This is a genomic window from Flavobacterium sp. CFBP9031 (assembly GCF_034044945.1).
Classification (GTDB): Bacteria; Bacteroidota; Bacteroidia; order Flavobacteriales; family Flavobacteriaceae; genus Flavobacterium.
Window position 1 is genome coordinate 115,343 of sequence record NZ_JAXCWF010000008.1, and the last position, 57,671, is coordinate 173,013.

The 57,671-nt window shown below is 32.5% G+C and carries 48 protein-coding genes (2 of these 48 running past the window's edge); 33 read left to right on the plus strand and 15 right to left on the minus strand.

What is annotated here, in order from left to right:
• From SOM12_RS14580 to SOM12_RS14595, 4 genes are all read right to left on the minus strand, one after another.
• Nucleotides 1-596, minus strand: the 5' portion of a protein-coding gene (locus SOM12_RS14580; RefSeq protein ID WP_320493958.1) for a MoxR family ATPase. It extends 418 nt beyond the left edge of the window; the window shows 596 of its 1,014 coding nt (coding positions 1-596); the start codon lies at nucleotides 594-596; the stop codon falls past the left edge of the window.
• Between the two features lie 98 nt (nucleotides 597-694).
• A complete protein-coding gene (locus tag SOM12_RS14585; RefSeq protein WP_320493959.1) occupies nucleotides 695-1,897 on the minus strand; it encodes a DUF4350 domain-containing protein in 1,203 nt (400 codons plus the stop codon).
• Nucleotides 1,890-2,666 (minus strand): DUF4129 domain-containing protein, encoded by a 777-nt coding sequence (locus tag SOM12_RS14590; RefSeq protein ID WP_320493960.1) that lies wholly within the window; start codon nucleotides 2,664-2,666, stop codon nucleotides 1,890-1,892. The genes SOM12_RS14585 and SOM12_RS14590 overlap by 8 nt, the downstream gene beginning before the upstream one ends.
• 9 nt (nucleotides 2,667-2,675) lie before the next feature.
• Nucleotides 2,676-3,656: a stage II sporulation protein M gene (locus SOM12_RS14595; RefSeq protein ID WP_095931416.1), complete on the minus strand. Its 981-nt coding sequence runs from the start codon at nucleotides 3,654-3,656 to the stop codon at nucleotides 2,676-2,678.
• Between the two features lie 20 nt (nucleotides 3,657-3,676).
• Between SOM12_RS14595 and SOM12_RS14600 the strand changes: the two genes are divergently transcribed.
• The 6 genes from SOM12_RS14600 (at nucleotide 3,677) to SOM12_RS14625 (ending at nucleotide 9,488) form a co-directional block, all read left to right on the plus strand.
• Nucleotides 3,677-4,420: an RDD family protein gene (locus tag SOM12_RS14600; protein WP_095931417.1), complete on the plus strand. Its 744-nt coding sequence runs from the start codon at nucleotides 3,677-3,679 to the stop codon at nucleotides 4,418-4,420.
• Nucleotides 4,421-4,527: 107 nt separating this feature from the next.
• Nucleotides 4,528-5,382 (plus strand): hypothetical protein, encoded by an 855-nt coding sequence (locus tag SOM12_RS14605; protein WP_095931418.1) that lies wholly within the window; start codon nucleotides 4,528-4,530, stop codon nucleotides 5,380-5,382.
• 176 nt (nucleotides 5,383-5,558) lie between these two features.
• Nucleotides 5,559-6,161 carry a trimeric intracellular cation channel family protein gene (locus SOM12_RS14610; protein WP_095931419.1) on the plus strand — a complete coding sequence of 201 codons (603 nt, stop codon included), beginning with the start codon at nucleotides 5,559-5,561 and terminating at the stop codon, nucleotides 6,159-6,161.
• Nucleotides 6,162-6,167: 6 nt separating this feature from the next.
• Complete coding sequence (locus tag SOM12_RS14615; protein ID WP_095931420.1) at nucleotides 6,168-7,118, plus strand: GNAT family N-acetyltransferase; 951 nt, start codon at nucleotides 6,168-6,170, stop codon at nucleotides 7,116-7,118.
• Nucleotides 7,115-8,212, plus strand: coding sequence for a DegT/DnrJ/EryC1/StrS family aminotransferase (locus SOM12_RS14620; RefSeq protein WP_095931421.1), 1,098 nt, complete (start codon nucleotides 7,115-7,117; stop codon nucleotides 8,210-8,212). Before SOM12_RS14615 ends, SOM12_RS14620 begins: the two co-directional genes overlap by 4 nt.
• 1 nt (nucleotide 8,213) lies before the next feature.
• A complete protein-coding gene (locus SOM12_RS14625) occupies nucleotides 8,214-9,488 on the plus strand; it encodes an O-antigen translocase (protein ID WP_253251868.1) in 1,275 nt (424 codons plus the stop codon).
• Here SOM12_RS14625 and SOM12_RS14630 read toward each other — a convergent pair.
• Nucleotides 9,485-10,621: a glycosyltransferase gene (locus tag SOM12_RS14630; protein WP_095931422.1), complete on the minus strand. Its 1,137-nt coding sequence runs from the start codon at nucleotides 10,619-10,621 to the stop codon at nucleotides 9,485-9,487. The two genes, SOM12_RS14625 and SOM12_RS14630, sit on opposite strands and share 4 nt — an antisense overlap.
• A 46-nt stretch (nucleotides 10,622-10,667) precedes the next feature.
• Between SOM12_RS14630 and SOM12_RS14635 the strand changes: the two genes are divergently transcribed.
• Together SOM12_RS14635 and SOM12_RS14640 are read left to right on the plus strand one after the other, a co-directional pair.
• Nucleotides 10,668-11,747: a glycosyltransferase gene (locus tag SOM12_RS14635; protein WP_095931423.1), complete on the plus strand. Its 1,080-nt coding sequence runs from the start codon at nucleotides 10,668-10,670 to the stop codon at nucleotides 11,745-11,747.
• A gap of 2 nt (nucleotides 11,748-11,749) precedes the next feature.
• Nucleotides 11,750-12,157, plus strand: a complete 408-nt coding sequence (locus SOM12_RS14640; protein ID WP_253251869.1) for a sugar 3,4-ketoisomerase — start codon at nucleotides 11,750-11,752, stop codon at nucleotides 12,155-12,157.
• On the opposite strand, the gene SOM12_RS14645 is transcribed toward SOM12_RS14640, so the two are convergent.
• From SOM12_RS14645 to SOM12_RS14655, 3 genes are read right to left on the minus strand one after another with little or no spacing between them, the layout of a single operon-like run.
• Complete coding sequence (locus SOM12_RS14645) at nucleotides 12,140-13,069, minus strand: glycosyltransferase family 2 protein (protein WP_095931425.1); 930 nt, start codon at nucleotides 13,067-13,069, stop codon at nucleotides 12,140-12,142. The two genes, SOM12_RS14640 and SOM12_RS14645, sit on opposite strands and share 18 nt — an antisense overlap.
• A 6-nt stretch (nucleotides 13,070-13,075) precedes the next feature.
• The gene (locus tag SOM12_RS14650) at nucleotides 13,076-13,957 is read right to left on the minus strand and encodes a glycosyltransferase family 2 protein (RefSeq protein WP_095931426.1); all 882 of its coding nucleotides are present in this window, start codon (nucleotides 13,955-13,957) and stop codon (nucleotides 13,076-13,078) included.
• Entirely contained in the window at nucleotides 13,957-14,640 is a 684-nt protein-coding gene (locus tag SOM12_RS14655) for a cell division ATP-binding protein FtsE (RefSeq protein WP_095931427.1), read from the minus strand. Before SOM12_RS14655 ends, SOM12_RS14650 begins: the two co-directional genes overlap by 1 nt.
• Nucleotides 14,641-14,949: 309 nt before the next feature.
• Between SOM12_RS14655 and SOM12_RS14660 the strand changes: the two genes are divergently transcribed.
• From SOM12_RS14660 to SOM12_RS14750, 19 genes are all read left to right on the plus strand, one after another.
• Nucleotides 14,950-17,964, plus strand: coding sequence for a tetratricopeptide repeat protein (locus SOM12_RS14660; protein ID WP_320493961.1), 3,015 nt, complete (start codon nucleotides 14,950-14,952; stop codon nucleotides 17,962-17,964).
• Between the two features lie 92 nt (nucleotides 17,965-18,056).
• A complete protein-coding gene (locus SOM12_RS14665) occupies nucleotides 18,057-18,920 on the plus strand; it encodes a PhzF family phenazine biosynthesis protein (RefSeq protein ID WP_320493962.1) in 864 nt (287 codons plus the stop codon).
• Nucleotides 18,921-19,059: 139 nt separating this feature from the next.
• Nucleotides 19,060-20,811, plus strand: a complete 1,752-nt coding sequence (locus SOM12_RS14670; protein ID WP_095931430.1) for a TonB-dependent receptor — start codon at nucleotides 19,060-19,062, stop codon at nucleotides 20,809-20,811.
• A 132-nt stretch (nucleotides 20,812-20,943) separates the two neighbouring features.
• A complete protein-coding gene (locus tag SOM12_RS14675; RefSeq protein WP_320493963.1) occupies nucleotides 20,944-21,474 on the plus strand; it encodes an N-acetyltransferase in 531 nt (176 codons plus the stop codon).
• Between the two features lie 64 nt (nucleotides 21,475-21,538).
• Complete coding sequence (locus tag SOM12_RS14680) at nucleotides 21,539-21,988, plus strand: hypothetical protein (protein WP_095931432.1); 450 nt, start codon at nucleotides 21,539-21,541, stop codon at nucleotides 21,986-21,988.
• Between the two features lie 12 nt (nucleotides 21,989-22,000).
• Nucleotides 22,001-22,198, plus strand: a complete 198-nt coding sequence (locus SOM12_RS14685) for a hypothetical protein (protein WP_141248174.1) — start codon at nucleotides 22,001-22,003, stop codon at nucleotides 22,196-22,198.
• Nucleotides 22,199-22,640: 442 nt separating this feature from the next.
• Nucleotides 22,641-24,317: an asparagine synthase B gene (gene asnB, locus SOM12_RS14690; RefSeq protein ID WP_095931434.1), complete on the plus strand. Its 1,677-nt coding sequence runs from the start codon at nucleotides 22,641-22,643 to the stop codon at nucleotides 24,315-24,317.
• 311 nt (nucleotides 24,318-24,628) lie between these two features.
• Entirely contained in the window at nucleotides 24,629-26,245 is a 1,617-nt protein-coding gene (asnB, locus tag SOM12_RS14695; protein ID WP_320493964.1) for an asparagine synthase B, read from the plus strand.
• A gap of 422 nt (nucleotides 26,246-26,667) precedes the next feature.
• The gene (gyrB, locus tag SOM12_RS14700; RefSeq protein WP_095931436.1) at nucleotides 26,668-28,608 is read left to right on the plus strand and encodes a DNA topoisomerase (ATP-hydrolyzing) subunit B; all 1,941 of its coding nucleotides are present in this window, start codon (nucleotides 26,668-26,670) and stop codon (nucleotides 28,606-28,608) included.
• A 110-nt stretch (nucleotides 28,609-28,718) separates the two neighbouring features.
• Complete coding sequence (mdh, locus tag SOM12_RS14705) at nucleotides 28,719-29,654, plus strand: malate dehydrogenase (protein ID WP_250835262.1); 936 nt, start codon at nucleotides 28,719-28,721, stop codon at nucleotides 29,652-29,654.
• Between the two features lie 225 nt (nucleotides 29,655-29,879).
• Nucleotides 29,880-32,870 carry a protein translocase subunit SecDF gene (gene secDF / locus SOM12_RS14710; RefSeq protein ID WP_320493965.1) on the plus strand — a complete coding sequence of 997 codons (2,991 nt, stop codon included), beginning with the start codon at nucleotides 29,880-29,882 and terminating at the stop codon, nucleotides 32,868-32,870.
• Nucleotides 32,871-32,957: 87 nt separating this feature from the next.
• Complete coding sequence (locus SOM12_RS14715; protein ID WP_320493966.1) at nucleotides 32,958-33,569, plus strand: acyloxyacyl hydrolase; 612 nt, start codon at nucleotides 32,958-32,960, stop codon at nucleotides 33,567-33,569.
• Nucleotides 33,570-33,800: 231 nt separating this feature from the next.
• On the plus strand, nucleotides 33,801-34,799 hold the full coding sequence (locus tag SOM12_RS14720; RefSeq protein ID WP_320493967.1) for a TssN family type VI secretion system protein: 999 nt from the start codon (nucleotides 33,801-33,803) through the stop codon (nucleotides 34,797-34,799).
• Nucleotides 34,800-34,809: 10 nt separating this feature from the next.
• Nucleotides 34,810-35,670, plus strand: a complete 861-nt coding sequence (locus SOM12_RS14725; RefSeq protein ID WP_320493969.1) for a hypothetical protein — start codon at nucleotides 34,810-34,812, stop codon at nucleotides 35,668-35,670.
• A gap of 15 nt (nucleotides 35,671-35,685) precedes the next feature.
• Nucleotides 35,686-36,165: a DUF4280 domain-containing protein gene (locus SOM12_RS14730; RefSeq protein ID WP_320493970.1), complete on the plus strand. Its 480-nt coding sequence runs from the start codon at nucleotides 35,686-35,688 to the stop codon at nucleotides 36,163-36,165.
• A gap of 14 nt (nucleotides 36,166-36,179) precedes the next feature.
• Nucleotides 36,180-38,420 (plus strand): hypothetical protein, encoded by a 2,241-nt coding sequence (locus SOM12_RS14735; protein ID WP_320493971.1) that lies wholly within the window; start codon nucleotides 36,180-36,182, stop codon nucleotides 38,418-38,420.
• A 10-nt stretch (nucleotides 38,421-38,430) separates the two neighbouring features.
• Entirely contained in the window at nucleotides 38,431-39,630 is a 1,200-nt protein-coding gene (locus tag SOM12_RS14740; RefSeq protein WP_320493972.1) for a hypothetical protein, read from the plus strand.
• Nucleotides 39,631-39,759: 129 nt separating this feature from the next.
• Nucleotides 39,760-41,040: an SH3 domain-containing protein gene (locus SOM12_RS14745; RefSeq protein WP_095929797.1), complete on the plus strand. Its 1,281-nt coding sequence runs from the start codon at nucleotides 39,760-39,762 to the stop codon at nucleotides 41,038-41,040.
• 193 nt (nucleotides 41,041-41,233) lie between these two features.
• Complete coding sequence (locus tag SOM12_RS14750) at nucleotides 41,234-41,467, plus strand: hypothetical protein (protein WP_095929798.1); 234 nt, start codon at nucleotides 41,234-41,236, stop codon at nucleotides 41,465-41,467.
• A 196-nt stretch (nucleotides 41,468-41,663) separates the two neighbouring features.
• Here SOM12_RS14750 and lgt read toward each other — a convergent pair whose 3' ends face one another.
• The 6 genes from lgt to SOM12_RS14780 all read right to left on the minus strand — a co-directional run bounded on the left by lgt (nucleotide 41,664) and on the right by SOM12_RS14780 (nucleotide 47,084).
• A complete protein-coding gene (gene lgt, locus SOM12_RS14755) occupies nucleotides 41,664-42,596 on the minus strand; it encodes a prolipoprotein diacylglyceryl transferase (RefSeq protein ID WP_320493975.1) in 933 nt (310 codons plus the stop codon).
• A 64-nt stretch (nucleotides 42,597-42,660) separates the two neighbouring features.
• Nucleotides 42,661-42,909, minus strand: coding sequence for a membrane protein insertion efficiency factor YidD (gene yidD / locus SOM12_RS14760; protein ID WP_095929800.1), 249 nt, complete (start codon nucleotides 42,907-42,909; stop codon nucleotides 42,661-42,663).
• 109 nt (nucleotides 42,910-43,018) lie between these two features.
• Nucleotides 43,019-44,500 (minus strand): cysteine--tRNA ligase, encoded by a 1,482-nt coding sequence (cysS, locus tag SOM12_RS14765; RefSeq protein WP_320493977.1) that lies wholly within the window; start codon nucleotides 44,498-44,500, stop codon nucleotides 43,019-43,021.
• Nucleotides 44,501-44,553: 53 nt separating this feature from the next.
• Nucleotides 44,554-44,919: a four helix bundle protein gene (locus SOM12_RS14770; RefSeq protein WP_320493978.1), complete on the minus strand. Its 366-nt coding sequence runs from the start codon at nucleotides 44,917-44,919 to the stop codon at nucleotides 44,554-44,556.
• Between the two features lie 94 nt (nucleotides 44,920-45,013).
• Nucleotides 45,014-45,685, minus strand: a complete 672-nt coding sequence (gene folE, locus SOM12_RS14775) for a GTP cyclohydrolase I FolE (RefSeq protein ID WP_248725997.1) — start codon at nucleotides 45,683-45,685, stop codon at nucleotides 45,014-45,016.
• A 202-nt stretch (nucleotides 45,686-45,887) separates the two neighbouring features.
• Complete coding sequence (locus SOM12_RS14780; protein WP_320493979.1) at nucleotides 45,888-47,084, minus strand: pyridoxal phosphate-dependent aminotransferase; 1,197 nt, start codon at nucleotides 47,082-47,084, stop codon at nucleotides 45,888-45,890.
• 123 nt (nucleotides 47,085-47,207) lie between these two features.
• Between SOM12_RS14780 and SOM12_RS14785 the strand changes: the two genes are divergently transcribed.
• From SOM12_RS14785 to SOM12_RS14805, 5 genes are all read left to right on the plus strand, one after another.
• On the plus strand, nucleotides 47,208-48,533 hold the full coding sequence (locus SOM12_RS14785; RefSeq protein WP_320493981.1) for a PDZ domain-containing protein: 1,326 nt from the start codon (nucleotides 47,208-47,210) through the stop codon (nucleotides 48,531-48,533).
• 152 nt (nucleotides 48,534-48,685) lie between these two features.
• Complete coding sequence (locus SOM12_RS14790; protein WP_320493982.1) at nucleotides 48,686-51,322, plus strand: gliding motility-associated C-terminal domain-containing protein; 2,637 nt, start codon at nucleotides 48,686-48,688, stop codon at nucleotides 51,320-51,322.
• A gap of 30 nt (nucleotides 51,323-51,352) precedes the next feature.
• Nucleotides 51,353-52,279 carry a PorP/SprF family type IX secretion system membrane protein gene (locus tag SOM12_RS14795; RefSeq protein ID WP_095929807.1) on the plus strand — a complete coding sequence of 309 codons (927 nt, stop codon included), beginning with the start codon at nucleotides 51,353-51,355 and terminating at the stop codon, nucleotides 52,277-52,279.
• A 10-nt stretch (nucleotides 52,280-52,289) separates the two neighbouring features.
• The gene (locus tag SOM12_RS14800) at nucleotides 52,290-54,419 is read left to right on the plus strand and encodes an OmpA family protein (protein WP_320493984.1); all 2,130 of its coding nucleotides are present in this window, start codon (nucleotides 52,290-52,292) and stop codon (nucleotides 54,417-54,419) included.
• A gap of 137 nt (nucleotides 54,420-54,556) precedes the next feature.
• Entirely contained in the window at nucleotides 54,557-55,039 is a 483-nt protein-coding gene (locus tag SOM12_RS14805; RefSeq protein WP_320493985.1) for a hypothetical protein, read from the plus strand.
• Between the two features lie 106 nt (nucleotides 55,040-55,145).
• On the opposite strand, the gene SOM12_RS14810 is transcribed toward SOM12_RS14805, so the two are convergent.
• Entirely contained in the window at nucleotides 55,146-55,526 is a 381-nt protein-coding gene (locus SOM12_RS14810; RefSeq protein WP_320493987.1) for a DUF1573 domain-containing protein, read from the minus strand.
• 289 nt (nucleotides 55,527-55,815) lie between these two features.
• Here SOM12_RS14810 and SOM12_RS14815 point away from each other — a divergent pair, with 289 nt between their 5' ends.
• Nucleotides 55,816-57,671, plus strand: the 5' portion of a protein-coding gene (locus SOM12_RS14815) for a valine--tRNA ligase (RefSeq protein WP_320493988.1). 778 nt of this gene lie beyond the right edge of the window; the window shows 1,856 of its 2,634 coding nt (coding positions 1-1,856); it begins with the start codon at nucleotides 55,816-55,818; its stop codon lies off the right edge, out of view.

A 57,671-nucleotide genomic window follows, 5' to 3' on the forward strand; every position in this document is an offset into this window, starting at 1 on the left:
TTTGGATAATCAATCGTAATTTTAAAAAGAAAACGGTCCAATTGGGCTTCAGGCAAACGATACGTTCCTTCTTGCTCTACAGGATTCTGAGTTGCAATTACCAGAAACGGAGCTTCTAATTGATAAGCAGATCCGTCAATTGTAATTTGGCGTTCTTCCATAACTTCAAAAAGAGCGGCCTGAGTTTTAGCAGGAGCACGATTGATCTCATCAATTAAAATCAAATTAGAAAAAATTGGGCCTTTTTTGAATTCAAATTCTGAGTTTTTTAGATTGAAAATTGAAGTTCCTAGGATATCAGAAGGCATTAAATCGGGTGTAAACTGGATTCTACTGAAACCAATATTTAAAGTTTTAGCCAATAATTTTGCCGTAATTGTTTTGGCAACTCCAGGGACACCTTCTAAAAGAACGTGACCGTTTGATAAAATAGCCACCAAAAGCTGATCAACCATTTTGTGCTGACCAACAATTACAGTTTCTATTTCTTTCTTAATCGTGTTTACGTGTTCTAAAAGAGGCGCTAAGTTAATTCTCGTTTCAAAATTCACATTTTCGTTTGTGATTTCGCTTGATGTTGTATTGATATCGTCCATAATTTGGTCTGTTATTTTATGTTTTTTTGTCGCAGATTAAAATGATTAACGTAGATTATTTTTATAAAATCATTTTAATCTGTGACAAACTATTTTAGTTAATGTAAAATCTTTTCTATCGCTTTGTTTAATCTAAGGAGATCTTCTTCCAGGCTTCCGTGATAACTATTTCGGTGATCATTAATTAATTGCACCAAGTCTCGAATATCTTTTTCGTCTTTTCCTGTTTTATAATGTAATTTGGTTATAAAATCGTCATCGAGTTTGGTTGTATCCAGCAAATAATCGGTTCTTATTTTTTCTAAAAAGTAAATAATCTTTTTATCAATAATATTGGTGTGATCGCCTTCCTGATAATATAAATTTCCAACTGTTTTGGTAAAGTCAACGGTTAAATTCTGTAACGGTTTTATAATTGGAACAATGCGCTGTTTTCGTTTTGCATTGAAAATCATAAAAATTAGAATTCCGATTAAACCTAAATACCAAGCCGATTTTAAAGCAGGCTGACTCCAGATATATCGCAACGGAGAACTAGAAATTCGTTGGTCGTTAAAGCTTTTATTGTACCAAAAAATATTTCCTTTCGGAATATAAGAGATCAGATTTTCGGTGTACTGATAATAATTTTTTTTCAGCAGATTATAATTGGTAAAAGCTACTGGTTGCGTGTGCAGATAGAGATAACCATTTTTATAAGGCACTTCAATAAAATTGACTTGTCTTTTGTTTCTAGTACTGTTTTGATAGCCTAAAACTTTGGTGTTTAAAGTGTCTATTTTTGAAAAATAATCACTTAACCCTGTATTAAGAGTATATTTTTTAGAATTTACTTTTTTATTTGCCATCCAAACAGAAACGCTGTCAACGGGCATAAAATCGGTTTTTAATTCGATTTTTAAAGAATCCAGCAATACTTTAGGAAATACTTTCATGCTTAGAAAAGCATTATTTCCGTGAGAAACAAAATATAAAATTTCTTTCATTGACTGCTCGTCAATATTATTAGCTTCAGAAATATTAACAAAAGTTCCTTTTATTTTATACGTTTCGACATTCTCTCTTGCATCATATTGAGAATCCAAGTATTCGTAGGGAGTTTGTGTCGAAATTCTTTCTACTTTCTGTTTGAAAAGGCCGTCTGCTTCATGATCAAAAATGTATAAACCAAACGGAATTTTATCATCAACAGAGTATGTAGGCGTCCAATCAATAGGTTTTGGCTGTCCTTTGTCTACTAATAATGTTATTCCGAAAATTAAGACCAGAATAGCAATGTATATTTTAACTTTATTATCCATTGCCAAAGGTTTTTAATGCTTTTTTAAATCTGTTTTCAGTCTTTCTAAATACTACATCGTCAATTTCAAATTCGCCGTACCAAATATAATTGTACAAATAAGAAAGATAGGTGAACTCTTCCTTATGAGCAGGGTTGTACAATTCGTACAAATAATCAGAATTGGTTTTTTCGATATCCCATTCAATGTAACTATTCTGCGCCATTACCTTTAAAAGCCATAAATAATAATATCGAATTGCAATTCTTCTTTCGCCCGCCTCGATGCTTTCTTTAATAAGTTTTTCGAAATCTAAAAGATGAATGTTTTTCTCGGCATCAGAATAAAACAAGGTTTTTTTGTTGGCATTTTTTCCAAAAATCCATCTTCCTTCTTGTTTGGTTAAGGCTCTTGCTATAAAATAAATCAAAATAATTACCACCAAAACAGCAATTATTCTAAACAAAATAGCGACAAAATTCAGCGATGTTTTTACGCTGTTGAAATTAAATAAATTAAAAATTAGTCTTGCTAGCCAATGCTTAAAGTGATCCCACCAGTTTTTTTCGGGCGCTTTGTATTCGTAAACAAACTCTTTATCGGTATATTTTTTCTTGAAATTCTTTTCAAAATGTCTGGCTTCTACAGTGCCAGAATCTACTTGAATGTCCTTTTCGGTATATTTAATTGCAGTAATTTTTGGAGGATCTTCAGTAATAGGAATAGAGTCCTGAGCCTGAGAAATACCACAGCACAAAAGAAAAGATAAAATAAATAATAATCTTGTCATTACTTGGTCTTAAAGTTTTTCGGCGGTTAAAGAATGAATTTTTTTGTGTACAATGAAAGGGTATATCAAGTAATAAAATGAAATTATTGCAAGCGTAAACAAGATAATAAAACTGCTTAGCCAATTGGGCATATCGATAGAATATCTGGTAATAAAACCTTCTAAAAATCCTGCACTTATCGTAAAAGGAAAAGTGCTTAAGAATATTTTAAAGCTATTTTTGAAACCAATTTTGAAAGAATTCATTCTCGAAAAAGTTTTAGGGAAAAGGATAGAAGCACCTAAAATAAATCCAGCGGTTGTTTCGATTACAATCGCGAAAATTTCCATAGAACCATGAATCCAAATTCCTCGAACGCTTTTCCAGAAAACGCCCTGTTCATAGAAAAAGTATTGAAAAGAGCCTAGCATGATACAGTTTTGAAGAAAGACATTGAAAGTTCCGATTCCGGCAAAAATACCGTAGAAATAACATTTGGCACCTACAAATAGGTTGTTTACAGTAATTCCGATAAAACTTCCCCAATTACTGCCCGAACCATATACGGCCATCGGATTGCCTTTTTTAATGTTTTCTAAAGTCATATTGACGTAATCATCGCCTAAAATCAGACGTACAAAATCACGATCGTAGCGAGCAGAAAGAACTCCGATTGAAACGGTAACAAAAAACAAAACAAAAGCATATACCAAATACCTTCTGTATTCGTAGACCAATAAAGGAACTTCGATTTTAAAGAAATCTATAACACGATTCTGGTCTGTGCGTTTGGTTTTATAAATCTTTTGATAAATCTGAGAAGCGAGATGATTTAAATATACAACCGTTTTACTTTTAGGATAATACGTTTGCGCATACGATAAATCATTCATCATTTGAATGTACAAATTAGCTAATTCATCAGGATTTTTTTTAGCTTTACCAAAAATTGCCAGCTCAAACTCGAGCCATTTTTCTCTGTTTTGTTTTATAAAGGCGATTTCTCTCATTGTAGGCTAAAATATGAAATATGTCAGAATTATCTATTAATACGACACAAAATGTCAAAATAAATTTTATTGCCGCTTCTGTTGGTGAAAGACTAGGAGCTTTTTTTATTGATTTGTTCATTATAATCTGTTATATAACTGCGCTTTCGATAATACTTTTTGATTGGTTACAACTTGATAGATTGATGGTTAACTTGGACGGTTGGTCACGAGGCGCGATTTTTTTACTGCTCTATTCGCCAGTTATTGTGTACTCGCTGGTTTTAGAAAGTGTTTTTGAAGGACAGTCATTGGGTAAAAAATTATTGAAGATTAAAGTCGTTAAAATTGACGGTTATCAAGCAGGTTTTGGAGATTATTTAATTAGATGGTTTTTTAGAGTAATTGACTTTTTTACTTTTTTCGGACTTCCAGGACTTATTTCGGTTATTACAAGTCAGAAATCGCAACGATTGGGAGATATGGCGGCAGGAACAGCAGTAATTACTTTAAAGAATAGAATTAATATTAGCCACACTATTTTAGAGGAAATTGGCGAAGCCTATGTGCCAACTTATCCTTTGGTTATCAAGCTTTCAGACAATGATATGAGAATTATTAAAGAAACCTATCAAAAGGCAGCAGCTAAAAATGATCACGAAGTTCTTTACAAATTAGTGGCAAAAATTGAAAGTGTAACAGGTATTAAAAATCAATCTGGAAACAACATCGATTTTATTCGAATAATTTTAAAAGATTATAATTTTTATACCCAAAACATGTAATTTTTTTCTTTGAAGAATTATTTGATTTTTCTAATTTTTGCTGATAATTTTTTATTTTTTCTTCGTAAATTTATATATAGATAATTAATTCATAAATTTCCAAACAAATGAAAATTACAAAGCCTTTTCTCGTATTACTAGTACTGTTATCTGCTTGCGTAAGTTTTGCTCAAAGCGGAAAAAAATTAGATAAAATTATAAAAAAAGATTATCAGATTATTGAATGTACGGTTTTAAAAATGTCTGATAAAACAGTAGAATATTCACTTCCAGGCGAAACCGTTCAAATCTCGCTAGACGTTTCTCAGATTGCGAAAATCGATTTTGCAAGCGGAAGATCTCAAACTTTTGACATTTCTCCAAACACAACAAACAGTGCTCAAAGCACATCATCACAACCCATAGTAAGTGCAGAGAAACAGCACAATACAATTGCTGTATTGCCAATTCCTTATGTAAATGCAGATAATCAGCAAGGTTCTGAGGATATGGCAAAATTTGCTCAAAACGATTTGTATAACAAGTTATTGGATAAATCAGCTAATATTTTTCCGTTGACGGTTCAGGATTTAAGAACCACAAATAGTTTATTGCACAAAGCTGGAATTGATCATAATAATATTGACGAAACGCCAATAGAAGATCTGGAAAAAATATTAGGAGTAGATAATATTGTTGCTGCAAAAGTTTCATACACAATAGGAACTGGTACTACAGCTACGACTTATGATAGTGGAAATGCTAAAGTGAGCAACAACAATAAAAAAGTGACTACCAGCGATATTTCGACTACAACAGCAAACAATCAAACCTATTATTACTATACGGTTTATTTTGATATGTACAGAAACACAGATAAAATCTATTCTCAAACCCGTAAACCTTTGTTAGCATTAAAAGATGGATGGATGGATTCTATTTCGTATTTATTAAAAAGAAGTCCGATTTATGTAAAAAAATGATAAGTATTTCTATGAGTTGGATTGGCTAAGATCGTTCTTTACAACTATGTAGCTTTGATACTTTGCTTTTTTGTAGCTTAGAAAAAAGGACAGGTTTTTTTCTGAGTCAGATTTACTAAGATTATTCCTTACAACTTTGTAACTTTGACGCTTTGCATCTTTGTAACTCAGAAAAAATGTTTCACTTACTTGATATTATTGGGACAATGGCGTTTGCTATGTCTGGTGCCTTAACAGCAATGCATAAAAAACTAGATCCGTTTGGTGTTTTTATCATTGCATTTGTCACTGCAGTTGGCGGCGGAACGCTTCGCGATGTCTTAATTGGAAGAACTCCCGTTGGATGGATGCGTGACATGCAATACGTGTATGTGATTATCTTAGGATTTTTTCTAGCCATTATTTTCAGAAAAAGATTTGATAAACTTCGAACCTCATTGTTTCTCTTTGATACCATTGGGCTTGGAGTTTTTACTTTAATAGGTCTAGAAAGAGGACTTATAACGGGACTTCATCCAGCAATTTGTATCGCGTTAGGAACAATGACTGCCTGTTTTGGCGGTGTAATTCGTGATATTTTATGTAACGAAATTCCAAATGTTTTTCGAGAAGAAATCTATGCAACCATCTGTATTTTGGGTGGAATTGTTTTTTTTGGATTGCGAAAATTAAATTTAAATGACGATATCTTATATTTAGTTACTTCTCTGGTGATTATTGTGATTCGATTAATGGCAGTTAAATACAAATGGCATTTAAAAGCATTTGATCACATGTAATTCAGTATGGAGAAATTTATCATTAAAAAATACGATCAGAAAGATTATTCGGTTTGGAACGATTTTGTCGCTCAGGCTAAAAATGCAACTTTTTTGTTTCATCGCGATTTTATGGAATACCACAAAGATCGCTTTGAAGATTTTTCGCTTTTGGTTTTTGAAGATAAAAAGTTACTTGCTATTCTTCCTGCCAATAAAAAAGAAAATGCTGTTTATTCGCACCAAGGACTTACTTACGGCGGATTGGTTTATTTGTCAAAACTAAAAGCAGAAAAGGTAGAATCGATTTTAGATGAAATTTTGCTTTTTTTGAAAGAAAATAAGGTTGATAGTTTTTATTATAAGCCTGTTCCAGATTTTTATTTTTCTGAAGGAAACAAAGAAATTGATTTTTTTTTATTGAAAAGAGGAGCCGTTCTAGAACGAAAAGAAATGAATCTGGCCATTAATCTGACGGTTCCGCTAAAAATTTCTAAAAGCAAAATGAAGCATTTTAGAAGAATTGAAAATCTAGATTTAGATATTTTTGAAGAAGAGAATTTCGATCCGTTTTGGGAAAAAATTCTAGAACCGAGATTAACAGAAAAATTTAACGCAAAACCAGTGCATTCAAAAGAAGAAATCTCGCTTTTAAAATCTAAATTTCCGAAAAATATCAGGCAATATTCTGCTTACAGGAATGACGAGATAATTGCCGGAATAACTATTTTTGAAACCAAAAATGTTGTAAAATCGCAATATGGTGCGACTTCAAAAACTGGAGAAGAATTTAGAGCACTAGATTTTTTATTCATTAATCTGATTCATAAATACAAAAGAAAAGGAAAGCATTTTTTTGATATGGGAATTGTAGACGACGAAAATGAATCAGGTTATAATTCTGGGCTTTTAAAACAGAAAGAAGAATTAGGCTGTACAGTTTACAATCAGGATTTTTATAAAATAGCAATAAAGTGATACCATTTTTAGACCTAAAAAAAATAAACGAACCGTATGAAACTGCCTTTCAGGAAAAACTGAAATTGGTTTTAGAAAACGGCTGGTATATTTTAGGAAAAGAAGTGGAAGCATTTGAAAAAGCTTTTGCCGAAAATTGCCAGTCAAAATATTGTATCGGAGTAGGAAATGGTTTTGACGCTTTAGTTCTTGTTTTTAAGGGGTATATCGAACTCGGAAAACTTAAAAAAGGAGATGAGGTTATAGTTCCTGCAAATACTTACATTGCCAGTATCTTGGCCATTCTACAAGCCGATTTAGTTCCTGTTTTGGTCGAGCCAAGATTAGAAACGTACAATATAAATCCAGATTTAATTCACGAGAAAATAACTCCAAAAACCAAAGCTATTTTAGCTGTTCATTTATACGGACAAATAGCCGAAATGGAGAAAATAAATGAAATTGCAGCAAAACATAATTTAATTGTCGTTGAAGATGCAGCACAATCTCACGGAGCTGAAAAACTAAAATCTAAAAGCAACAATATAAAATCAGCAATTGCTTATAGTTTTTATCCAGGAAAAAATTTAGGATGTTTGGGCGATGGCGGAGCGATTACTACAAATGATTCGGATTTGGCAAAAGTGCTTTTTTCGCTTCGAAATTATGGTTCAGAGAAAAAATATTATAACGAATACATTGGTTTGAATTCGCGATTAGATGAATTACAGGCGGGTTTTTTAAATCTAAAATTACCCCATTTGGATTCAGATAATGAGAAAAGAAGAACAGTTGCAAAACGATATTTATCCGAAATTAAGAACAAAAAAATAGCGTTGCCGTTTTGGGATTTTTCAAATAATCATGTTTTTCATTTGTTTGTTATTCGAACAGAAAATAGAAAGGACTTACAAGAATATTTAACTCAAAATAATATTCAAACGGTTATTCATTATCCAATTCCGCCACATCAGCAAAAAGTTTTTCCAGAATGGAATAATCTGTCATTTCCAATTACAGAGAAAATTCATAATGAAGTTCTGAGTCTGCCAATGAGTCCAGTTTTAACCGAAGTTGAGGTTGATTTTATTATAGAAATTCTAAATCAATATTAATTTGAATTTCTATAGAAAAATAATTAAAACCAATTTGTTTAAGATTACGTCTTTAAACAGCTTGAGCGTTGCTTTAAAAATTGGAATCGGATTAATTACTTCGAAAATATTAGCCATTTTCGTTGGTCCAAGCGGAATGGCTTTGGTTGGAAATCTTCGTAATTTTTTAACTTCATTAGAAAATATTTCTACTTTAGGTTTTCAAAACGGAATCGTAAAATATGCGTCTGAAGATGAGAAATCTAAAAGCGAACTTCAAAAAATAGTTTCTACGGTTTTTATCAGTTTATTATTTGTTGCGCTTCTGTTAAGCGGAATTTTATTTTTTACAGCTTCTTATTGGAACCAGAGTATTTTTGGAAATAACACCGAATATTGGGCTGTTTTTAAAGTCTTAGCATTGGTTTTGCCAACTTACGGATTTTCCATTTTTTTTATAGCTGTAATTAATGGTTTGGGTAAATTTAAAAAAGTAATTTGGATTAATATTATCGGAAATATCATTGGTTTGTTGACTTCGGTTTTTCTGATTATGCAGTTTAAAACCATTGGAGCTTTGATGTCGATTGTAATTGCACCAGCGTTATTGTTTTTGGTTACCTTTTATATGATTCAGAAGGAAATTCAGTTTTTTCAAATGATAAAATTCAGTTTTTTCGATATTAAAATTTTAAAAAACCTTTCTTCTTATTCTTTAATGGCGCTTGTTTCTTCTGTTTTTGGGCCTTTTGTATTTCTTGCAATTCGAAATCATATTATTCATAATTTAGGAATCGAACAAGCAGGATATTGGGAATCAATGACTAGAATTTCGACCTATTATTTAATGTTTGTTAGTACGATTTTGAGTGTTTATTTTCTTCCAAAATTATCTAAAGCATCTTCAAATGAGGAAACCAAAAGCATTTTTTGGCAGTATTACAAATTCATTCTTCCTGTTTTTGTTTTAGTTTTAGTTGTGCTTTACTTAGCGAGGTTTTTTGTAGTAAAACTTCTTTTTTCAGAAGAATTTTTGCCCGTAGTCAATTTGTTTTTTTGGCAGCTTTTAGGCGATGTTTTCAAAGTTTGTGCTCTGATTTTGGGTTTTCAGTTTTTTGCTAAAAAGATGACCTCGGCCTTTATCATTACCGAATTATTTTCGTTTTCGGTTTTATATTTTGTCTGTTTGTATTTTATAAAAATCTTTCAAATTGAAGGTGTTGTAATCGCTTATGCTTTTGATAATTTGGTTTATCTACTGGTTTTGGTGGTTTATTTTAGAAAAATTCTATTCTAATTTTCATTCCACTTCAAAATATACTTTTCTGCAATTTTTTTGTAATGATGATGCTTTTCTATAAAAGCTCTCGCACGTTTTCCAATCGCAATAATTTTATCTGGATTTTCAATTAAAAAAGACAATTCTTTGACTAGATAATCGACGTCTGGAATGGCGTTTATGCATACTTTTTCCGAGAGATTATATCTCTCAGTAAATTCTTTTTCAGCGCCTGTAAAAACCACTTTTCCTTTTGCCATTGCCTCTAGGGCATTATAGCCCTGATCGTAGGCATAAATTTGATCCAGTAAAATATGGCAGCTATTGTATAAATTAATATACTGAGCATAAGGAACACTGCGAACCGTTACTACTTCAACTTTTGAAGCATATTTTTGCTCGATTATTTCTAATGCTTTTTCAAAATAATCATTTCCTTTTTTTAGATAATTCTCATTATTGATTCCGTGAAAAATGACAATTTTATCAGTGATGTTTAATGGCTGAAATAAAAGCTTTTCAATATTAATTGGATTCGGAATCATTCCTAAATATTTTTCATTTCCTTGTAATGGAATATGGTAATCTAAATCTGTAGCGATAATTCCGTTTATGTTTTTATAAATAAACTGATGCAGTTCTAAAAATGCTTTTTCGCGGAATTTTAAAATATTTCCAAAAGATTTTTTATCAATTTTATGGTTAAGATATAACGGAATTATAGATTTAAAGTCAGGATTTTCAAAACAATATTTCACATTCAAATAATCATAACCTGTGCTTAAAAGGAAAAATTTTTGGTTGTTTTTTAGAAAACTTGAAATGATTTTTTTTTCAAAATAAGAAGTGCAATAAAAGCTGTTTTCGTTAATCAATTGTACAACATCAAAACCAGAACATTGTTTTTTGAATTTTAAAAATTGCCTAAAAGTCAAGTATGAACTAATATCAAATCCAGAAATTTTATAAACCGCAATTTTTATTTTTTTCAGAAAGCCAGAATCCCATTTTTTTTGGATAGTAAAATCAACAGGAAAATTTTTAAAACCGTCATTGTGACCAATAATAAAAACTTCATGCCCTAAAGCCTTTAAACCATCTTTTAAAGAATTGTGCAAATGGCTGTATTCGCCTACTAGTAAAACTTTCATTTATATGTATATTTGACAAATATATTTACTTTTTCGATTAAAAAACATGAATAAAAAGAAAGTTGCTATTGTTTCGATTTCCTTAGGAAAAGGAGGCGCAGAACGTTTTGCAGCTTTGCTTACTTTTATGTTAGAAAGTTCTGGTTTTGAAGTTTATTCTATTATTGTTAATGACGACGTAGATTACGATTATACAGGAAACCTATTCAATTTAGAAAAAGAAAGTGCTGGCTCGTTTTCTGTTTTTAAAAAATTAAAAAAAGGAAGATTATTGAGAGGCTATTTGATTGAAAATAACATTGATATTGTTATTGACAGCAGGCCAAAAAATGTCTTCTTACGCGAATTAATTACCAAATTTATTTACCGAAATTCGAAAGTCTATTACATCGTTCACAGCTTTAATTTTAAGGATTATTTTCCTTCTTCAAAATTTTGGTCTAGAATACTTTATAAGGATGTAAAAAATTTGGTTTGCGTTTCAAAAGCGATCGAAGAAAAAGTAAGGAAGTGGTATGATTTTAAAAATACACTTACGATTTATAATCCTTTTTTTATTGCCGAAGAAGAATTGAAAAAAACAGTTTTAGAACCTCAAAAAGTAATCTTGTTTTTTGGACGATTTGAAGAGAAAGTGAAAAATTTCACATTGATGCTAGAGGCTTTTTTACAATCAAAAATATATGAAAAAGAATATCATTTGCATTTGATGGGATCTGGAGATGACGAAGATTTTATTTGGCAGAAAATTAAAGATTTGAATTTAAATGATTATGTGAAAATTCTTCCCTTTAAACAAAATCCCTTTAATGAGGTTCGAGAAGCAAAGTTTACGATTTTGACAAGTAATTATGAAGGTTTTCCGTTGTCGATTATAGAATCACTAGCTTTAGGAACACCTGTTGTTGCTGTTGACTGCTATTCTGGCCCTCGAGAAATTATTCAGAATGAGTTTAATGGTTTGCTGGTTGAAAATCATAATATAAAAACTCTTGCGCTGGCAATGAATCGATTTGTAGATGATGCTGAATTGTATCATTTTTGCAGACAGAATGCTACGAAAAGCGTAAACCATTTATCTTTAGAACACATTTCGGATCAATGGAAAAATCTTCTAAACACTTAATAATGACAAATATTTCAGACAATCAATTGATAGAAATTCCTAAAATTCAGGATCGAAGAGGAAATCTTTCAGTTGTTGAAGGCGACATAATTCCTTTTGTTTCTAAAAGAATTTATTACTTGTACGATGTACCCAGCGGAAGCAAAAGAGGAGGGCATGCGCATATTGAACAGCAGGAACTTTTAATCGCTTTAAGCGGTAGCTTTGATGTGGTTTTAAAGGACGGTAAAAACATAAAAACAATTACGTTAAATAAGCCTAATGTTGGTTTGCTTATTGTTTCTGGCATTTGGCGCGAACTTAAAAATTTCTCATCGGGAAGTGTTTGTCTGGTTTTGTCTTCTGGCGAATTTAGTGAAGAAGATTATATTCGAGAATACAAAAAATTCCGATTATTTAAAGACAGATGATCCTATTCCTAAATTTGCTAAAAAGGTTTTAAAAGAAATTAAAAAACGTAAAGCGAATGCTGGAAAAAGCAACAAAGTTCTTTTCTTCCAGCCTATTTTCTTTAAATCAATGGGATTGTAGTATTTATAAAAAAGCGATTTTTCTCCGACTAATTTACTTTTTATAGCAAGCGAAAAACGATTTAAGTCTAAAAAATATTTTAAGTCTGGATTTGTTTTTTCGGCCTCTTTAAATTTCGAAAGATCTAAATTATCTATAATTAATTTGTTATTTTTTGATAGACTTTTAGAATCGTAAACATAACGTGCCAAGATTTTCCATGAAAATACAACTGGATAAATAAGTCCAATTCGAATCCATAAGTCAGTATCTTCACCGCTTTTGATTTTGGTATCAAAGCTTCCTGTTTTTTCGAAAACAGATTTATGAAAAACGGCACATGACGCCCATAGTACGGATTCTTTTTTACTTGCTTTAAAGTAATTTACAATTTCTAAATCTTCATTTGTTTTGAAAATAGAATACTGCGCCAGGATTACTTTTTTTGAAGTATCAAATTCAACCGCTGCAGAAAATACTTTTTGATCAGATAGTTTCGAAATGTTAGTAAACATGGTTTCTAAAAACGTTGGATACCAATAATCATCTGCATCTAGAAAAGTGATAAAATCTGCAGAAGATTTTTCAATGCCGTAGTTTCTTGCAGTTGATACACCCTCATTTTTTTTAATCAAATATCGAATTCTATCGTCTTTAAACTGTAAAACTTTTTCTTCACTTTTATCTGTTGATCCGTCATTTACTATAATAATTTCAAAATCCTGAAAGGTCTGGCTCAAGACACTTTGTATCGTGTTTTCGATAAAATTTTCTTTGTTGTACAACGGAATTATTATGGAAAAAAAAGCCATTTCAGTTTATTTTATAATGCAATAATAACCCAATCTATAAATATCAAAAAGAAAAAGCGAAGGTTTTGCGCTTAATAACTGTTTTTTAAATAAAGGTTTAAAAATCCTAAAACCAAAAGCGGTTAAAGAGACAAGATGATATTTTTTAATGAGTTGAAAATAATGTGCCAGTTTAACGTAATCCGGAGAAATTAAATTCGAATCGATTAAATTTTTCAAACCCAAAACGGCTTCTTCAGATTTTTGCAAAAATATTTTACTGTCTTCTAAACCAAGATGAAAAACAGGATTGTCAATATGAAGAACCTCAATTTGATTTTGCTTTAACTCAAATGAAAACAAGGTGTCTTCGTGTCTTAGATTTGGAATATTTTTGTTAAATCTGACTTTAGAAAAAATGTTTTTTTTTATGAGAAAGTTTAAAGTCAGAAAAGAAAGATGCGGATTTTTTATACGTTCGGAAACTGATAAAGCTTCTCTTTCCTTTCCGTAAATCCATCTTAAAAGTTCCTTTTTTGGAGGTTTAGAACTTTCATACAAAATTCCTCCATAAACTATCTTTTCAGTATTGTTGATTTGAGAAATATAGATAGAAATAAAATCTGCATTGGCAGGAAAAGTATCGGCGTCTAGAAAAAGTAAATTTTCGTAAACTGCTTTTTCAGCCAATAAATTCCTAATGGCACTTCGTCCGATATTTTTTTCTAAAATAGAATAAGAGGCGTTTTCAAATAGATTAATTCTTTCGTTTTCAATTGCAAACTTTTGAGAAGCATCGTCTAAAAAAATAATCTCAAAAGTAATTCCACACGAATTGCACTGCTTTACGAGTTCGCTAGCAAGCGGTAAAACATTGTAATTATAAACCGGAATTAAAACGGAAAGCATTATACGCTTCTTTGTACCACTTCGAAGATTCTTTCATCTTCGCATTTTAGGGTTTTAGATGGGAATTTCATCAATAAAGCATAATCATGAGTGGCCATAATGATGGTTTTGCCTGCAGCATTAATTGCTTTTAAAACTTCTAAAACTTCAGAACTAGTCTGAGGGTCAAGGTTTCCTGTTGGTTCGTCGGCCAAGATAAATTCTGGATCGTTTAAAAGCGCTCTTGCAATCGCAACACGCTGCTGTTCTCCACCAGAAAGCTGATGAGGCATTTTGTTTACAAAATCTTTCATGCCAACTTTATCCAAAACTTCATCAATTTTGTGTTGCATGGCTTCTTTTTCGACCCATCCTGTAGCTCGTAAAACAAAAAGCATATTGTCTTTTATTGAACGGTCTGGAAGTAGTTTAAAATCTTGAAACACGATTCCGATTTTACGTCTTAAATACGGAATGTCGTTTTCTTTTAATGTTGCCAAATCAAATTCAACAATATGTCCTTCGCCTTCAACTAACGGTAAATCAGCATATAAAGTTTTTAGAAAACTACTTTTTCCAGAACCAGTTTTTCCGATAATGTAAATGAACTCACCATGATTAACGTCTAGGTTAATATGAGATATAATTTTTCTTCCTTCTTGATATATAGTGACTTCTTTAAGAGATAGTACGGTTTGTGACATAATAAATTGGTTTGAATGGTAAAAGTAATAAGATAACGGTTGTATTCAAAATAAATTTCGCTGAATTCTGAATAAAATTGCTATAGAAGTGCATTTTAACAGCATCTATATAACGGTTCCTGCTTATAATAACTTAAGAGAGCTTATATGGTTTAAAATTATTTGTTTAAGAAAGTTTGAGAACCAATAATTTGAAGTTTTACAGAGCGTAAAATAGTAGCAGTTTCATAATTTGTTCATAATAAAACCTCAAAACGTTTCGTTATAACCCTTATAAAATGATACATTTGAATACTAAATATTATTAAAATGCGTAAACTTTCCAGGTTCTTTTTATTCCAAATTTTCCTTGCTTCGACTATAGCTTCGGCACAAAAATCGGCGATTTATACGTATGAGTTAAAGGATTTTGACAAAGCACTGGCTTTATATAACGACAAACAATATGCTTCGGCACAATTGATTTTTGAAAAAGTAAAAAACAATACTACAAATGAAGAAGTGCAGTCTGACTGTGCTTACTATATTGCAAATTCTGCCATAAGAACCAATAAAGCAAATGCCGATGCTCTGGTAGAACAATTTGTGAATGATTATCCAACAAGCACCAAACAAAATCAAGCTTATATTGACGCCGCGCAATTTTTCTTCGAACAAGGAAATTATCCAAAAGCTTTGCAATGGTTTGATAAAGTAGACGAAAGCTACATGAGTAAAACAGAATCGGATAAGTTTAACTTCATGAAAGGTTACAGCTATTTTAATGCTAAAAAGAAAAAAGAAGCAACTAACTATTTTAATAAAGTGGTAAATTCTAAAGAATATGGTTCTCAAGCCAAATATTATTTAGGATTTATGGCTTATGAGGGTGACGATTACAAAGAAGCAACGAAGTATTTTGATGAGGTTTCGGGTGAAGAAAAATACAAAGAAAAGCTTTCGTATTATCAAGCTGATATGAATTTCAAGTTAGGAAATTTCCAAAAAGCGATTGATTTAGGATTGGTAGCCATGAACAAATCGAACGACATTGAAAAATCAGAACTGAATAAAATTATTGGAGAAAGTTATTTCAACTTGAAGCAATACGGAAAAGCAATTCCGTATTTAGAACAATATGCGGGTAAAAAAGGAAAATGGAACAATACCGATTTCTATCAATTAGGTTATGCGTATTATGAGCAGAAAGAGTACGAAAAAGCGATTTCTCAGTTCAACAAAATTATTGAAGGAAAAGATTTTGTGGCCCAGAATGCCTATTATCATTTAGGTTTAAGCTATTTAAATACAGGTAAAAAGCAAGAAGCTTTAAACGCTTTTAAGAATGCTTCTGAAATGGATTTTAATGCTCAAATTCAGGAAGACGCAGCTTTAAATTATGCTAAATTGAGTTATGATATCGGAAACGCTTATCAAGCTGTTCCAGGTATTTTGTTGGATTTCCTTAAAAAATATCCAAATAATTCAAGCCGTGCAGAAGTAGAAAAACTTTTGGTTGATTCTTATATTTCTTCTAAAAACTACAAAGAAGCTTTGACTTTATTAGAAAAAAATAGAACTGCTGAAAACAAAGCGGCTTACCAAAAAGTGCTTTTTTACCGCGGACTAGAATTGTACAATGAATCTAATTATCAAGAAGCAGGTAAAATGTTTAAAAGCGCAATCAGCGAGCAAAAAACTCCTGAATTTACAGCGCGTGCCACTTTCTGGAAAGCGGAAACTGAATATTTGAATGATGATATGCAGAATGCTCTTCTGACTTACAAACAGTTTGCAGGAATGGCTGCGGCAAAATCTACAGACGAATATAAAAATATCAATTATAATATTGGTTACACGTATTTTAAATTGAAAGAATACGATCAGGCAGCAAATTCTTTTCAAGCTCAAATTGATAATGCTCCATCAGATAAAGTGCGTTTAAACGATTCTTATTTGCGTTTGGGAGATTGTCGTTTTGTAACTTCAAAATATAGTGCGGCAAATGAAGCTTATGCAAAAGCAATTGCTGCAAAAGGCGTAGATGCAGATTATGCTCAATTCCAAAAAGCACTTTCTTACGGATTTATGTCAAATAATGCGAAGAAAATAGATGAGTTGAATAATTTTCTTCAGATGTACAAAAAGTCATCTTATCGTGATGATGCTTTATTTGAGTTAGGAAACACCTATGTTGCAGAAAAGAAAAACGATCAGGCAATAAAAACGTACGATCAATTGATCTCTGAATTTAAAGATGGATCATTCACTTCAAAAGCAATTTTAAAACAAGGTTTGATTTATTACAATTCAGATCGTGATCAACTGGCTTTGACAAAATTTAAAAAAGTAGCTGCTGAATTCCCAAAAACGCCAGAAGCTTTAGAAGCGGTTGCAACAGCAAGATTAATTTATGTAGACTCTGGAAAAGTTGATGAATATGCGACTTGGGTTCGTACATTGGATTTCGTAGCGGTTACAGATGCAGAATTGGATAACGATACTTACGATGCGGCTTTCAAACAATACAGCCAAAACAATTCTAAGCAAGCTATTACTGGTTTTGCAGGTTATGTTTCTAAATTTCCAAACGGATTGCATGCATTGGAAGCTAATTTCTATTTAGGACAGCTTACTTATGCAGAAGGTTCTGAAACAAAATCTGTTGCAAATTATCAGTTTGTAATTGATCAGCCTAGAAATGAATTTACAGAACAAGCTTTAAACAGATTGGCTCAGATTTATTTGAAAGCAAAAGATTGCGATAAAGCAATTCCAGTTCTAACAAGATTAGAAAGCGAAGCTGATTATCCTCAGAATAAAACTTTTGCTCAAGCGAACTTGATGAAGTGTTATTACGACAAAAAAGATTATGACCACTCTGTAGTTGCGGCTGAGAAAGTACTAGAAAATCCGAAATCAGACGCAGGTGTAAAAGCAGATGCTCAGATTATTGTAGCGCGTGCAGCAATGCAGACAGGAAATGAAGATAAAGCTAAAACAGCTTACGCTAAACTTTCAGCTTCATCAAAAGGAGAATTGGCTGCAGAAGCTTTGTATTATGATGCGTATTTCAAAACAAAAGAAGGAAAATATGATGCTTCTAATGTTGCTGTTCAAAAATTAGCAAAAAGCTATTCTGCCTATAAATATTACGGAGCAAAAGGTTTGGTTTTAATGGCTAAAAATTTCTACGGATTAAAAGACAGCTATCAAGCGACATATATTTTAGATAATGTAATCAACAATTTTACAGATTACCCGGATGTTGTTGAAGAAGCTAAAAAAGAATTAGCTGCTATTAAATCGGAAGAGTCTAAAACAAATTCGTCGATTAATAAATAGTTTAAGTAGTGAAAAGTGAAATGTTTTCTGTAAAATAGAAAATAACGAAAAACATTTTACATCTCACAAATCACATTTTACAAGAAAAAACAATGAGTTTACCTTTTTACATAGTTGATGTTTTTGCTGATAAAAAATATGCTGGAAATCAGTTGGCGGTTTTTATGGATGCAGAAAATTTAAGTACAGCACAAATGCAGCAGATGGCTCGCGAGATTAATTTTGCGGAAAGCACATTTGTAACCAAACTAGATAGAGAAAATAATAAAGCAGAGATTAGAATTTTTACTCCTGCTCACGAAATGCAGTTTGCAGGACATCCAATCATTGGTACTTCTTGGGTTCTGATGAATAAGATTTTTGATAATTCGCCTAATGAAATTAAACTGGAAGTTCCGATCGGGCCAATTGCAATTTCTAAATCAGATGATTTGATCTGGTTAAAAGCGGCGCAGCCAAAGTTTTGGGATACTTTTTCTAAAATAGATTTTACATTTTTCAGTAATCTGCAAGTGAGTGATTTCGAAAATCAATTTCCAATTCAGGAAGTTACAACTGGAAGCGCTTTTGTTATGGTTGGATTAAGCAGTAAAAGGGCTTTAGAAAATTTGGTTCTGGATAAAGATAAAGCTGATGAATGGATGAAACAACACTGCAAAACAGATCATAGAGGTTTATACTTTTATTATTTAGAAGGAGAAAAACTGTTTAGCCGAATGTTGTGTGTAGAGCATAATCAGTTGGTAGAAGATGCTGCGACAGGAAGTGCCAGTACTTGTTTACAAGCCTTTTTGCTAAAATATCATAAACCTGAATTTGAATTGACAAATCATCAAGGAGATTACATTGGACGTCCATCTGAAATTTATTTTAACGGAAAACTAAATGGAGATTTGTTTGATATTAGAATAGGAGGTAAAGCTCAGTTTGTGGCTAAAGGTGATTGGGAAGCTTAAGTGAGAATATAGAAAATAGAACAAAGAAAAAAGATTTTAGAATATAGAAAGAGAACAAAGAGTTTTTAGCATAAGAATTAAGAAATAGCGTGAGTCTATTTTCTATACTCTTTTCTCTATACTCTTAAAAAGAAGAAATATGAAATTAAATTGCCAGTATAAAATTATCGTTTTACTCGTATTGTTTGTAGGTCAATTTTCGTTTGCACAGAAGAAAAATGAAAGTATAGGAACGGAAACTGTAAACGTAGTAAAACCTTATTCGCCAACTATTTCAGATGCTTTTAAAGTAAAAGAAACGCCTTCGCTTGACGATAGCGGCAATCAGCCGAAAGAAGTTATTAAATACAGTATTTTGTCTGTTCCTGTGGCATCGACTTTTACTCCTTCAAAAGGAAAAGCGGAAGGGGTTGAGAAAGCTAAAAAAGAAAGATTGTTTAATAACTACGCAACTTTGGGTGTTGGAAATTACAGCACTTTAAATGCAGAATTATTTGTAAATCAGGATTTAGGAAATAACGATTATGTGGCTGGAATGTTTCGTCATCATTCTTCTCAGGGAGGTATTAAAGATGTGGAATTGAATGATGAATTTTACGATACGGCAATTAATGTAGGTTACGGTCAGAATAATAGAGATAACAACTGGAATGTAGATTTAGGATATCAAAACCAGATTTACAATTGGTACGGACTTCCAGCTGACTTTGGTTCGACAATTCCAGATCAGCGTTATGATTTAGTAAACAGCATCAATCCGGATCATTCTTATAATACGATTTGGTTGGGCGGAAATGCCGAATTTACAGAAAGCATTTTTAGTAATCTTGCTGCAAAATTCACGCATTTTTCAGATAGTTATTCTTCATCAGAAAACAGATTTTTTGTAAAGCCAACTTTTACAGTTGATGTAATGGATCAGGAAATTAAAACCAATGTAATTGTAGATCACGTAAGCGGTTCTTTTAAGAATAATTATTTGCAAAACAATACAGAAGCTGTAAAATATGGTTTTACCAATGTAGGAATCGAGCCAAGTTTTGTGATTCATGAAAACGATTGGACTTTAGAATTAGGAGCAGGAGTTTTCTACAGTGGAGATACGGAAAATAGTGGAAATAAATTTTATTTGTATCCAAAGGTAAACGCTTCTTATAAACTGGTTGGAGATTTAATGATTTTTTATACAGGGGTAGATGGAGGTTTAAAGCAGAATTCTTACGCCGATTTTGTAACCGAAAATCCGTTTATATCACCAACCTTAAACATGCGTCCGTCAAGTACCCAATATAATGTTTTTGCTGGTTTAAAAGGTAAATTGGCAAACAATGTAAACTATAATTTGACAGGTTCGTACTTAAATGAAAAAGACAAAGCATTATTTAAGGCTAATGATTATACAGAAGTGGTTACAAATGAAGATTATGCTTTTGGAAACTCTTTTGGAGTGGTTTATGAAGACATTAGAACGTTACGTTTTTATGCAGAATTAAAAGCTGATTTCTCGCAAAATGTAACTTTCGGAATTAACGGAACTTTTAATAGTTATAATACTGATAATGTTGTTGAAGCATGGAATTTGCCAACAATGAAATTAAGTTCAACTTTAGACGTTACTATTACTAAGCAGTGGTATGCAGGATTGAATGTATTTTACGTGGGCGAAAGAAAAGATATGCAGGCAAATACTTCTTTAGGAATTGATACTACACCGATTACTTTAAAAAGCTATTTTGACGCCAATGCTCACGTTGGGTATAAATTCAGTGAGCGTTTAACGTTTTTCTTAAAAGCGAACAATATTGGAAATCAAGCGTACCAAAAATGGCTGAATTATCCTGTACAAGGATTCCAGATTTTAGGAGGTGCAAATTATAAATTTGATTTTTAAGAAATCTTTGCCATAAAGATACCTAGGCACAAAAACATTTTACATGAATGTGCCTTTTTTTTTCAGCCATGAACTCATGAATTTTTTGGAGTAGATTCGTGAATTCGTGGCTGTTTTTTTTAATTTTATAAAATGGAAATTAAATTACGTCAAGAAAATGAAAATGATTTTGAAAGTATTTTTCAACTAATAGAAAAAGCTTTTGAAAAAGAAGAATACGGCGATCATAAAGAACAGTTTTTGGTAGAAAGACTACGGAATTCTAAAGCTTTTATTCCAGAATTGTCTATAGTCGCCGAAAATGATAATAAAATTGTTGGACATATTTTATTTACCAAATTAAAGGTTCTAAATGATTCTAATTCTTTTGAATCTTTAGCATTGGCTCCAGTCTCAGTTTTGCCTGAATTTCAAGGAAAAGTAATTGGTTCTAAACTTATTTTATACGGACATGAAATAGCAAAAGGTTTAGGTTATAAATCGGTTATTCTGCTTGGCCATCAAGATTATTATCCAAGATTTGGATATGAACTTTGCGAAAAATACAATATCAAAATGCCGTTTGATGTTCCTGCTGAGAACTGTATGGTAATTGCATTAACCGAAGATGGATTAAAAGATGTAAGTGGAGAAGTAGTTTATCCAAAAGCTTTTTTCGAATAAAATTTAGTCAAAGAAAAAAAACCTTAGCATCTTTGCAGCTCAGAACCTCAGTACCTAAAAAAAAATGACTTTCAAAGAAAAAATATATTCCCATTACACCCAAATGGTTCAGGACCGAATAGATGTTTTCAGAGACATGATTACAAATCTAACCGAAGATTCAAAAAACGATGCCAAAGGTTCTGCGGGCGATAAGCACGAAACCGCCTTATCGATGATGCATATCGAGCAGGAAAAACTGACTACTAAACTAAAAGAAGCGATAGAACAAAAAGCAATTTTAGACAAAATAGACCCGCTTAAAACTACTGAAAATATAATTTTAGGAAGTTTGGTTAAAGCAAACGGAATCTATTTGTATGTGAGTGTGGCACTTCCTAAAATAACAATTGACGGAATTAATGTTATTGCGCTTTCTCCGCAATCTCCTTTAGGAAATCATTTAATGGGAAATAAAGTAGGGTTTCAGTTTGAAATAAATAAGACGCATTATACTATTGAAGAAATTAGCTAGTATATGAATTTTATGCACTTAATATGTAGTTTCTCATTCTTTGGAGCTTCTTATGCCTTTTATAAGATTCATAAATTATGGAAAAAAGATGTTACGGAAAATGATAAGCTTTATAAGTTTCAAATAAAAGGAGAAACCTTTGAGCATTGGTTGCTAATTGGAATGTTGGTAATTATAGGAATAGTTTATTTTTTTAAAGCAATGCCTTAACCACACAGTTTGTCATCCTGACGAAGGAAGGATCACACTAGAAACTCGATAGAGATTGGCGAACTAGCATGCGGAATTACTTGTGTGATCTTTCCTTCGTCAAGATGACAAGTAAGACTCAAAATCTATATAACACTAGATAAACAATAATTCCAGAACAACTTTCAGTCTCTTCTTTACGAATCTTTCATCTGTAATAGAATAACTCAAAAATTAATTCAAAAAAAGGCTTTAAACTTTCAATTTTCAACCGGTTTTCTAGTCAAAATTAAAATTTTCAAGTTTTGAGCTTATTTTTACTTCTAAATTTTACATTTTATATGTAAAAATAAAATTACGGTTACAAATTGTAACTTAAATCAATGTTTGTGTTTTTCAATTGTAACTAGTATTGCATCTTTGCCCTATCAAATTAAAATTTAAAGAATTAAAATATAAAATTATGTGTGGAATTGTATGTGCCTTTGATCTTAAACAAAAAGCCGAAGCGTTAAGACCTCAAGTATTAGAAATGTCAAAAATCATTCGTCACCGCGGACCAGACTGGAGCGGAATTTACAGTAATGATAAAGCGATTCTTTCTCATGAGCGTTTGGCTATTGTAGATCCAGCTTCAGGAAAACAACCTTTATTTACAGAAGATAAAAAATTGGTTTTGGCTGCAAACGGTGAGATTTACAATCACAGAGATTTACGTAAACAATTTGAAGGAAAATATAACTTTCAAACTGAAAGTGACTGTGAGGTTATTTTAGCTTTATATAAAGAAAAAGGAGTAAGCTTTGTAGATGAATTAAACGGAATCTTTGGATTTGCGATTTATGATGTTGATAAAGATGAGTATTTCGTAGCTCGTGACCACATGGGAATTATTCCGTTGTATATTGGTTGGGATCAGCACGGAACTTTCTACGTAGCTTCTGAGTTAAAAGCTCTTGAAGGATATTGTACAAAAATCGAATTATTCCCTCCAGGACATTATTTATCAAGTAAAGACGGAGAGTTTGTACAATGGTACAAAAGAGACTGGACTGAGTATGATGCGGTAAAAGACAACGAGACAAGTATTCCAGAAATCAGAAAAGCATTGGAAGCTGCGGTTCACAGACAATTAATGAGTGACGTTCCTTACGGAGTTTTACTTTCTGGAGGTTTAGATTCTTCTATTACTTCGGCTGTAGCTAAGAAATTTGCTCAAAAAAGAATTGAGTCAGACGATACTACAGATGCTTGGTATCCACAATTGCACTCTTTCTCGGTTGGTTTAGAAGGTTCGCCAGATTTAGCTGCAGCAAGAAAAGTGGCAGATCATATCGGGACTATTCACCACGAAATTAAATTCACTATTCAAGAAGGTTTAGATGCGGTTCGTGATGTAATTTACAACTTAGAAACATATGATGTAACTACAGTTAGAGCTTCAACTCCAATGTGGTTAATGGCAAGAGTTATCAAATCTATGGGAATCAAAATGGTTCTTTCAGGTGAAGGGGCAGATGAGTTATTTGGAGGATATTTATATTTCCACAAAGCGCCAAATGCAAGAGAATTTCACGAAGAAAACGTTCGTAAATTAGGAAAACTTCATATGTACGATTGTTTACGTGCAAACAAAAGTTTAGCGGCTTGGGGAATCGAAGGGCGTGTACCATTCTTAGATAAAGAATTTATGGATGTTGCAATGCGCATTAACCCACAAGATAAAATGATCAACAAAGAACATCCGATGGAAAAATGGGTAGTTCGTAAAGCTTTTGAAGACATGCTTCCAGAAAGTGTGGCTTGGAGACAAAAAGAGCAATTTTCTGACGGAGTAGGATACAGCTGGATTGATACTTTGAAAGAAGTGGTAGCAAGAGAAGTTTCGGATGAGCAATTAGCAAATGCTAGGTTTAAATTTCCGTTACAAACTCCAACTTCAAAAGAAGAATATTACTATCGCTCTATTTTTACAGAACATTTCCCAAGTGATGCTGCGGCGTTATGTGTGCCTCAGGAAGCAAGTGTGGCTTGTAGTACAAAAATTGCTTTGGAATGGGATGAAGCTTTCAAAAACATGAACGATCCATCTGGAAGAGCGGTTTCAAGCGTTCACGATGATGCTTACGTTAAAGCATAATACGAGTTTAATTTTTAGAATTAGTATATATTTTTTAGGAAAAACGTTCTCTGTCGAGAGCGTTTTTCTTGTCTAAAGTAATTTACGGTCTAAAATTTCTCATTGAACTGCAAAGAGGCAAGCTATTAATTGATTTTCTTTTGATATATTTGGTGTCTGCAGTATTATTGTTAAACACTTGATATTTTAACGAATTTAATAATGGAAAGCGAAAATTAATATTTAGTTTTGCTTTCAGTCGAAAGTTTTAATGATTTTTTAATGTTCGCTTCACGGCTGAGCAATAATGAAAAATAAAAAAATAGAATATTATGTCTGGATTGTTGGCCGTAATTGGTAAAGGAAAAGACCCGAAACTTGTAAAAGAACTTTCTGAAAGAATGTTGCATCGTGGTCCTGATGAAAGTGATGTTCGCATTATGGAAAATGGCAGTATACTTTGTCATGAGAGTTTATCGATTATCGATCTTAATTCGGGTAGGCAGCCAATTCAAGGAACTGATAAAGCTTGGATGGTGCATGATGGCGAAATTTATAATTATCAGGAACTGAAAAATACAGTTTTGCAACATCATACTTTTAGAACTGAATCTGATTCTGAAGTAATTGTGCATCTTTATGAAGAATTTGGATATGATTTCTGTAATAAACTAGACGGAGATTTTGCTTTTGTGGTTGTGGACGGCGATAAATACATTGCAGGTCGTGATCCGATAGGGGTAAAGCCGCTGTATTATGGTCTAGATGAAAGAGGACGAATCTATTTTTCATCAGAAATGAAAGCTATTGCAGATCAATGTAAATCGTTTTCTACTTTTCCTCCAGGACATTATTACACTGCAAAAACAGGTTTTGTAAAATACTATCATCCAGAATACGAAGATCATAAAAATGCAAATCAGACATTAGATTTAGGATTAATTCGTGAAAGTCTTATTCAAGCAACACGCAAGCGCTTATTGGCAGAAGTGCCTCTAGGAGTTGTGCTGTCAGGAGGTTTGGATACTTCTTTGATTTCGGCTATTACTTCAAGATTATTAAAAGAAAAAGGACAGAAATTGCATTCGTTTTCTATTGGATTAGATGCAGATGCGCCAGATAATATTGCGGCTAGAAAAGCAGCAGAATTTTTAGGAACAGAACATCACGAAATACATTTTTCTGTAGAAGAAGGAGTTAAAGTTTTAGAAAAAGTAATTTATCATATTGAAACGTATGATATTATTTCTGTGCGTTCGGGTGTTCCAATGTATCTGCTTTCTAAAGCTATTGCTGAGCAAGGCATTAAAGTAATCTTATCAGGAGAAGGGGCAGATGAAGTTTTTGGAGGACATTTATACTTTAGAAATGCACCTTCAGAAGAAGAATTTCAAGATGAAACAATAGAAAGAGTTCAGAAGCTGTTTACAGCCGATTTACTTCGCGCAGATAAAACGACAATGGCAAATGGTTTAGAAGTTCGAATTCCGTTTTTGGACACAGAATTTTTAGATGTTGCTATTCGAATTAAAACAGAAGAAAAACAGCCTAAATCATATGATGGCGTTGAAAAGTATATTTTAAGAAAAGCGTTTGATACTCCAGAAGATCCTTATTTGCCTTCGGAAGTTTTGTGGAGACAGAAAGAACAGTTTTCCGACGGAGTTGGGTACAATTGGGTTGATGAATTAATTGAGTATTGTGCGTCACAGGTTACAGATGAGCAATTATTTGGAGCAAGTGCAGAATTTCCATATAACTCGCCAACAACTAAAGAAGCGTACTTATACAGATCAATTTTTCATAAATTCTATCCACAGGTCAGCGCAGCGCAAACTGTGCGTAAATGGATTCCGAAATGGCAAGAAAACCTTGATCCAAGTGGAAGAGCAAATGCAGCCCATTTAAACGGTAATTTTGAACCTGTGAAAACGAGTGTTATTGCTTAAAAAGTGAAATTCCAATTTTCTTAAATTCCAAATTCCAAAACCAAGAGGGAGAATTCAAAAAAAAAAATAAATTCCAAATTCCAAGTTGGAACTGATATAAGGGAACCGAAATGCATTTTAATGTGATTTCGGTTTTTTTAATTTTAATGTGTTAGATGTATTTTAAAATTTTGATTCCGTATTTCATGTTGAGATTTGGAGTTCGAGATTTGGAATTTGGATTTTCAAAATTGGAATTTGATATTTAAAATTGTGGGATTTTTAAAAATTTTGAATTTAAACTCATTTTTGGGTTTATTTTTTGGTTTTTCAGACAATTGTGTTAATAACTTAAGTGCTTTAACTCGTATTTTAATGGGTATATAGCTTGCGATTTCATATATTTGCGTGTTAGACAATAAATACATTTTAGAATAAATTATATGAGCGAAGAAATCAAGAAGAACAATTATTCAGCAGATAGTATTCAGGCATTAGAAGGAATGGAGCACGTAAGAATGCGTCCATCAATGTATATTGGAGATGTAGGAGTTCGAGGACTGCATCATTTAGTTTATGAGGTTGTTGATAACTCTATTGATGAGGCCATGGGAGGGCATTGTGATACTATTGGTGTCTCAATAAACGAAGATGGTTCTGTTACAGTTGAAGATAACGGACGTGGTATTCCAGTAGATTTACATAAAAAAGAAGGAGTTTCTGCTCTTGAGGTTGTAATGACAAAAATTGGAGCCGGAGGTAAATTCGACAAAGATTCATATAAAGTTTCTGGAGGTTTACACGGGGTTGGGGTTTCGGTTGTAAATGCCCTTTCTGTTCACATGAAATCTACTGTATTTAGAGAAGGTAAGATTTATGAGCAAGAATACGAAAGAGGAAAATCTTTATATCCAGTAAAACAAATCGGAGAAACAGATAAAAGAGGTACACGCCAGACTTTTTATCCAGATGATACCATCTTTACTCAAACTACCGAGTTTTCATACGATACGCTTTCAGCTCGTATGCGTGAGCTTTCTTTCTTAAATAAAGGAATCACAATTACTTTTACAGATAAGAGAGAAGTTGATGAAAAAGGCGAATTTAAAAGCGAAGTATTCCATTCTGATGAAGGGCTTAAAGAATATATTCGTTATTTAGATGGTAACCGTGAGCCAATTGTTTCTCATGTTATTAGTATGGATAATGATAAAGGCGAAATTCCTGTTGAGGTTGCCTTAATTTACAATACAAGTTATACTGAGAATATTTTCTCTTACGTAAATAATATCAATACGCACGAGGGAGGAACGCATTTACAAGGTTTTAGAAGTGGTTTGACAAGAACACTTAAAAAATATGCAGATGCTTCTGGTTTATTGGACAAATTAAAATTCGAAATTGCTGGAGATGACTTCCGTGAAGGATTAACAGCTATTATTTCGGTAAAAGTATCTGAGCCTCAGTTTGAAGGACAAACGAAGACTAAACTTGGAAATAGAGAAGTTGTTTCTCCAGTTTCTCAAGCGGTTGGAGAAATGTTGGAGAATTATTTGGAAGAAAATCCAAATGATGCAAAATTGATTATCCAAAAAGTAATCTTAGCAGCTCAAGCACGTCACGCAGCGAAAAAAGCGCGTGAAATGGTACAGCGTAAAACCGTTATGGGCGGTGGCGGATTGCCGGGAAAATTATCTGACTGTTCGGAGCAAGATCCAGCAAGATGTGAGGTTTACCTAGTCGAGGGAGATTCGGCTGGTGGAACAGCAAAACAAGGGCGCGATCGTAACTTTCAAGCGATTCTGCCATTACGTGGTAAAATCTTGAACGTTGAAAAAGCGATGCATCATAAAGTATTCGAAAACGAAGAGATTAGAAATATCTTTACTGCATTAGGAGTTACAGTAGGAACTGCAGAAGATAGTAAAGCATTAAATCTTGAAAAACTAAGATATCACAAAGTAATCATCATGTGTGATGCCGATGTCGATGGTAGCCACATTTCTACCTTAATATTAACGTTCTTCTTCCGTTTCATGAAAGAACTTATTGAAGAAGGTCATGTTTACATTGCTGCACCGCCTTTGTACTTAGTTAAGAAAGGAAATAAGAAAGAATATGCATGGAATGATGTTCAGCGTGATCAGGCCAACGAAAGAATGGGTGGAAGTGCCAATATTCAGCGTTATAAAGGTCTTGGAGAGATGAACGCGGAACAATTATGGGAAACTACAATGGATCCGAATTTTAGAACTCTACGTCAGGTAAATATTGATAGTCTTGCCGAAGCTGATCAAGTTTTCTCCATGTTGATGGGTGATGAAGTACCGCCTCGTAGAGAATTTATCGAGAAAAATGCAGTTTATGCAAATATTGATGCATAAAATGAAAATTTAATAATTCCAATTCGTTTAATTGTTTAAATTTACTAGACAATTAAACGAATTGTCTTTTTAAAGAATAGACAAAATTAATAACCGATAAAGTAAAAAATATGAAAGTTACCATTGTAGGAGCAGGAAATGTTGGAGCTACATGTGCAGATGTTATTTCTTATAGAGGAATTGCTAGCGAAGTAGTATTGTTGGATATTAAAGAAGGTTTTGCCGAAGGTAAAGCATTGGATATTACACAATGTGCGACAAATACTGGTTTTAATACTAAAGTATCTGGCGTTACCAACGATTATTCTAAAACTGCAGGAAGCGATGTAGTAGTAATTACATCAGGAATTCCGAGAAAACCAGGAATGACAAGAGAAGAATTGATAGGTATAAATGCAGGCATTGTAAAAACAGTTGCCGAAAATGTACTGAAATATTCTCCAAATACTATAATTGTTGTAGTTTCCAATCCGATGGACACGATGACGTATTTGGCTTTAAAAGCCACAGGTCTTCCAAAAAATAGAATTATAGGTATGGGAGGTGCTTTAGATAGTTCTCGTTTTAGAACATATCTTTCATTAGCTCTAGATAAACCAGCAAACGATATTTCGGCAATGGTAATTGGAGGTCATGGAGATACAACTATGATTCCGTTGACTCGTTTAGCATCTTATAACGGAATTCCAGTATCGGAGTTTCTTTCAGAAGAAGTATTGCAAAAAGTTGCTGCAGATACAATGGTAGGAGGAGCAACCCTTACAGGTCTTCTAGGAACTTCTGCTTGGTATGCTCCAGGGGCTTCTGTAGCTTATTTAGTAGACAGTATTTTGAATGATCAGAAAAAAATGATTGCATGTTCTGTTTTTGTAGAAGGAGAATATGGTCAAAATGATATATGCATAGGAGTGCCGTGTATAATTGGTAAAAACGGTGTCGAAGAAATTCTCGATATAAACTTAAACGATCAGGAAAAGGCTTTATTTGCGAAAAGTGCAGATGCAGTTCGTAGTATGAATGATGCCCTAAAAACGATTTTAGTATAATAAAAACGGCAAAAAAGAAAAAAAGCTGCACTTTTGCAGCTTTTTTTTTGAGATTAATTAATAAATAAATTGGTTAATATTTTCGTTAATTATATATTTGCTCGGTTTAAAAAAAAATTGGTAATTCGTGATCTCGTTTTTTTGTTTTAAAAAATCATGTCAGGGCTTATTTTATGGGAGTTTAAAACAAAAACAAAAATAAAACATAATTAATTTTTAGTAATAATGCAGAATAAAGGACTTATTAAATTTTTCGCAATTCTATTTGCATTGGTAAGTATTTACCAACTATCATTCACTTTTGTGGCAAATGGCGTCAAAAGTGAAGCTAAAGCTTTTGCAGGAGATAATCCTGATAAAGAGCTGAAATATTTAGATTCTATTGGTAAAGAAAAAGTATTAAACCTTGGTTTTACTGATTTCACTTACAACGAAGTGAAAAACAAACAGCTTAATAAAGGTCTTGACTTAGAAGGAGGAATCAACGTGATTCTTCAAATTTCTATTAAAGATGTATTAAAAGGTTTGGCTAATAATTCTAAAAATCCAGTTTTTAATAAATCATTAGCTGATGCATCTGCAAATTTAGAAGGAAACAAAACGTATTTAAATAAGTTTTTTGAAGCTTTTGAAGCAAATTCAAAAGGAACTGTAAAACTTGCATCTCCAGATATTTTCGCTAACAGAAGTCTTCAAGGAGAAGGTGGAGTAGACTTTCAAATGTCTGATGCGCAAGTTCAAAAAGTTATCAAAAGAAAAGTTGATGAGTCTGTAGAAAGTGCTTTTAAAGTATTAAGAGAGCGTATCGACAAATTTGGTGTTACACAGCCAAACATACAGAAATTAGGAGAAACAGGAAGAATCTTAGTAGAGCTTCCAGGTGCTAAGGATGTTGATAGAATTAAAAAATTATTAGGTGGAAAAGCTCAATTGGAGTTCTGGGAAACTTATAAAATTGAAGAAATTGGTAATTTCTTAGTTTCTGCTAACGAGGCTTTAAAGAAAACTGAAGTTAAAAAGACTGAAACTAAAACAGTTGTTAAAGATTCTTTGAATGCATTATTAACAGATGCTAAAGATTCTTCAGACGTTAAAAAAGGAAACAATCCTTTATTTGATAAAATTATTGGTAATGGTGGTGGACCAGTTTTAGGGTACTTTGCTCCTAAAGATACTGCTGCTATCAATGAATATTTTAAAAGACCAGAAATTAGAGTTTTATTAGGTGCTGACCAACACTATGCGAAATTTGTATGGAGCAAGCCAACAACTATAAAAGATCCTAAAGCTAAAGATGTAAAAAGTGCAGCTGATATCGAAGTTGTTGAATTATATGCTTTAAAAGGAAACAGAGACAATAACCCAGCTATGAGTGGTGGTGTTGTAACTGATGCAAAAGATACTTTTGACCAAATGGGTAAACCTGCAGTTTCTATGCAGATGAACAGCCAAGGTGCTAAAGTTTGGGAAGAGTTAACAGGAAGAGCTTTCGCTCAAAAAAGCTACATTGCTATTGTATTAGATGATATCGTATATTCTGCTCCAGGTGTAACAAGCGGTCCTATTGCTGGAGGAAGATCTGAGATTACAGGTTCATTTGATGTAGCTGAAACTAAAGATTTAGCAAACGTATTAAATGCAGGTAAATTACCAGCTTCTGCAGATATTATCCAGTCAACTGTTGTTGGTCCATCTTTAGGACAAGCGGCTATTGATGCAGGTACAATCTCTTCTGTATTAGGTTTCTTATTAGTTTGTGTTTGGATGGTATTCTATTATGGTAAAGCGGGTTGGTATGCAAACCTTGCCTTATTGTTAAACTTACTATTCTTATTCGGAATTATGGCAAGTTTTGGTTTTGTATTAACATTGCCAGGTATTGCAGGTATCGTACTTACATTAGGTACAGCGGTAGATGCGAACATTATTATCTACGAAAGAGCAAAAGAGGAATTGCGTGAAGGTAAATCACTTTCTGAGGCAGTTGCAGCTTCTTACGGATGGCATGGTGCAATGCGTTCTATTATCGATGCTAACGTTACTCACGTTTTAACTGGAGCTATCTTGTTTATTTTTGGAACAGGTCCTATTAAAGGTTTCGCATTAACATTATTAATTGGTATCGTAACATCATTGTTTACATCAATCTTTATTGCTAGAATCTTTATTGATAGAAACATTGCAGGAAAAGGGGATTTAACTTTCTCTACAAATATTACTAAAAACTGGTTTACTAATTTCCACTTTGATTTCATTAAAGTTAAGAAATTCACTTATATCTTCTCTTCTATTGTAACAGTAGTAAGTTTAACTTCTATTTTCTTTATTAATGGTTTAGATGAAGGTGTTGATTTTGTTGGAGGTAGAACTTTCCAAGTTAAATTTGAAAAACCAGTTGATGCAACTGCTGTTTCAGATGAATTATCTGCTGCTTTCGGTACTCCAGTTGAAGCTAAAATTTTAGGAGATGATGATCAATTGAAAATCACTACTAAATATAAAATTAAAGAAGATGGTGTAGCTATTGATGAAGAAGTGAATCAAAAATTATATGCTTCTCTACAGAAATATTTCCCAAATACTTCTTACGAGAAATTCATCAACTCATTTGATGGTAAAAGAGTAGGGGTTTTGCAAGCTTCTAAAGTTGGTGCTTCTATCTCTGAGGATATTAAAACTAACTCATACTGGGCAGTTCTTGGTGCGATGGCAGTTATTTTCTTATATTTAATGGTATCTTTCCGCAAATGGCAGTATTCATTAGGTGCGATTGCAGCTGTTGCGCACGACGTAATCTTTGTATTAGGAATTTACTCTTTATGCTACAAATTCATGCCATTCCACATGGAAATGGATCAGCACTTTATCGCTGCGATCTTGACTGTAATTGGTTACTCTATGAATGATACGGTAATTGTATTTGACAGGGTGAGAGAATTTATCATCGGAAACCGTAAAGGAAGTTTCGAAGATATCGTAAACGCTTCTATTAATACTACATTATCAAGAACATTGAATACTTCATTAATGATGATTATCGTATTATTAACGATGTTTATCTTTGGTGGAGAGTCTATTAGAGGATTTATCTTCGCAATGTTAATCGGTATTATCGTTGGTACTTATTCTTCATTATTTATCGCAACGCCTGTATTGGTTGATACGATTTCTAGTGATGAGAAACACACAATCGAAGACAAACATAATAAAGCATAATTACTGTTTTAATTATATAAAAAAAAGATCCAGCGAAAGTTGGATCTTTTTTTTGTGCTATATTTAAATAGAATTTTAAAATGATTTATGACAAGAAAATTACTTTTAGTCTTATTGTTTCTTATGGCTGTAAAAATGACTGCACAGAAAGACGATTCAAATTTTTCTTTAGGTTTTAATTATGGTTTTGGAAGTGAATTTAGTAATAGAAACTATACGTTTACAAACCACTTTTATAAAGTTCAACTGTATTACAAAATAAAGGAAACAAAGCATTTTCAATATCAGATTTTAGTTCAGCCGGAGGTTAATTTTGCTGAGCATCAATTATTGAATTTCTATTTTGTAAAGCCTGAAACATCAAATTATCAGCAAAAAAGAGATCAATATACGCGTTTAAAAGATGTTCGCGAATATGTTCTTAATTGTGGTTTTTTAATTCGTAAACCTATTGGTCAAGTTTGTTCTTTTTATGTTTTGGGCAGTATTGGTCCTATGATTACAGATACAGAAACAGAGCGAATTTCTAAAGGTTTTGCTTTTGCCGATGTTTTGGCGGTCGGTTTTACGGCAAGTTATGATAAATTTCAGTTTGATATTCGTCCAAGTATAAGACATGTTTCTAATGCTGGATTAGGAAGTAGTAATGCGGGCTATAACACAAAGAATATTGAATTTGGTATCTCGCGTAAATTATAAATGATTTAATTTAAAGTTAATATATTTATAGCAATTTCTTAAAATATTAATTAATTATAAAAAGTAAAAAAGGATGTATTCCTTTTTTTTTTTGTTTTTATATCAATTAATGAAAGAAAAATTATACAATTTTAAAATAAAAATGAAATAAAAATATTACATTAGTAGCTGAATAATGCTTTTTTAAAATGATGCGTAACTAATTTTAAGAGCGTTTAAAGTAATGCTAAAATGATTAAAAAACACTTAGTAAATCTTATTGATACCAACATCATAATATTTATAATTGTGATATTCGCGCTTTGCGGAATAATTACCTTACTTATTAGTGATAAAATAAAAGATTTTGCAAATGAGTATAAAAAAAAATTCTATGTCTATGTTTTATCATTTGCTTTGATTTATGTGCTTATTGCATTTTTAAGTCATAATAAGCCATTTACAAGTCTTAGTCGAGAACTTCTTTTATATCAGACAACATCTCTTCTGTTTGGAATTCTTCATGTTTGGATTTATCGCAATTATTTTAAGGAATTCAAGCTAAAGAGTTTTATAATAGAACTCCTTTTTGCATCAGTTGTCCCTTTGTATTCAAGCTTATTGTTTATCATTATTTACACCGTTTTAAACGGTTTAAATTTTACTTTTTTAATGTGTGGGCACTTTATAATGTTCATCATACCTACCGCTATTGATAAAGTGTTTTGTTTAATGATGTTGATACCTACAAAAAAAATCATTACATGGGCACCCAACAAATCTTATAAAATAATTGAGAGCAATGAAATGAAAGGTATTTTATTGATTACACTCTTAATTAAAAAAGAATATGGTGATGAAGAATATATTTCTATTAGAGCACAAGTACCCGTCAGAGTCAAATTTGGGCGTTTGTTTTTTCTTGCTGTAAACGGATATAACAAACAAAATTCAGAAAGTCAGATTGAATTAATGATGCCAAACAGACAAAACTATAACTGGGTTTTCCATCTCCAATCCAAATGGTACGAAAAAACAAAATATGTTGATGCTTTAAACGATATGGGATCAAATCTAATTAACGAAAACTCCGTAATAATATGTGAGCGTGAACTGGAGAAAAATGCTCCTCCAGAAAAAAAGAAAAAACCTGATGCTAAAATATACAATACTGATTCGGATAATGAAGATTCAGAACAAAAAAAAATTGATGAATTAAAAGAGCCTGAGGAAGAGGGGCCTATAAAATAATGAAATGCGTATGAAAAAAGAAGATGAAGAAAAGAAGAAAGAACCAGTTTTATTTGTAAATCAGGATTATGTTCTTCCTTTTAACCCTTTTGAACTCAATCACAACTATTCGGTTTTATATACAATTGAAAAGGAAGGAAAAAAACAGACTCTCAAACAAAACTTCAGTCTATTAAGATTGAAACCCGATACCAAACAGGACGATTATCATTTTATTGAGATAAGTAAAACTTCAAAACTATTAATAGACGGAGAGCCAATTAATACTAGAGCATATACAGTTGCAGAAAAGACTGCAGAGCTTCTATTTCCTTTACGAATAGTCGTAGACAAATACGGTAAATGGAAAGACTTGAACAGTTATGATAAGCTAAAAGAACGTTGGGAAAAGCAAAAAGACAGCATTAAGGAATTGTTTGATGGGAAAACTTTTATGCAGCTGGCTAAAAATATTGAAAATGCAATTGAAGATAACAGCTTATTAGTTAAACAGATCTCGGGAAACTGGTTTTTGAGGTCTTATTTTAACGGAATACACAGAGCCTATACCCACAATTTTGAAACAGAACGAAAATTATATTTTCCTGCAATTGCCCAAACTGATGATTTGGAGTTTCTAATTACTCAAAAAGTTAATCCTTATCTAAACGATCTAAATCAGATTGAAGTAACCCAAAGCGGAAAATCTGAAAATGAACACGTTGAAGAATATTACCACGCCCAATATTTTTTGAATCCTAATAATTATCTCATTGAAGAACTGCGTTTGGAATGCGATTTAATTGATATGAAAAGAAAAATTACAATTGAAGTTAAAAACTTAGACGAGAGCAAAATTATAGTAGATAACAAGATATCACTTTTAGTATAATATAAAATCTAGATTATGGAGAAACATGTTGTTGTAGATGGTGCTAGTTGCAAATGCAAGTTTAGTGAAGACCCAAGTGCCACGGATATTTTAGTAGTAAAATCTCAAAAAAAACATTTTGCCAACGACAAAGGAGCTAATAAAAAACTCATAGCCACAACCAAAGATATCAATCAAACCTTAAAGAATGGCACTTTTGGCAAATGTACCTTACAGCCTACTTCAAGTGGCAATAAACCTTGTATGGCGACAATATCCCAGTGGTATGATCCTTATGAGAAAGTAACACTGAGCAATCAAGGCAAAATTTTAATAGAAGAAACTAAAGCGGGATGTCCTGTAGGTGGACCAAAATGTATAGAAATTTTTAAGCATGGACAGATTGCTGAAGTAGGAAGCCAGCAGATGCAAAAAGCAGATCGTGATGTCTTAAAGCAGATTAATCCTTTATTAAATCCTGATGAATTAGAAGACCAGCTTTCTGATTGTTATTAAAATAGTACAAAATTATGAGCAAAGTAAAAATATATGGCAATCCCGATCCTGTGATAGGGATAAAAGAATATTACTCTATACATGATTTTTTTGGCAGTTCTTCACCATCAAAATTCATGGAGCCATTGGAAAATACACCCGACGAAAATATTAAATGGAGTGTCTGGATATTATTGGGAGATACATGGACAAAAATGGCCAAAAACAATAAAACGGGTGCGACCGTAGAGTATACATTTACCCAAACCAGCCTTGCTCGCAAAGGAATCAGAATGCTGGTTGATGCCAATGGCGAAAAAGCAGTTTTGGATATAAAAACCAAAAGCAATGCGGAAAGTAAAATACTGCATGTAGAAATTTTGGACAACCTTGGAAAAAAGCCTACCAAACTATTTAGCTATGGCGAAACTATTACAGCTCGTGTTCATTGCCTTAATATGGAAAAATTTCGCATAAACGTAACTTTATGGGAAAATGACGGAGGAAAAAAAGACCTTTCTGACATTAGTATTGAAACAAAAGAAGCCAATGTATTAAATGGAATAGCCGATGTCAAATTTACTTTTGACCCCAGCAAAGTATGGCTTGCCAATGCAAAAACGGCACCGAATGAATCTAACGAAGGCGCATTTCATGAATATTATGTGACTGCTGAGTTTTACAAAAAAGTTTCGAAACCTACGCAAGACATTAATGTCATTAACCCAGATTATAAAATAGATATACTTTCAAAAACTTCTGCTTCTAAACCATCTGAAACAGAAACCAAAAAAACATCTCCAAGAGAACAAAAAGGCCCTTCTAAAAAAGAAACTAGAGGGATAGCAAAAGCTGATAGAAAAGCGCATGATTATCATGAGCAGAAAATTGATATAAAACCTATTGTTATTTACAATCCGCAACAGGAATTTATAAATAGTCTCATGATGGTTAATGTTGGGGATTCTATTTGGAATCAGAAAAAAAATACTTGTGCATGCAAAGAAAATAATTTTTACTGGAGCAACAAATTAACCTGCGACGAACGAAAAAAAGTACTAGAAGTATGCGCAAAACTTTGGGGAGAAGATAAAAAGAAAGACAAGGCTAGTGAATTAATGGCAATTATGCATTTGGAAACTGGTGAAAAAAACATGTTCAAACCTTATGCTGACAATGGAGCTGACTATTCTGGTTTAATACAATTTAGCGACACTTCGGCTAAAAAATTAGGAATTACAAGAGCTGAACTAAAGAAGATGACTTTTATAAAGCAAATGGATTATGTTCATGACTATTTTGCTTCAAAGAAAGAAATTTCAAATATGGTAGACTTGTATTTACATGTTTTAAAACCGAATGCTGTAGGAAATGGAAATAATCCTGATTATGTTCTTTTTGACGAAAGTATCTCGGTACCAGATGGAGATGGAAGCCAAACAAGTTTTGAACAGCGAAAAATAAATATTGGAAAAGAACCTTGGGTAACGAAATATGGCTATTCCTCAAATCCTTCATTTATGAAAGGCGAGGAACATACCCAAAGAAAGAAATGGGTTTATACCAGACAGCGTTTTGAAGACCGCTGGGGATTTATAAACGGAAAAACCACAGTTGCTGATGTTATGTTAGAATTAGAGGAAACACATTTTAATCCTGGGGCAAACTTTCTATTTAGTGGCTTATGTGAGAATTTAGACGAAGAAAACTCTAAAAATACTGACGGAAAAAGAGCACCTTGGGTAGACGTTGCCTTTACCGAATTTGAAAAATATAAAGGCTTAAGGGAAATCGATAGCCCTCTAAAAGAAAAAATACATGAATATTTTGAAGCATCTTCTGGAAAAGGATTAAAACTTCAATTTTCAGACCCTTGGTGTGGTGCATTTGTTGCTTGGTCTTTTGAAAAAACAGATTATAAAAAAGATAAATCTAAAAAAAGTGCAGCCGCATTTGGTTGGACTTCTTCAAATTGGTCTAAAGGTGAAAGTTGCGAACCATTTATAGGTGCGATCATTGTATTTTCTTGGTCTCATGTTGCTATTATAATTGGAGAAAATATGGACGGTACAAAATATGTATATCTTGGAGGAAATCAAACTGGTTGGGAAGGAGATAAATCAGGGACTCAGGTTATTTCTTTTTCTTCAATAATAAAAACAAGCAATCAAATTAAAGCTATTACAAAACCTAAAGATTATGAAATCTCAGAAAGAGAAAAGAAACTTCCCAAATATGATGTCGAAACAGAAAATGATTTTAAATCTACAAGATAAAAAACTATATATGAAAGTAGTGATTGTTCTATTTGTATTTTTTTTATTTCAATCGTGTAATAAAGAAAATAAGCAAGAAATTCAAAGTAAAGAAAATTATCCATTACAAGAAAAAAAATTAAAAACAATGAATGACATTTTAGAAAAACAACTTAAAGAAGGGGCATCACAATATGCTTTAGATGATGATGGAAATAGTGTTAGTGAAACTTTGAAACATTCTTTTAGTATAGATGAATTAAATACATGTACAGTAGTCATATCAGAAATATTAAAATCTAATGGTTATAAAGCACCAAGTGATATTGACTTTAATAATAAAATAAATAAAATTTTCGGAAGATTAATCAATCCTAATTCCTTAAATAAGTATTTATATATTAATTATTATAATAAGTGTGACAAAGAATTCTGTAATCAATCAAATGACGGTGTTAATTTTAATGGGACTTATATAATAAAAAATAAAAATTTTATCACCGATTTTTTCTACTTACCAGAACTAATTAATTATCAAGAAAAATTTCCAAATATTGCTCAGTTAGAAAAGAAATATCCTTCTGAATGGTATAATGATGAACTTAAGATGAAAGTAGGAATTGAAAAATGGATGGAATTTGAAGCAAGAAAAGATGATTATAACTTATCAAAGGCCCGAAATTTTAATAAATTATTGATTATTTCACGCAACAAATATCTTTTCAATGATAACAAAGCAAGTTTGGTATGGCTAAAATTCAATGACCAATATTTTTTAGAATCACTTGTAAAAGTTTTTGGTTACGTTCAAGATAAAGATTTATTAAAATGGGTTTTAGACAGAAATCTAAACGATGATGAGTTTGATAAATTAATATTCACCAAAACCTGCGAAAATAAATACATTTTTCATAAAGAGATTTTTGAAGTAATGACTGAAGCAGATGAAAGAACCAAAGAGAAATACATTATGTTTTTGAGAGGAAAAACAGAACTTCCAAAAGTTGAGGATGCAAATTTCAGTGATAAGGCAAGAATCTATGCGCTCTATTGTTATTATGCAACAAAATTTACTCAAAGTATTGATCAAGGTTATGTTTATACCTTTTTTCCAAAATTGAATGATGAGAAATTTGAAGAAGAATTCAAAAGAAATAACTACTACAATATTCCTGATTTTAAAAAATTATTCGAGGATACTAAAAATGGTGGTATCGGTTTGCCTATGTAAAAGATAAGCTTATTGCTTTTCAGTTTCTAAACTACTCACGAGAGAAACACTCGCGCAAGCAAGGGCAAATTAACAACTATATAAACTCAATTGGAATTGAGAATGCCAAAATCATTATAACTGAAGAATATGAATAAATTTATCATTACAATAATATTATCATTTTTAGTTTCTTGCTCATCAAAATCACAAAGCAAAGAGATAAGAATAAACAACTTAAAAACAGCCTTTAAGAAAAATGATGATAAAGCCTTTTTCCAAAATTTCCCAAAAGACTATGACCAGTTTGTAAAAGATTTTGGTTGGAATGATAATTTAGATACCTCATATACTCTATACAATGAAAGTACAGATTATATAGACCGATTTTTTGCAATATTATCTAAAGACAAAACCAATAAATCTCTTACATCAATTATTGATATCGGCATAGATGGCAAATATCAAGCTGATGGAGTGAATTATTTTAAGTTTAATATTGAAAAACTATTCACGAAAAATCCTAGCCTTGTCTGCAATCTTTTAAAGAATCGTAGACCTGATGATATAGATAGTTTTTGGTATTTCTATTTGGACTCTCCCCAGCCTTTAACTTCTGTTCCTGATTACTTACAGTCTTTAAAAAATGAATGCGGGAATGTTTTTATTTCACTCGAAAAGCAGTTAAAAATAATTCAAAAAGAAAATCTTGTTTCAGAAGTTGTAGATGAAAGCAAAACAAATAAATTAAAAATTTTAAATGATTTTATCCCAAAAAATTATTTAGTACTTGATAGTCTATCTGTTAATATTAATCAAGATAATCTTTTAGATAAAATAATAGTATTGTCACATAAAGAGGAATTTAAAAATAACGAATCACGCTTATTTATGATTCTTTTCAACATCGGTAATAATAATTATTCTTTAAAATTTAAAAGCCCTAATGTAATTCCTTGTTTAAAATGTACTGGAGGAACTGGAGGAGAAGAATCTTATAGTGATTTAAGTTTCAAGAATAATATTTTAAGTTTTACTCAACTTAAAATTATTGATTCAAATCTTATAAAAATAAGATATGCTTTTTTGAATAATAATATTGATTTTATATTAAATGAAGTCAATACTGTCAATTCAGATTTAACATCTAATAACTTCTATAAGAATACTATTATCCCTAAAAACAAAATTGCCTTAAAAAACTTTAACTATCAAAATTACACTCAATATCTAAGACAGACAGCAAAAATAACAGATCCAGATGGATATACTAATTTAAGAAAAGAGAAAAATACATCTTCTGAAATTCTTCAAAAAATAAATACTGGTTCTGAAGTTCAAGTATTGGATAATTCAGGAGACTGGTGGTTGGTACAAACTAAGGAAGGTAAAAAAGGTTATGTTTATAAAACTAAGATAAAAGAGGAGTAAAAAACATTATTTTTCTTACTTAATAATGCCTTCCATTTTTAATATATTTGCAGTCCTTAAAGTAAAGTTATGATTTCAGAAAAAAAGTTTGCCCATGTGGTATGGTGGTGGTATTGGAAACAACCGCAACGCTCACTTTACAGCGTAGGACACCTTTAGCTACATGGGTTTTATATTTCCTTAAAGTAAAGTTATGAGTACCAAAATCCTTTCAAAAGAAGCCGAAATCAGGCTGATGAACTTCTTCAACAACAGAATTGACCCAATCGATATGGCAAAAGCCATAAGACAGGTAAATTTAACTCTAGCATTAGGCGTTATGAACGAAGAGCAAAATATTTCTTCTAATGCCTCTAAACTTGGAGACAGCTTCTATTGGCTCAATGAATTAGCCGAGATTTTAAATCCTTATCTGGATTTGGAGTAAGGTTTATTCTTTTGAAAAAATTAAAACCCTCAATCTTTTTGGAGATTGAGGGTTTTGCTTTTGCCGATGTTTTTTGCACTTGGTTTTATTTTTGGCTATAATACAAAGAATATTGAATTTGGTGTATCTTATCAATTATAAAAAGAAAAAGCCCAATACGTACGATATTGGGCTTCTTTATTTAGGGTAATTGATTTTATGCTTCAGCTAAAGGATTTCTCTGAGCTCTTATGATAAAGAAAAGTCCAATAATGATAAATGGTATGCTTAGCCATTGTCCTGTTGAAAATAATCCTAATTCGCTTTCAAAACCTCCTTGGCTTTCTTTTACAAATTCTACAACGAAACGAACAGCAAATAATAACACTAAAAATAATCCGAATAAAAGACCAGATTTAAGTCTTGCATTTGTTCTCCAGTATAAAAAGAATAAAATAGCGAATACAAATATATAACAGAAAGCTTCGTACAATTGAGTTGGATGTCTCGAAGGGACTTCTGCTAATAATGTTGCAAATTTTGGATCGGTTGCAATTGCGGTATAAGCGTCTTTAGGGTCTGCAATTCCCGTTTTTTGTACTGCTTCGGCTTTACTGAATGTATCGTGAAGAAATCGAATTCCGAATGCAGAATTAGTTTCGTGACCAATAATTTCAGAGTTAAAGAAATTTCCTAAACGCACAAAAATAGCACCGCTTGCAACAGGAATTACTACACGGTCTAATATCCATAATAAAGAGCGTTTTAGTATTTTTTTGCTGTAGTAGTACATTGCAATAATAATTGCAATTGCAGCTCCGTGACTTGCTAATCCTTGGAAACCTGTGAATTGAAACTCAGGTTCGAATTTAAATGGCAGGAAAATTTCAAGTAAATGATTTCTGAAATATTCCCAATCGTAAAAGAAAACATGACCTAAACGTGCTCCAATCAAGGTTGCTAGAACAGTCCAAACAAATAAAGAATCTAGTTTTTCAATTGATTCATTTTCTCTTTCGAAAATCTTTTTCATTAAGAACCATCCTAATCCAAAGGCAATTACAAACATTAAGCTGTAATAGCGAATCATAAAAAATCCTAAGTTGATTCCCTCAGAAGGATTCCAAACTAAATTTAAGGCGTGTGTCATGTATAAATGTTTTTATATAGCTGTAAAAATAAATATTTAATGTAAAGTACCGCTTTCTAAAAAGTTAATGTTTGTGGTTACATTTCTTTTCTGGTACAGGATCGTAACCGGTTCTTCCCCAAGGATGACAACTCAAGATACGTTTAATGCCTAAATATCCGCCATAAAACAATCCGTGAATTTGTAGTGCCTGAATCATATAAGTCGAACAAGTTGGCTCAAATCTGCAGGATGCAGGTGTAAATGGTGAAATGGCAGTCTGATAAAAACGGACTAACAATACAAATGGATATATTAGAATTTTTGAAAACATATTTTTTTTGTATAAGTTAGTTTGTAGTGGTCAGTGTTCAGTATTTTAGTGTACAGTCAGTTCAAAGCTTGAATCTGAACACTAAAATACTGAATACTGATCACTTTTTTTATTGTATACTAAAAGTAGTTCCTTCTTTTCCGTCTTTAAGCTGAATTCCTAAAACGATTAACTGATCGCGAATTTGGTCAGAAAGCGCAAAGTTTTTATCTGCTCTAGCTTGATTTCTCATGCCAATAAGCATATTTACTACACCTTCCAATTTATCGCTATCAGCATCAGCCGCTTTGTCATCGTTAAGGCCTAAAACGTCATATACGAAAGCATTTACCGCTGTTTTGAAATCAGCTAAATCTTCGCTAGAAATCGTTTCTTTACCATCTTTTAATAGATTGATATAACGAACAGCTTCAAATAATTGCGCAATTAAAATTGGCGTATTGAAGTCATCATTCATTGCATCGTAGCAAAGTTGTTTCCATGCGCCGAAATCTATTGAACTAGAACTTCCTGCAGTAATGTTTGGTAAAGCATCAAGTGCTTCCATTAATCTTTTGTATCCTTTTTCGGCAGCCACAATTGCATCATCAGAGAAATCTAAAATACTTCTGTAGTGTGCTTGAAGCATGAAAAAACGCGTCACTGAAGCAGAAAATGGCTTGCTTAAGATGTTGTTGTCTCCGCTAAGAATTTCGCCTGGAAGAATATTATTTCCAGTCGATTTTGCCATTTTCTTTGCGTTTAAAGTAAGCATGTTGGCATGCATCCAATAATTTACTGGAGACTGACCTGTGCAAGCTTCGTTTTGAGCGATTTCACATTCGTGGTGTGGGAATTTTAAATCCATTCCACCTCCGTGAATGTCAAAATGATTGCCAAGATATTTGGTACTCATTGCAGTACATTCCAAATGCCATCCTGGGAAACCATCGCTCCAAGGTGAAGGCCATCTCATGATATGTTCTGGCTCGGCTTTTTTCCACAATGCAAAATCTTGAGGATTTCTCTTGTCAGATTGTCCGTCAAGATCACGCGTATTTGCCAGCATATCGTCGATATTTCTACCGCTTAAGATACCGTAATTATTGGTTTCGTTATATTTTACAACATCAAAATATACCGATCCATTGGCAACATAAGCAATGCCTTTATCTATGATTTTTTTAATAATTTCGATTTGCTCAATAATATGGCCTGTAGCTGTAGGTTCAATGCTTGGCGGTAAAAAGTTGAAAGCTTTTAGAATGTTATGAAAATCTACAGTATAGCGCTGTACAACTTCCATTGGTTCTAATTGCTCTAAACGTGCTTTTTTAGCAATTTTATCTTCACCTTCATCCACATCATCTACGATATGCCCAACATCGGTAATATTTCGAACATAGCGAACTTTATAATCCAAATGCAGAAAATACCTGAAGATTACGTCAAAAGACATAAAAGTTCTCACGTTTCCTAAATGGACATTACTATATACGGTAGGTCCACAAACATACATTCCAACATTTCCATCATGGATGGGTTTGAAATCTTCTTTTTCGCCAGAAAGCGAATTGTATATTTTGATTGGTTGCGTTGTATATAATGGCATAAAATTTATGTTTAACCGTTTAATCGTTTATTTGTTTAATCGTACTGAACGGATTAGTCTTGTGAAAGATAATATTTTTTTAGATTATTTATTTGATTGCAAATTTTTTCAATTTTTTCCCTTGATGTCGTATATTCTAACTCTGAAACATAATTTAAATCTTTAGAGATAATTAAATGATTTAAAGTTTCCATTGCAGATGAATACGATATCGTCAAAAAATGAGCTTTGTCCTTGCTTGTATTTCTTGAAGTTCCTTCAGCAATATTTGTTGCAATCGAAGATGCACTTCTTTTTATTTGAGATGTTATTCCGAATAATTCATTTGACGGAAATTTACTAGTTAATTTATAAATATCCAAAATTAACATTCTTGCATTTTGCCACACTTCAAGCTTCTCAAAAGAAAAAATGTACATTTTTTTTGTTTAATTGTTAGTTTATTTAATCGTTTAACCGAAAATTAAGTTTAACGATTAAACGATTAAACAAATAAACGATTAACCCAAATATTTAGAACTGAGTGTCTAGTTTAATATAGTCTAAGAATTCTCTTTTCGTTTGAGGATCTTTGAATTTTCCGCCGAACTCAGAAGTTACTGTACTACTTTCGATATCTTTAATACCGCGAGAGTTTACACAAAGGTGTTTTGCATCGATAACGCAAGCAACATCTTCTGTTCCTAAAGCTTTTTGTAATTCTTGAACAATCTGCATTGTAAGACGCTCCTGTACTTGAGGTCTTTTAGCATAATACTCAACGATACGATTCATTTTTGATAAACCAATTACACGTCCGCTTGAGATATAAGCCACGTGAGCACGTCCAATAATTGGCAGTAAATGGTGTTCGCAAGTAGAATAAACCGTAATGTTTTTTTCTACAAGCATTTCGCCATATTTATAATTGTTGTCAAAAGTAGAAGCTTTTGGCTGTTTTGCTGGGTTAAGACCTCCAAAAATTTCTTTAACAAACATTTTTGCAACTCGGTTTGGAGTTCCTTTGATGCTGTCATCTGTCAAATCCATTCCAAGAGTCTGCAGAATGTTTTCAACATCTTTTTTAATTTTTTCTATTTTTTCTTCGTCAGTTATATCAAAAGCATCTTCTCTTAGAGGATTTTTTGCATTACTGCTAAAGTGATTATCTCCTATTTCGTCTAAAAATTCTTCGTTGTTTATCATTAAAAACTACTATTAGTATATGTATTCCTTTTTAAGGCGGTAAAGATAATTAATAAATAGGAAACCTTTTCTATCGTTTTTAGGATTTAATTACTCCTTTTTGGATATAATTTAAATTTTGAAGAGAAATACTGTTATTAGAAACAAAAAAGACAACAACGAAAAACGTTATTGTCTTTTTAAATCTATTATAATGAATTGATTATCTGTTATTGTAAACCAATAAAGCTTCCTTTAGAATGTTTACAGCTGTAATCAAATCTTTTTTATTTAAAACATAAGCAATACGAACCTGATTTAGTCCCATTCCAGGTGTAGAATAGAAACCTTTGGCAGGAGCAATCATTACCGTTTCGCCATTTAAATTGTAACTTTCAAGCAACCATTGTGCAAAATCGTCTGAATCTTTTATTGGAAGTTCTGCAATGCAGTAAAAAGCACCCTTTGGTTTTGTTACAATAACACCGTCAATTTTGTTTAATTCGGCAATCAGCGTGTTGCGGCGTTCTTTATATTCTGCAATTACTTCATCAAAATAACTTTGAGGTGTGTCAATGGCAGCTTCGCAGGCAATCTGCTCAATAGTTGGCGGACTCAAACGTGCTTGAGCAAATTTCATTACTGTTGCTAAAACATCTTTATTTTTAGTGACCAAACAGCCAATTCTTGCTCCACACATACTGTAGCGTTTAGAAACAGAATCAACCATGATTACATTTTGCTGCACATCTTCTAAATTCATTACAGAAAAGTGCACATCGTCGCCGTCATATAAAAACTCACGGTACACTTCATCTGCGATTAAGTATAAATCGTGTTTTTTAATTAAACTAGCCAATTGTTTAATTTCTGTTTCAGAATATAAATATCCAGTCGGATTTCCAGGGTTGCAAATCAGAATGGCCTTTGTTTTTGGTGTAATTAATTTTTCGACTTCTTCAATGCTTGGTAATGCAAAAGCAGTTTCGATAGTAGAAACTAATGGAACTACAGTTGCACTTGTTGAAGATGCAAAAGCGTGATAATTAGCATAAAAAGGTTCTGGAATAATAATTTCATCTCCAGGGTCTGTAATTGTGGCCAGTGCAAAAAGTAAGGCTTCAGAACCACCAGTAGTTACAATGATGTCTTCTGTGTTAACGTTTACATTTTGGCGCTGGTAAAATTCTGCTAATTTTTTTCTATAGCTTTCATATCCGGCAGACGGACTGTATTCTATAAGAGTTAAATCAATATTTTTTACCGCCTCGATGGCCACTTCCGGTGTCTTGATATCCGGTTGACCAATGTTTAAGTGATACACCTTGTGTCCTTTTTTCTTTGCTAAATCAGCAAAAGGAGCCAGCTTGCGTATCGGAGATTCGGGCATGTTTCTTCCCTTGAGTGAAATTGTCGGCATGAGTATAAATTATTGAAGTGCAAATTTGCATATTTTTTTCGTATTTAACGTAAATAATAAGGGTACTTCTAAAAATGTAACAATAATAAATATATTTACTAATTTTATAATAAAATATTGTCAATGAAAAAATATATAGTATTGTTTTTTGGGTTATTCTTACCTTTTTTGCTTTTTGGACAAGGCGATTTCATATTGGAAAACAATGCAACTAAGGCTACAATACCTTTTAAACTGATTAATAATCTTATTTTTATTCCTATAAAAGTAAATGGAGTAGAATTAAATTTTCTATTGGATTCTGGCGTAGAAGAAACAATTCTCTTTAGTATGGAAGAACAGCAAGAAGTTAGTTTTAACAATGTTGTAAAAATTAAACTTCGTGGTTTAGGAAGCGAAGAGGAAATAGAAGGCCTAAAATCGACAAAAAATATTCTAGAAACTCATGGTCTAAAATCGAACGATCATATGGTTTTTATTATCCTAGATCAAAGTTTTAATTTGTCTTCTCATATCGGAATTCCTGTCAACGGAATTATCGGACATAAATTCTTTAGAGATAATTTTGTTGAAGTTAATTATCAGAAAAAGAAAATAATAGTTCACGCAAAGACTGCTAGGTATCAAGAAAAACTAGATAAAAAGTTTAAAATGGTTCCGATAACTGTAGAAAAGGCGAAACCATATATCATGACAACCGCTACAGTTAATAATGAGCAAGTTCCAGCAAAGCTTTTAATTGATATTGGAAATAGTGATGCTTTCTGGATTTTTGAAAATGATAAAATCAAACTCCCAAATAAAAATTTTCCAGACTTTTTAGGAAAAGGATTTAGCGGAGACATTGAAGGACATCGTGCTAAAATTGATAAATTTTCTATTGACGAATTTGATTTTAAAAAACCAATTGTTTCTTTTCCAGATTCTGCTTCAATTCGTAACGTTAAGATGGTTCCAGGACGTATAGGGTCTGTTGGAGGCGAAGTTTTGAAACGATTTACACTTGTTTTAGACTATCAAGGAAAAAAACTATACTTGAAAAAAAATGGGAGATTTGGGGAACCATTTACATATAATAAAAGCGGAATCACGGTGCAGCACAACGGACTTCAGTGGGTACAGGAAACAGTGCATTTAGAAACCGTACGAGTTGCATCTTCAATGGGAGAATTGCAGGAAAAGGACAAAAACGACAATAATTTTAAATATAAATTTGCTCTTAAGCCCGTTTATGAAATAGTGAATGTGCGCAAAAATTCTGCTGCCGAAAAATGCGGATTGCTTAAAGGAGATATTATTGTCAGTATAAATAAAACGCAACCCTACAAGTATACTCTTCAGCAAATAAATAATCTTTTAAAATCAGAAGATGATGTATGGATTAATCTTGAAGTCGAACGAAATAGTTTGGTTCTTAAATTTAGATTTAAACTAGAAGATGAGTTGTAAAAAGATTTGCATTATATTAATTGGTTGATTATTTTTTTAAACCGCGTTTCATGTTGCTGTATTGAAGGAATGTATGTTTTTTGTGAAAATAAGTTTGTTAAAAATTAGTTTTTTAGTTAAATATTTTCTTATGTTTAACAAAAAATTAATCTATGGCAAAAAACTACATTAGCTACCTACATTTTGTATTGTTTTTTATTTTTTTTACTGTACTTCCTTCAAAACTAAGTGCTCAATGTGCTGGTAATGATAACGTAAATGAATTAATTTGCGATGTTACCAATCCAATATATCAATCCGTAGATTTATTTTCTTTGTTAGGCGGTTCTCCAGTTCCAGGCGGAACATGGACAGATGATAATAATTTACAAGGACTAAATCCTTCTACGGGTATTTTAAATGCTCAATTTATCCTTAGCGGAGGAGAATATCACTATACTTACACAGCTCCAGCCACTTCGGGCTGTACAGATAACAAAGCGGTAGTCACGATTACTATTGGTGCATATGTTGGAGTCGGATCTCAAGCAACAGTTTGTAACGAAAATAACTTTTTTAATCTTTTTACGGCTTTTGACAGTAAAGTAATGGGGCCGCATGTAAATGGAAAATTTACTACTACTGCAGGTCAGCCTGTAGAATCTACAATAGAGATTGGGCAATATACAACCAAAACTACACTTGACTTCATTTATACCGTGCCACCAGTGCTTGCGTGTTCTCCTAACTCAAAGTCTACCAATGTACAAGTAACTATTTATATAGCTCCAAAAATAGGAAGGCCAGTAGATTTGGAGTTATGTGGCACCACAGATTTGGCAGGCTACACCGATTTAGATTTATTTGATCAGCTCATTGGAGGAGATAGAGGAGGTAACTGGACAGGTACAGGCTTAACATCTGCCACAGATCATAATATTAATCTTCAAGAATTGTTTGACGCGAATGGACCTAGCGTATATTCTTATACCTATACTGTTTTAGCAGTTCCTGGTAATAATATATGCAAAAATAAAGACGTTAAAGTAAATATAACTCTCGAAAAAAGACTTGATTTTACAGGATCAAAAATAGAAGCTAGCAAAGATATTTGCGAATCTGAGATTTCGACCGCGACTTATTCGGCAAAAATAACGCAAGGACCAGATAATATCCCTAATGGAACATACGATGTTAACTTTAGTGTTGTTGGGCCAGGAGTGTCATCATCTGAAAACGTAAGAGGAAATTTTGTAAATGGCCAATTTAATTTCCCAATACGATCGTCTTATTTCAGACAAGTAGGAGATTATACCATTACTGTTACAGGTATAGCATCTACAACAAGCAAAGGAACATGTGTAAACATATTTAATCCGTTTTCAACTGTTTTAAAGATTTATCCGTTGCCACGTTTAAACAATGCTACATTAACAGCGCTTCCAATTTGTCAAAATGATATGGCCACAATTGAAATTGCTGCACCCCAATTACTTGATGGACTTTACCGTATTTCATACAATATTAATGGAGATAATCTAGCTCTGGGCGAAACCGCAGAAATGCAGTCTGTTGGCGGAAAAGCATCATTTACAATTCCGGGAAACCTGAGTACAAGAAGCGGATTATCAGTAATTACGATTTACAGCATAACAAATATTACGAATCCTTCGCCGCAGTGTACCAATACAGCAAATGTTGCAGGAAATCTGTATATAAATCCATTGCCAAATGCATTGACAGTAAAAGCAGCAGTAAAAGATTATTGTTTGAATGCGCCTGTTACCGTTGCCGTTTCAGGATTAGAAACTTTAACCAATGTCAGTATTTCTTATGTATTGTCAGAAGCTAATATTTCTAGTGTACAAACCATCACTAAAGCAGTAACAAATGGTAAATTAGATTTTGTTATTCCTGCCGAATTGCTTTTAAATTCAGGTGAGACAAAAATTACATTATTGAATCTTACGAATACAGTAACAAATTGTGAGGTAAATTTAATCAACGTTACAGATGATTTTGTAATAAATCCAATTCCTCCAGCGCCAACTGTTTTAGACCAGCAATTTTGTAAAGTGGATGAAGCTGTAATAGCGAATCTAGAGCCAAAAGGAACTCAATATAAATGGTACAATTCTGCAACAGCAACAACGCCACTTGCAGTCGATTATGTCTTAAAAACAGAAGATTATTTCGTTAGAGAAACTGCTGTTACAGGCTGCGTTTCAGAACCTGCAAAAGTTTCGGTACTTATAAATGATACAGCTGCACCGGAAATGAATGAAACGGCAGATTTTTGCGGACTGGCCAATCCAAAAATAAGTGATCTTTCTAATAAAACAAATGTTCCAGCAACGGTGGCTTGGTATGATGCGGTGGATGGAAATTTACTGGCATCGACCACATTATTAGTTCATAATGCGATTTATTTTGGATATGATTTAAATGAAACAACCCACTGTTTGTCAGAAAGCTATAAAGAAGTAAAAGTCTCACTGCAGGACTGCGAGGTCGCACAGTACGAGTTCTTTATTCCAGATGGATTCTCGCCAAACGGAGACGGTGTAAACGATTCGTTTGTGATAAAAGATATTGAATTTTTATATCCAAATTATACACTTGAAATTTATAATAGATACGGAAACGGAATGTATAAAGGAGATAATAATAAACCTGCTTGGGATGGCAAAAACTACGAAAAAAGCGGTATCGCTGGAGGTGTTGCACCCAATGGAGTTTATTTTTATGTGTTGCATTTCAATAAAGACAATAAACCGCCACAGCAAGGCCGTCTTTATTTAAATCGATAAAACCTTTTTACATTTTAATATAATTTTCAAATGAAAAAAATAATACTTCTTATAAATTTCCTTTTCTATTTATCCGTTTCTGCTCAGCAAGATCCAGAATATACCCATTATATGTATAACATGAGTGTGGTCAATCCTGCTTATGCGACTGGAGTTCCTGCCATGATGAATTTTGGCGGATTGTACAGAACGCAATGGGTTGGTGCTTATGGCGCTCCAAAAACATTTACCTTTTTTGGACACACAGCTATTAATGATAAAATAGAAGCCGGTATCTCATTCGTTTCAGATGATATAGGAGATGGAGCTAAAAAAGAGAATAATGTGTATGCCGATTTTGCATATGTTTTAAAACTAGGCGGAAAAAATAAATTGTCTCTGGGTTTAAAAGCTGGATTTTCGTCTATGCAAAGCAATTTTAATGGTTTTCGTTTTACTGACCCTCAAACAGATATTGCTTTTTCAGAAAATATAAATGCAACAAAACCTAATATTGGAGTTGGAGCGTATTATTTTAGAGATAATCTTTATGTGGGATTGTCTGCCCCAAACTTATTGAAGTCAAAATATATTGAAGAAAAGTCAGGAATGAATGCTTTTGGTTCCGAAGAGATTCATACTTTTTTGACTGCTGGTTATGTTTTTCAGCTCAACAACGCATTGAAATTGAAACCTGCATTTATGTCAAAATTTGTAAAAGGTGCGCCAATAACTTTAGATGTTTCAGCCAATGTTCTTTACAACGAAAAGTTCGAATTTGGAGCTTCTTATAGAATAGATGATTCTGTAAGTGCGCTTTTCAATATTAATGTTACACCGACCTTAAGAGTGGGGTATGCTTACGATTATACGCTTACAAACTTCGGACAGTTTAATTCTGGAACACATGAAATTATGCTGTTGTTCGATCTGGACTTGTTAGGAAAAGGATTTGATAAATCTCCAAGATTCTTCTAAAATGAAAAATATGAAAAAATTACTCGTTATTATATTCGTATTTTCAATACAGTTTATAAATGCACAAGATCTAGAACTAGCTAGAGCAAAACGTTTTTTTGATAAAACGTACTACAGCGAAGCTATTATTTTATACCAAAAATTGGCAGACGAAAAACCGTCTCAAGAAGTCATTAAAAATCTAGCCGATTCTTATTTCTATACTAACGATTTAGTAAAAGCACAGCGTTATTATCGTCTTTTGATTTCAAATTACAGCAATAATTTAGACCGAGAATATTATTTTAGATACGCACAGACTTTAAAAGCAACAAATAGTTACGACGATGCAAATGCCAATTTAAAAGAATATTATGCTAAATCTGCCAATGCAGACGATCTTGTCAATTTTGAAAAAGACTTTAAAACATTAGAAAATGTTACGGCAATTGGTAAACGTTTTGAGATTAAAAACCTTGCGATAAATACACCAAATTCTGAATTTGGAGCTGTAAAATATAAAGAGGATCTAGTTTTTGCAGGAGTTAAATTGAAGCCTGGTTTATTTGATAAAAAGTTTAAATGGGATAACGAAACGTATTTGAATTTGGTTTCAATTCCTTTAAAGAATATTAATTCAGGAGATTCTATAGTTCATTATTTTGCTAAAGAATTAAAAACCGGAATGCACGAATCGAATGCTATTTTTACAAAAGATGGCAAAACGATGTATTTTACCCGAAACAATTCTAAAAACGGAAAGAAGAAAAAAGACGATAAGAAAATCTCTAATCTTCAGATTTTTAAAGCAGAATGGGTTGAAGGAAAGTGGACAAATATTACGTCGCTTCCATTCAACAGTCCGAATTATTCTGTGGAGCATCCTGCTTTGAGTGCAGATGAAAAAGTATTGTATTTTGCTTCAGATATGCCAGGATCTCTGGGTTCTTTCGATATTTATTCCGTTAACATTAATAAAGGAGCATTTGATACTCCAAAAAATTTGGGTTCAGAAATTAATACAGATAAAAGAGAGCAATTTCCTTTTGCCTCAGCAGATAATAAGCTTTATTTTTCGTCTGATGGACATTTGGGTTACGGATCTTTAGATGTTTTTGTTTCTGATATTAACGGAAATGAGTATTCAAAACCTATTAATGTCGGACTTCCAGTAAACTCTAATTTAGATGATTTCGCGTTTAACATTGATTCTAATACCAAAGAAGGATTTTTTGCTTCTAATAGAGAAGGAGGGAAAGGGAGCGATGATATTTATCAATTCAAAGAAATAAAAGATTTGATTGTTGAAGATTGCAAGCAATTAATCGCGGGAACAATTACAGATATTGATACGCAATTGGCTCTAGAAAATGCAACGGTATTATTACAAGATTCAGAAAATAAGACTTTAAATACCATTACAACTTCTGCTGATGGGAAATTCAGTTTTACGGTTCCTTGCGAGGCTTCGTATAAAATTTCAGCTTCCAAAGAAAACTATACAAATGCTTCAAAAATACTGACTTTAGACAAAACAAGAGATAAAGTTAATGACGGTTCTTTAGCTTTAAAATCATTGGAAGTTATTAAACAGGAAGAAAAATTAATTGCTGAAAATAAGAGAAAGCAAGAAATTATTATTGAAGAAGAAAACAAGAAAAAAGAAGCTTTGGTGGCAATTGAATTGAAAGAAAAAGAGAAAAAAGCCAAAGAAGCGGCAATAGTTGCAGCTGAAGTTAAAAAGCAGGAAAAAGTAAAAGAGATATTGGCAAAGGAAAAAGATGTTGTTAAAGATAAAGATCGTTTAATCATTAAAACAGATCCAATTTACTTTGATTACAATATGTGGTATATCCGAAAAGAATCAAAAGTAGTTTTGGGCAGGGTAGTAGAGCTGATGAAGAAATATCCAGATATGAAAATCGAAATTGGTTCGCATACCGATTCTAGAGGGAATGCCAAATTTAATGAAGATTTGTCTCAAAAAAGAGCCAATTCGACAAGAGAATTTATAATTCAGTCTGGTATTGATGCAAAACGAGTTATGGCAAAAGGGTATGGAGAATCGGTGCCCATTATTAAATGTAAAACAGATGAATCTTGCTCAGAAGAAGAGCATGAATTGAACAGAAGATCTGAATTTGTAATCAAAAGTTTGTAATTTTTTTTAAACATAGTAAACCCGACAGATTTTAAAAACCTGTCGGGTTTCATTTTTACAGAAAAACTTTGCCGAAACCTTTTTACGGAAATCTTTTTTCTTTAATTTTATAGTGATATCAACGAAATAAAAAAAATATGAGAAATCTAACCTTGTCTTGTTTGCTTTTATCCTTTATTGGATTGCAAAGCTGTAAAAATGAAGAAAAACAAAAAGCCACGGAAGCTGCAAAAGCAGAAGGTGAAGCGGTGGTAAGCACTGCATGCTATAAAGCAATTTATGAAAAGGATACAATAGATTTAAAATTGAATACTTTAAAAAACGGAAAACTAGCGGGAGATATGATTATGAGAGTCGCTCCTTCAACTGTTAGAACGGGAGAAGTTGCAGGTGAGTTTCATGGTGATACTTTGTTTGTAGATTACACTTTTAAAGACAATGTAAATGGAGATAAAACGTTTAAGAACCCGATGGCACTTTTGAAACGTAACAATCAGCTTATTTTAGGAAATGGTGTCATGCAAACTACAATGGGTGTTACTTATTTGGTAAAAGATAAGCCAATTGATTTTGAAAGCGTAAAATATAAATTTGATTCTGTTGAATGCGCTGCGAAGTAAATAAAGAATAAAGAATAAAGATGTGAGAAGCAAGAGTTTCTTTATAAAGATAAAAAGCCGTTTCTAGATTTAGAAACGGCTTTTGTTATTTAAAGTTTTTAAATTCTTATTGAACTTCACCCTTAATTTTAAGAGCTACTCTTCCGTCAGGATAGTTTACTGCGTTTGTTTCAACAGTAATTGTTTTACGAATAGGTCCTGCTACCATGTTATATTTTACATCGATTTTCCCTTTTTTGCCCGGCATAATTGCTGCTGCAGGTTTGGTAACAACGATTGAACTTAGCGTAGATTCTGCGCCTGTAATTAATAAAGGAGCATCACCAGTGTTTGTAAATTCAAAGGAACGAAGTCCATTGTCACCTTTAGAAATTTTTCCATAATCAATTGTATTGTCTGGGGCTGCAAATTCAATTTTCGGGCCGTTTTGTGCATAACTTACTGCGCTAAACAATAAGACTGCAATAAAAGAGGCTGCATTTTTCATATGAAATCTTTTTTTTAATTGTAAGTAAATATACATTCTTTTAATTAACACACAAATTATTATTTCTCTTTTTATAGTCTACTTAATTATTTACTTTTGCTGTCAGTTATAAATACAAAAATTGAACCAGTTTTTTGTTTGACTGTTTAGTCGTTTATTTGTTTAATCGTTGAGATTGATTTATAAAAGACTTTTTTTAACAGAAAATAAGAAAACAAATCAATTTGAAATTCGATGATCAAAACCGATTAAACGGTTAAACAAATTAACGATTAAACAACCCTAGTAAATGACAATTCCAGCACAATTTGACGCTAAGACGATTGAGAGTAAATGGTATGATTACTGGATGAAAAACAACTATTTTCATTCAGAACCAGATCATAGAACACCGTACACCATTGTAATTCCGCCGCCAAACGTCACGGGAGTCCTTCACATGGGACATATGTTGAATAATACGATTCAGGATGTTTTAATTCGTCGTGCACGTCTTAAAGGATTCAACGCTTGTTGGGTTCCAGGTACAGATCACGCCTCTATTGCAACTGAAGCAAAAGTGGTAGCGAAATTAAAAGCAGAAGGAATCAATAAAAACGATTTGACCCGCGAAGAATTCCTAAAACATGCTTGGGAATGGACCGATAAATATGGTGGAACAATCTTAGAACAACTTAAGAAATTAGGAGCTTCTTGCGATTGGGAACGTACTAAATTTACGATGGATCCAAATATGTCTGCATCTGTAATTAAATCGTTTGTAGATTTATACAACAAAGGTTTGATCTACAGAGGATACCGTATGGTTAACTGGGATCCAGAAGCAAAAACGACTCTTTCTGACGAAGAGGTAATCTATGAAGAACAGCAAGGAAAATTATTTTTCTTAAAATATAAAATTGAAGGTTCAGAAGATTTCTTGACGATTGCAACGACACGTCCTGAGACTATCTTTGGAGATACTGCCATCTGTATCAATCCAAACGATGAGCGTTTTACACATTTAAAAGGTAAAAAAGCGATTGTTCCAATCTGCGGAAGAGTAATTCCAATTATTGAAGATGAATATGTTGATGTAGAATTCGGAACAGGATGTTTGAAAGTAACACCTGCGCACGACATGAACGACAAAACTCTTGGTGAAAAACATAACCTTGAGATTGTTGATATTTTTAATGAAGATGCGACATTAAACAGCTTCGGATTACATTATCAAGGAAAAGACCGTTTTGTGGTTCGTACTGAAATTGCAAAAGAACTAGAAGAAATTGGGGCTTTAGCAAAAACAGAAACACACTTAAATAAAGTAGGAACTTCTGAAAGAACCAAAGCGGTAATCGAACCAAGATTATCTGACCAATGGTTCTTGAAAATGGAAGAATTAGTAAAACCAGCAATTAAGTCGGTTTTAGAAACAGGAGAAATTAAATTACATCCAAAACGTTTCGAAAATACATATGCGCATTGGTTAAACAATATTCGTGACTGGAACATTTCTCGTCAATTATGGTGGGGACAACAAATTCCAGCATACTATTATGGAGACGGAAAAGAAGATTTTGTAGTTGCAGAAAATATCGAAGATGCTTTAGCTTTAGCAAAAGAAAAAACATCTAACAGCTCACTTACAACATCTGACTTAAAACAAGACGTTGACGCTTTAGATACATGGTTTTCATCTTGGTTATGGCCAATGTCAGTTTTCGGTGGAATTATGGATCCAGAAAGTCCAGATTTTAAATACTATTATCCAACAAACGACTTGGTAACTGGTCCGGATATTTTATTTTTCTGGGTTGCGAGAATGATTATTGCAGGTTATGAATATGCAGGAGAAAAACCATTTACAAATGTATATTTGACTGGTTTAGTTCGTGATAAACAACGTCGTAAAATGTCTAAGTCATTAGGGAATTCTCCTGATCCTTTAGATTTGATCGATAAATTTAGTGCAGACGGAGTTCGTGTAGGATTGCTTTTAAGTGCTTCTGCTGGAAACGACATTATGTTTGATGAGGAATTGTGCAGTCAAGGAAAAGCGTTTTCAAACAAGATTTGGAATGCTTTTAAATTGATTAAAGGTTGGGAAGTTTCAGAAACTATCGCACAGCCAGAATCATCAAAAGTGGCTATTGAATGGTACGA

What these genes read in the sequence shown, in the direction of transcription:
- gyrB (WP_095931436.1), top strand. Translation starts at nt 26,668, where the DNA reads ATGAGCGAAGAAATCAAGAAGAACAATTATTCAGCAGATAGTATTCAG.
- folE (WP_248725997.1), bottom strand. Translation starts at nt 45,685, where the DNA reads ATGATAAACAACGAAGAATTTTTAGACGAAATAGGAGATAATCACTTT.
- SOM12_RS14630 (WP_095931422.1), bottom strand. Translation starts at nt 10,621, where the DNA reads ATGAAAGTTTTACTAGTAGGCGAATACAGCCATTTGCACAATTCTTTA.
- mdh (WP_250835262.1), top strand. Translation starts at nt 28,719, where the DNA reads ATGAAAGTTACCATTGTAGGAGCAGGAAATGTTGGAGCTACATGTGCA.
- SOM12_RS14770 (WP_320493978.1), bottom strand. Translation starts at nt 44,919, where the DNA reads ATGTACATTTTTTCTTTTGAGAAGCTTGAAGTGTGGCAAAATGCAAGA.
- SOM12_RS14675 (WP_320493963.1), top strand. Translation starts at nt 20,944, where the DNA reads ATGGAAATTAAATTACGTCAAGAAAATGAAAATGATTTTGAAAGTATT.
- SOM12_RS14790 (WP_320493982.1), top strand. Translation starts at nt 48,686, where the DNA reads ATGGCAAAAAACTACATTAGCTACCTACATTTTGTATTGTTTTTTATT.
- lgt (WP_320493975.1), bottom strand. Translation starts at nt 42,596, where the DNA reads ATGACACACGCCTTAAATTTAGTTTGGAATCCTTCTGAGGGAATCAAC.
- SOM12_RS14595 (WP_095931416.1), bottom strand. Translation starts at nt 3,656, where the DNA reads ATGAGAGAAATCGCCTTTATAAAACAAAACAGAGAAAAATGGCTCGAG.
- asnB (WP_095931434.1), top strand. Translation starts at nt 22,641, where the DNA reads ATGTGTGGAATTGTATGTGCCTTTGATCTTAAACAAAAAGCCGAAGCG.
- SOM12_RS14670 (WP_095931430.1), top strand. Translation starts at nt 19,060, where the DNA reads ATGAAATTAAATTGCCAGTATAAAATTATCGTTTTACTCGTATTGTTT.
- SOM12_RS14795 (WP_095929807.1), top strand. Translation starts at nt 51,353, where the DNA reads ATGAAAAAAATAATACTTCTTATAAATTTCCTTTTCTATTTATCCGTT.
- SOM12_RS14600 (WP_095931417.1), top strand. Translation starts at nt 3,677, where the DNA reads ATGTCAGAATTATCTATTAATACGACACAAAATGTCAAAATAAATTTT.
- SOM12_RS14635 (WP_095931423.1), top strand. Translation starts at nt 10,668, where the DNA reads ATGAATAAAAAGAAAGTTGCTATTGTTTCGATTTCCTTAGGAAAAGGA.
- SOM12_RS14730 (WP_320493970.1), top strand. Translation starts at nt 35,686, where the DNA reads ATGGAGAAACATGTTGTTGTAGATGGTGCTAGTTGCAAATGCAAGTTT.
- SOM12_RS14585 (WP_320493959.1), bottom strand. Translation starts at nt 1,897, where the DNA reads ATGGATAATAAAGTTAAAATATACATTGCTATTCTGGTCTTAATTTTC.
- SOM12_RS14615 (WP_095931420.1), top strand. Translation starts at nt 6,168, where the DNA reads ATGGAGAAATTTATCATTAAAAAATACGATCAGAAAGATTATTCGGTT.
- SOM12_RS14750 (WP_095929798.1), top strand. Translation starts at nt 41,234, where the DNA reads ATGAGTACCAAAATCCTTTCAAAAGAAGCCGAAATCAGGCTGATGAAC.
- SOM12_RS14745 (WP_095929797.1), top strand. Translation starts at nt 39,760, where the DNA reads ATGAATAAATTTATCATTACAATAATATTATCATTTTTAGTTTCTTGC.
- SOM12_RS14735 (WP_320493971.1), top strand. Translation starts at nt 36,180, where the DNA reads ATGAGCAAAGTAAAAATATATGGCAATCCCGATCCTGTGATAGGGATA.
- cysS (WP_320493977.1), bottom strand. Translation starts at nt 44,500, where the DNA reads ATGCCATTATATACAACGCAACCAATCAAAATATACAATTCGCTTTCT.
- SOM12_RS14715 (WP_320493966.1), top strand. Translation starts at nt 32,958, where the DNA reads ATGACAAGAAAATTACTTTTAGTCTTATTGTTTCTTATGGCTGTAAAA.
- yidD (WP_095929800.1), bottom strand. Translation starts at nt 42,909, where the DNA reads ATGTTTTCAAAAATTCTAATATATCCATTTGTATTGTTAGTCCGTTTT.
- SOM12_RS14590 (WP_320493960.1), bottom strand. Translation starts at nt 2,666, where the DNA reads ATGACAAGATTATTATTTATTTTATCTTTTCTTTTGTGCTGTGGTATT.
- SOM12_RS14645 (WP_095931425.1), bottom strand. Translation starts at nt 13,069, where the DNA reads ATGGCTTTTTTTTCCATAATAATTCCGTTGTACAACAAAGAAAATTTT.
- SOM12_RS14610 (WP_095931419.1), top strand. Translation starts at nt 5,559, where the DNA reads ATGTTTCACTTACTTGATATTATTGGGACAATGGCGTTTGCTATGTCT.
- SOM12_RS14680 (WP_095931432.1), top strand. Translation starts at nt 21,539, where the DNA reads ATGACTTTCAAAGAAAAAATATATTCCCATTACACCCAAATGGTTCAG.
- asnB (WP_320493964.1), top strand. Translation starts at nt 24,629, where the DNA reads ATGTCTGGATTGTTGGCCGTAATTGGTAAAGGAAAAGACCCGAAACTT.
- SOM12_RS14660 (WP_320493961.1), top strand. Translation starts at nt 14,950, where the DNA reads ATGCGTAAACTTTCCAGGTTCTTTTTATTCCAAATTTTCCTTGCTTCG.
- SOM12_RS14785 (WP_320493981.1), top strand. Translation starts at nt 47,208, where the DNA reads ATGAAAAAATATATAGTATTGTTTTTTGGGTTATTCTTACCTTTTTTG.
- SOM12_RS14685 (WP_141248174.1), top strand. Translation starts at nt 22,001, where the DNA reads ATGCACTTAATATGTAGTTTCTCATTCTTTGGAGCTTCTTATGCCTTT.
- SOM12_RS14650 (WP_095931426.1), bottom strand. Translation starts at nt 13,957, where the DNA reads ATGCTTTCCGTTTTAATTCCGGTTTATAATTACAATGTTTTACCGCTT.
- SOM12_RS14640 (WP_253251869.1), top strand. Translation starts at nt 11,750, where the DNA reads ATGACAAATATTTCAGACAATCAATTGATAGAAATTCCTAAAATTCAG.
- SOM12_RS14720 (WP_320493967.1), top strand. Translation starts at nt 33,801, where the DNA reads ATGATTAAAAAACACTTAGTAAATCTTATTGATACCAACATCATAATA.
- secDF (WP_320493965.1), top strand. Translation starts at nt 29,880, where the DNA reads ATGCAGAATAAAGGACTTATTAAATTTTTCGCAATTCTATTTGCATTG.
- SOM12_RS14665 (WP_320493962.1), top strand. Translation starts at nt 18,057, where the DNA reads ATGAGTTTACCTTTTTACATAGTTGATGTTTTTGCTGATAAAAAATAT.
- SOM12_RS14740 (WP_320493972.1), top strand. Translation starts at nt 38,431, where the DNA reads ATGAAAGTAGTGATTGTTCTATTTGTATTTTTTTTATTTCAATCGTGT.
- SOM12_RS14605 (WP_095931418.1), top strand. Translation starts at nt 4,528, where the DNA reads ATGAAAATTACAAAGCCTTTTCTCGTATTACTAGTACTGTTATCTGCT.
- SOM12_RS14805 (WP_320493985.1), top strand. Translation starts at nt 54,557, where the DNA reads ATGAGAAATCTAACCTTGTCTTGTTTGCTTTTATCCTTTATTGGATTG.
- SOM12_RS14725 (WP_320493969.1), top strand. Translation starts at nt 34,810, where the DNA reads ATGAAAAAAGAAGATGAAGAAAAGAAGAAAGAACCAGTTTTATTTGTA.
- SOM12_RS14780 (WP_320493979.1), bottom strand. Translation starts at nt 47,084, where the DNA reads ATGCCGACAATTTCACTCAAGGGAAGAAACATGCCCGAATCTCCGATA.
- SOM12_RS14655 (WP_095931427.1), bottom strand. Translation starts at nt 14,640, where the DNA reads ATGTCACAAACCGTACTATCTCTTAAAGAAGTCACTATATATCAAGAA.
- SOM12_RS14800 (WP_320493984.1), top strand. Translation starts at nt 52,290, where the DNA reads ATGAAAAAATTACTCGTTATTATATTCGTATTTTCAATACAGTTTATA.
- SOM12_RS14810 (WP_320493987.1), bottom strand. Translation starts at nt 55,526, where the DNA reads ATGAAAAATGCAGCCTCTTTTATTGCAGTCTTATTGTTTAGCGCAGTA.